The following is a 55,925-nucleotide window of genomic DNA, read 5'->3' on the forward strand; positions in this document are numbered from 1 at the left end:
GAATGCCGGATGACCTGCGGCATCACTGGTTCGGGACACACTTCTTCAATCCGCCACGGTACATGCGGCTGCTGGAGATTATCCCGACCGACGAGTCTTCGGCGGAGGACATTGCGGCGATTTCGCACTTTGGCGATCAGAGGTTGGGGAAGGCGATTGTGCCTTCGCATGACACGCCGAACTTTATCGCGAACCGGATCGGGACGTTCTCGATGGGGAATGCGATCCGGCTGATGCAGGCGCAGGGGCTGACGATCGAGGAGGTCGACGCATTGACGGGCGCGCCGCTGGGGTGGCCGAAGACGGGGACGTTCCGGCTTGGGGACCTGGTGGGCGTGGATGTGCTTGCGCATGTGGCCTCGAACTTCGCGGCGCAGGCGGAGAAGATCGGCGACGAACGGCAGGATGTGGTGCTGGCTTCGTTCATCGCGAAGATGCTCGAGAAGAAGTGGCTCGGGGATAAGGCGAAGCAGGGGTTCTACAAGAAGGAAGGGAAGGATAAAGACGGTCGGGATCTGCGGCACGTGCTGGACTGGCAAACGCTGGATTACAAGCCTTCGATGAGGCCGAAGTTTGCGGCGCTGGAGATGGCGAAGAACGTGGAGCGGACGACGGCTCGGATACCGCAGTTGCTGCATGCGGATGCCGGGTCGGATAAGGCGGCAGCGTTTTACTGGCCTCTGCTGACGGAGCTGTTTACATACTCGGCGAACCGGGTGGCGGCGGATGGGTCCCAGCCTGCCGACACGATCGTCGAGATCGACCAGGCGATGAAGACGGGGTTCAACTGGGAGCTTGGGCCGTTCGAGATGTTTGACGCGGCAGGGATGAAGGCGACGACGGAGCGGATGCGGGCGGCGGGGGCTCCGGTGGCAGAGAATACGGAGAAGCTGCTGGCCTATGCCGAGGCCAATGGGGTTGAGGCTTCGTGGTATGTCGACGACGTCTCGGTGGCTTCAGGGCGACGGTACTTCGATCCGTTTACGGGTAGCTACAAGCCTGTGCTTGTGGCCGATGGGGTTTCTTCGCTGGCTGCGGTGAAGAAGAGCCATGGCGTCTTCAAGAAGAACGCCGGGGCTTCGGTTGTCGACCTTGGCGATGGAGTGGCGGCGATCGAGCTGCACTCGAAGATGAATGCGCTGGGCGGAGATATCGTCTCGCTGATCCTGCAGACGCTCAAGCCGGGGTCGGAGGCGGTGGCGAATTTTTCCTCATTTGTGATTACCGGGGATTCGACGAACTTCTCGGTTGGCGCGAACCTCATGCAGCTTCTGCTCTCCGTGCAGGAAGAGGAGTGGGATGAGGTCGAGATGATGGTGAAGCAGTTTCAGAACATGACGCAGGCGATCCGGTTCTGTCCTCGGCCGGTGGTGGTTGCGCCTTATGGGATGTGCCTGGGTGGGGGCGTGGAGATATCGCTGCATGCAGCCGCGCGGCAGCCGCATGCAGAGCTATATATGGGGCTGGTGGAGACAGGCGTGGGGCTGATTCCGGCGGGCGGTGGATGCAAGGAGATGACGATCAAGAGTATCGAGGCGGGGGCCAGTATTCGTCCGGATGCTCGTGGGGAGGGCGTCGAGATCTTCGAGGCGCTGAAGAAGAACTTCGAAACGATTGCGATGGCGAAGGTTTCTACTTCGGCGGCCGAGGCTCGGGGGCTTGGGTTTTTGAAGGCTTCAGACCTGATCACGATTAACCGGGAGCGCTTGCTGACGGATGCGAAGGCAAGGGCAATGGGGATTGCGGAGGCGGGGTATAGTGCGCCGGTGGTGCAGATGGCGATTCCGGCTCCAGGGGAGAATGCCCTGGCTACGTTGAAGCTGGCGGTTTGGACGATGCGTCAGGGGGCGTTCATCTCGGAGCATGACGCGAAGATTGCCAACTGGGTGGCTTATGCGCTTTGTGGCGGGAAGGTGACGCCGGGCACTCCTGTCAGCGAGCAGTATCTGCTGGACCTGGAGCGGGAGGCGTTTCTGAGTCTGTGCGGGGAGAAGAAGACGCAGGAGCGGATTGCCTTTACGTTGAAGACGGGGAAGCCGTTGCGGAACTAGTTGGGATTGAGGGTTCTATGAATGATGTGGTGATTGTTTCGGCAGTGCGAACGGCGGTGGGCAAGGCTCCCCGGGGGACGTTGAGGACGACGCGTCCGGATGACCTGGCGGCGGTTGCGATCGAGGGGACGCTCGCCCGGGTTCCGCAACTGGATAAGGCGGAGATCGAGGATGTCATCCTTGGGTGTGCGATGCCTGAGGGTGAGCAGGGGATGAACGTCGCGAAGATCGCGAGCTTTCGGGCGGGGCTTCCTTTTACGACTTCGGCGATGACGGTGAATCGGTACTGTGCTTCGGGGTTGCAGTCGATTGCGATTGCGGCGGACCGGATCCGCGGGGGGAGCGCGGATGTGATTCTTGCCGGCGGGACGGAGAGCATGTCGTTTGTGCCGTTCGGCGGGAACAAGATCTCGGTGAACCCGTGGCTGGTGGAGAACTATCCGGGGTCGTATATGTCGATGGGGCTGACGGCGGAGCGGGTGGCGGCGCACTACGGGATTACCCGGGAGGCTATGGATCAGTTCTCGTTTGAGAGCCATCAGAAGGCGCTGGCGGCGCAGGCTGAGGGGCGGTTTGACGATGAGATTGTGCCGGTCGAGGTTACGAATGCGATTCCCGATTATGACGGGAAGAGCAGGAAGGTTCGGGTGAAGCCTACGTCTTCTATCTTCGCGAAGGATGAGGGGCCGCGGGCCGATACGTCGCTCGAGGCGCTGGCGCGGCTGAAGCCGGTGTTTCATGCGAAGGGGACGGTGACGGCGGGGAACTCGTCGCAGACGTCGGATGGGGCGGCGGCGGCGATTGTGATGTCGGCGCGGCGGGCGGAGGAACTGGGTATTCCGGCGATGGCTCGGTTTATCGCGTTTGCGTATGCGGGGTGCGATCCGGAGGAGATGGGGATCGGGCCGATTCATGCGATTCCTAAGGCGCTGAAGATGGCTGGTTTGACGCTGGACGATATTGGGGTGATTGAGCTGAATGAGGCGTTCGCGGCGCAGTCCTTAGCTGTCATCAAGGTGCTTGGGATCGATCCTGCTCGGCTGAATGTGAATGGCGGGGCGATTGCGCTTGGGCATCCGCTTGGGTGCACGGGGGCTAAGTTGACGGCTACTTTGCTGAGGGAGATGCCGAGGCGGGGGGCTAAGTATGGGATGGTGACGATGTGTGTTGGGGGTGGGATGGGGGCGGCTGGGATCTTTGAGGCGGTGAACTGATGCTGGACCTGAAAACAAGATGGCCTGTTCGGGGTGGTGCCGATGAATGAGAAGTTCTCAGCGACGGATCAGGGAGGACAGCAGACCCGTTCTGTTGATGAATTTCCCGAACTGGCCCGCATTGCTCGTCGCCAACTCTTTGTCATCCGCTCGTACAAGGCAATCGCGTTAGCTCCTTTTTGCTTGTTTCTCTTCATCGTTTTGAAGCTTGCTCCAAATGCTGGAGGGCGAGGCTGGGATGCACTCATCTTCTTTACCCTTGGATGGGCGATGTTCGTGGCTGGCGTGGCTTTTCGCTACACCTTTTGGGGCTTCGATTGTCCTTCATGCGAGAAGCGCTTTGGGATGGGTCCAGATTGCCGCACTTGCAGCTTTCCGAGACACGCGCCCATCGCGGGTGGCGGGATTTCAGAACTGAATCTGTTTGGTAAAGGTGAAGAGTAGCGAAACACCAGTAATCCACGGTGCCCAAGAGGGTACCTCAGCGGCTAAAGCCGCTGCCCATGGGCAGCGTCATGGCACGGCTGAAGCCGTGCCCTTAAGCAAGACGCAAGTCTTCGCAGGCACCTAAAGCTATCCGCTTGGCTAGAAAGCTTAGAAACATCTTCAAATTTGTTTTTCAGGAGTCACACCATGGCCGCTTCCACTACCCTCCCGCCTGAAGTAACGACCATCAAGCCGCAGACTGTCCGCATTCCCGGTGGTGCCTTTCTTATCACCGATGCGAAGCCTGACGATTGCATCTTTCCGGAAGACTTCACGGAAGAGCAGAGGCAGATTGCTGAGACTACGGCTGACTTCGCCAACAACGAGATCGTGCCGATGTCGGATGCGATCGAGGAGAAGGACTTCTCGGTTACGCGTCGGTTGCTTAAGGAGGCGGCGGAGCTTGGGCTTACTTCGATCGATATTCCTGAGGAGTATGGGGGGCTTGAGCTGGATAAGATGAGCTCGGCGATTGTGGCGGAGAATATCTCGCGGCAGGGGTCGTTCTCGGTGGCGTTCTCGGCGCATACGGGAATTGGAACGCTTCCTCTGGTTTGGTACGGGACGGCGGAGCAGAAGGCGAAGTATCTGCCGCGGATCGCATCGGGTGAGATTATTTCGGCTTATGCGCTTTCGGAGTCGACCTCGGGGTCGGATGCGGTGAGTGCGCGGTGCCGGGCGGTGCTGAGTGAGGATGGCTCGACCTACACGCTCAACGGCGAGAAGATGTGGATTACGAATGGCGGGATCGCGGATCTTTATACCGTCTTTGCGCGGTGTGCGGTGCCGGGGGAAGACAAGGAAAAGCTGACGGCGTTTCTGATCGAGCGGGGGACGTCGGGGTTTACGAATGGCAATGAGGAGCACAAGCTGGGGATTCGCGGGTCGTCGACGACGCCGCTGATCCTGACGGACTGCGTGATTCCGGCGGGGAACCTGCTTGGCGAGGTCGGTAAAGGGCACCACATTGCGTTCAACATTTTGAATGTCGGGCGGTACAAGCTGGGGAATGCGGCGGTGGGTGGGGCGCACCGGTCGCTCGATAACGGGATCAAGTATGCGATCGACCGGAAGGCGTTCGGGAAGTCGATCTCCGAGTTTGGTCTGATCCAGGAGAAGATCGCGAACTCGGCGGTGGGGATCTTTGCGGGCGGGGCGGTGTGCTACCGGACGGTGGGGCTGATCGACCAGGCGCTTGCGGGCGTGGATAAGAACGATACGAAGGCGATTCAGAAACAGATCGAGAGCTATGCGGTGGAGTGCTCGATTGTGAAGGTGTGGGCGTCGGAGATGCTGGATTACGTGGTCGACGAGACGCTGCAGATCTTCGCGGGGTATGGGTATGTGGAGGAGTATCCGGCGGCGCGGGCTTATCGGGATGCGCGGATCAACCGTATCTTTGAAGGCACGAATGAGATCAATCGGCTGATCATTACGGGGTGGCTGATGAAGTCGGCCATGACGGGCAAGCTGGCGTTGATGCCTGCGATCAAGAACCTGATGGACGAGGTGATGGCGGGGCCGATCGAGAAGGAAGAGCGCGAGGGGCCGTTGGCGGAGGAGTTCGACCTGCTTGCTTCGGCGAAGAAGACGGCGTTGTTCGCGGCTGGGGTTGCCACGCAGAAGTACATGCAGGCGATGGCGGACGAGCAGGAGGTGATGGGGGCGATCGCGGACATGATCATCGAGGTGTTCGCGATGGAGTCGACGCTGCTGCGGGCGCAGAAGATTGTGGACGGCAAGAAGCTGAAGAGTGAGATCCCCGTCGCGATGGCGAAGCTGTATGCGGCGAAGGCGATGGATGTGATCGAGCTTGCGGCGCGGAAGGTGGTTGCGGCGGCGGCCGAGGGGGATATGCTGCGGACGCAGATGACGATTCTGCGCAGGCTGGCGAAGCATGATCCGGTGGATACGATCGCGTTGCGACGGCAGGTGGCGAAGCATGTAATCAATGCCGGGCGGTATACGCTTTAGCGCGGTTAAGCCTGAACCAAGGTTGCACCGTGCCAGGTGCTTTCCGGGTTGCCTTCTGTAGGACGCTCTGTAAGGATCAGGGGGTCCTATGGCAAACCTGTCCGGCCCTTCGAGGTTCTCCCCAGCCTTCTTGCGGCTCTACTTCGTCTTCTTGCTGATGACGCTTCCGGCGTTGAGCCGCGCGCAGCGGGTGACGCTGCAAACGCGTGCGGTACAGGCGGGTGGCGAGTTTGTCGATGCCGGGGCGGCTCCGGCGTCGCAGCCAATGACGCTTACGGTGCGGCTTGCGATTCCGGCGGATCGCGCTGCTGCCCTGAAGCAGAGGCTTTTGGATCAGCAGGACAGTGCCTCGCCGGAGTATCGGCGGTGGTTGACGCCTACTGAGTTTGGCGTGAGCTTTGGGGCAACGGATGCGCAATTGGCGGCGGCTACGGCGTGGCTGCAAAGCCAGTCGTTGACTGTGTCCGGGGCGTCGGCGGCTCGGACTACTCTAACGGTGACCGGGACGGCTGGCCAGGTGCAGGCGGCGTTCGCGGTGTCGCTGCGCCAGCTTCAGCGGGGGACGGGGACTTTCTTCGCCAATGCGACGCAGCCTTCTCTTCCAGTCGATGCGGCTACTTTGATCGCTGGAGTTTCGGGGCTGGATGATGTGCCTTCGGCTGTTGGTTTTGGGAGCGACGCTTCAGCGGATCCCGTTGCGGCCATCGCGGGGGTGCTGGATGCGAATAGCTCGTCGATTCTGATTTTTGCTGGTACGGCTTGCAGTGCGGACATGGCGCAGGCTGATGTGGATACTTACACGGCGTTGCTGCGACAGGCCAATGCTCAGGGAGTAACGGTGCTTGCGGCGAATGGCTGTACTGCTTCGGGGCAGGGGTTTCCGGCTGGTTTATCGGAGGGGACCGGGGTCGCGCTTTCGGGCGGGACAGCTTTCATTGCGGGAACTTCGACGGAGACGAGGCCAGCCTGGCAGGTCGCTCCTGGATTGCCGGCGGACGGGTTCCGGTATGCTCCCGATCTTGCGGTCAACAGCCTCGATGCGTTTGCGAGGACGGTGACGACGCTGGTGCAGCAGGCAGGGACGCGGCTCGGCAACATCAACGAAACGCTGTACCGGCTGGGACCTGTTCCGGGGCTGTACACGCAGGCGGATGGTGCCGCGGCGGGCACGTGGGAGACGGCGACCGGGCTTGGGCTGGTTGACCTGGCGAAGCTGCTGACGGTGTTTCCGCATGGGACGGGGCAGAGCTATACGTCGTTGACCTCGTCGGCTTACTCGGCGGTGCATGGGACGAGCATCACGCTGAGTTCGACCGTGACAACCGGGACGGGCGGCGCCACGCCGACGGGAACGGTGACGTTTGCGACCTCTGCCGGGGTAACGCTTGGGTCATCGCCCCTGGTGAACGGAACGGCGAGTTATTCGACTGCTACGCTGCCGGGCGGCATGACGACCGTCGTGGCGAACTATTCGGGCGATGGAACCTATGCGACGTCGGTGAGCCCCTCGGCCGGGATCTTTGTGCAGCCGGAAGCCTCGGTGTTGTCGGCCGTGGTGAGCACGGGGAATGTCGTCGGTGGGATGTATACGGTCGCGGTCACGGATAGCGCGGGCTCCGGCGTGGGGGTGCCGGCGGGGACGATTACCGTGATCCTCTCGGGGACCTCGTCGAGCTATATGGGGACGCTGGCGCCGGCGGGGGCGAGCTCGTCGATGGCAACGATCTCGATTCCGGCAGCGACGGTGGGGACAGCGACATTGTCGATCAACTGCTCGGGCGATGCGAGCTATAGCTGCGGGAATGTGCTGACGAAGACGGTGACGATCGGGAAGGCGACCCCGACGCTCGGGGTCTCCTATACGCCCGACCCGCCGGTGTCGGGGGCGTCGATCTCATTTACGGCCACGCTGGCGGCGGTTGGGACAGCTCCGGTACCGACGGGCAATGTGAGCTTCTTCGACGGGACCACGACGATCAATGCGGGCAAGTTGGCGAACGGGACGGTGACGGTCTCGGGGACGGATATTACGGTGGCGACGCATAGCATCTCGGCCACGTATGACGGGGATGCGAACTATCTGTCGGTGTCGGAGACCGGAGCTACCTCGGCAGGGACGACGGCTACAACGACAGCGCTGACGAGCAGTTCGGCGATTGCGAATGGGACCAACATCACGTTTACCGCGGTGGTGGCACCGAGCGCGATAGCTTCGACGGCACCCACCGGCATGGTGAGCTTTTACGACGGGACAACGCTCCTTGGCACAGGTGTGTTGACTTCGAACATGGCCACCTATGCCACGGCAGCTCTCGATCAGACAACGACTCACACCATCACTGCCGTGTATTCGGGCGACACGCTGTACAAGGGGAGCACGTCTGCGGTGCTTGTGATCGCGAGTGGCTCGACCTCGTCGACGGCGGTGACGGGCACGCTTGCGGCCAGCATCCTTCCCGTCTCGGCGGCTTATAACAGCACGGCTGTGGTGACTGCCGCGGTGACGATTCCATCTGGGAGCACGCTGCCTGCTGGGAGCATGGTCACAGCGCAAATCACGGGGCTGACAGGGACGTATAAGGGCGAGCTTGTGGCCTCGACGGCGACTACGGCAACAGCGGCGATCTCGGTTCCTGTCCCGATTCCCGGGATGTATTCGGTCGCGGTGAGCTGCGTAGCGACGTCTGCGTTTGTCTGCAGCAATGCCCCAAGCGTTTCGTTGACCGCGAACAAAGGCGTAAGCGTGACCACTTTGGTGGAGGCTCCGCCGCTTGCGCTCGCGGGGCAGAGTATTACGCTGACCGCTACAGTTGCTGCTTCAACGGCAAGCACGCCGCTGACGGTCGCGGCTACGGGGATGGTGACGTTCTACGACGCGGGCGTGTCGATTGGTATGGGGACGCTCAGCGCCACGGGCGTGGCGACGCTTGCCACGACGGTTGGCACAGGCACGACTCACCTGTATACGGCGACGTATGCGGGGGATACTAACTACCTGACGAGCACGTCGACCGGGGTGAGTCTTACTCCTGCGGCGGTCGCTCCTACGATCGTCCTGTCTTCGAGCGCGGCTTCCACGCTGGCCGGGCTGAATGTGGTGTTGTCGGCGCAGGTGGTTGGGCCGGATGCGGCGGCAGCGATACCGACAGGGATGGTCAGCTTCTACGACACGTCGAGCGGGAGCCCGGTTCTGCTGGGGACGGCTGCGCTTGCGCCGAACGCTTCCGGCTCCGCGGCCGCTACGTTCTCCAGCAACGGTCTGGCGGATGGGACGCATACGATCTACGCGATCTATTCGGGTGATGCCTCGTATCTCACGGTCACCTCGGCGATGATCACCGTAGCCGTTTCGGACTACAACGTGGGCTTTACGCCGCAGACGCTCAGCTTGCTGCAGGGCGCTACGGGGTCGGTCACGGTGCCTGTGACGGCGGTGGGGACGTTCCAGGGTACGGTCTCATTTGCGTGCACGCCTCCGGCGGGTACGGAGACGACATGCAGCTTCAGTCCAGCGACGCTGAACGGTGTGGGACAGGCGACGCTGACGATCACGACGACAGCTCCGGCCGGCCCGGCGGCTATGCGAGCGGTGGTTGGGACGTTCGTGGCAGTGCTGGTGTTCTTCGGGGTTCCGGGCAGGAAGCGCCGGAGGCTGGGGTCACTTCTGGTGCTGGCACTTGGGATTTGCCTGACATCTGGCCTTGGGTGCGGGGATGGGACAAAGGTGAATGCGGGCGCGGATGCGGGGAGCCCGCTTGGGACCACCTTCTTTGCGATCACCGCTGCTGGTACGGATGGCGGAAACACGGTGCGCCATACGTACCAGTTCCAGGTGACGATTCACGACTAGGGCGGGGCGTCTAGCTCGCTGGCTGAGGTTCCAACTCGGCAGGCTCTTCTTCCTGTGCGGCTGGCTTCTCCGCCTTCTTCGCGGAGTGTTTTACCTTCTGCTCAGCCTTCTTGTCAGCCTTCTTCGCCGCGATCTTCGCGGGGATCTCGGTGATCTCCTCGGAGGCGAGAGCCATCAGATACTCCTGCGCGGAGAAGGGATGGTGGCCATTCTTCGTGGGGCGGGTGTAGATCCCGTCCGGTTGGAGGATGCGGGCCTTGAGGTTGTCCTTGAGGTAGGCACCCAGAATCTCTTCGCGGAGGCGCTTGGCGAGGTGCTTGTCAAGGACGGGGAAGAGAACCTCGCAGCGCTCGTAGAGGTTGCGAGGCATCCAGTCGGCGCTGCCGCAGAAAATCTCGTCGTTGCCACCATTCTTGAAGGAGAAGATGCGGCTGTGCTCGAGGAAACGTCCGACAACGGACCTGACACGGATGGTCTCACTGAGACCTTTGACGCCGGGACGCAGAGAGCACATGCCGCGAATGATGAGATCGATGGGTACGCCTGCCTGTGAGGCGGTGTACATCGCCTCGACGGTCTTGCGGTCGAGCAGGGCGTTCATCTTGGCGACGATGCCGCTTGGGCGACCGGCGCGGGCGTGCTCGGTCTCGCGGTGGATGAGGTCGATGACCTCGCCGGCCATGGTGAGGGGTGCGACGAGGAGAGGCTTGTAGGTCTGGCCGTCGGCCTCGGCGGTCAGGTAACGGAAGACAGACTGGACAGCCGCCGTGATTTCGGGATTTGAGGTCAGGAGGCTGATGTCCGTATAGAACCGCGCGGTGACCGGGTTGTAGTTGCCGGTGCCGAGGTGGGCGTAGCGCCGGGTCTTTCCATCGGGATCGCGGCGCACGAGAAGGGCGAGTTTGCAGTGCGTCTTGAGGCCGAAGATGCCGTGGAAGACGCCGACGCCGGCGTCCTCGAGATCGCGGGCCCAGCGAATATTCGAGGCCTCGTCGAAGCGGGCCATCAGCTCGATGACGACCGTCACATCCTTGCTCTGCGCGGCTTCGGTCAGGGCTCGGAACATGGGCGAGTCAGCGCTCGTGCGGTAGAGCGTCTGCTTCATCGAGACGACGGAGGGATCGACCGCTGCGGACTCGACGAAACCTTCTACCGTCTCGTAGCTGTCGAAGGGGTGGTGCAGCATGATGTCGTGCTGACGCAGCTCGTCGAAGATGTCCATGGACTTCTTGCTGAGTTTGAATTTCTTTGACTTGAAGACCGGGTACTTGAGCGAGGCACAGTTCGCGGCGCTGTAGAGGTTCATCAGGCGCGAAAGGTTGACCGGGCCTTCCATCTGGAAGACCTGCCAGGGATCGAGCTCGAAGTTGGTGCGCAGGCGCTCGATGATCTCGGGCATCGCGGTCGTTTCGATCTCGAGCCGGACGGCGTCGCCCTTGCGGCGGTTGTGCAACTCGGCGCGAACGCTTTCGAGAACCGAGCGCGACTCTTCTTCCTGCATATACAGATTGCTGTTGCGGGTAACGCGGAAAGCGGAGCTTCCCATGACCTCGTATCCCCGGAACATGCGAGCCACCTGGCTCTCGATCATCTCGTGAAGGAACATGAAGTCGAGGTGGCCATCGGTCGAGGGGAGAGCCACGACGCGCGGGAGCGAGCGCGGTACGGTGACGACGCCGAGCATCGTCATCGTGTTGCCTTTGCGCTTGTGACGGAGAAGAAGGGCGATGCAGAGCGCCTTGTTGAGAACACGGGGGAAGGGGTGCGACGGGTCGATCGTGACGGGCGTCAGGATCGGATCGACTTCATTCTCGTAGAACGATTCGGCATGCTCAAGCTGCGTTTCGTTGAGCTCGGACCAGCGGAGGAAACGGATCTTCTCGGCCTTGAGCGCGGGCAGGAGCTTTTCGTTCCAGCAGGCGTACTGGGCGGCGACGAAGTCCTGCAGCATGGCGGAGAGGAGATCGAGGCGCTCGGTGAGGGTCAGACCGCCTTCGTCGGGAGCCTGGGCCTCGTTGTGGCCCTCCTCGATGCGCTGAAGCAGTGAGGCCACGCGGATCTCAACAAACTCGTCGAGATTGCTCGCGGTGATGGCCAGGAACTTGACGCGTTCGAGCAGGGGATTGGTCGCGTCCTGCGCCTCTTCGAGGACTCTCTGGTTGAAACGCAGCCACGACTCGTCGCGGCCAAAGAACAGGCTTGCCGGAACGCTTTTCTGGGGGACCTTCTTCGCGGGGGTCTGTCGTCTAGTCGTCATATGGGTAGACAGAGACTACCTCAGCTATGTTAACGTCCCGGGACATCGTTAGGAGAAGAGCCTTCGAAACTGTTTCGGTGGATGGCGATAGCCTAACCATTCCACGGTGGTATAGGATCGTCACAATCTTAACGGCACGTAAAAGAGGGGCTTCTTCGACGTATGGCAATCGCAAATCCGCAAGGAACAAGAATTTCCTCTTACACACCGAACGAAACAAACTACAGTGCGATGGCGATGGTCTCCACCTTGTTCTTCATGTGGGGATTCTGCACTGTACTGAATGATGTGCTGATTCCGCACCTGCAAACGATCTTCGCGCTGAGCTACGTGCAGGCATCGCTGATCCAGCTTGCGTTCTTCAGTTCCTACTTTATCTTTGCGCAGCCTGCGGGCAAGTTGGTTGAGGTTGTGGGCTACCAGCGCAGCATGGTGATCGGGTTGATCACGATGGGCGTGGGCGCGCTGCTGTTTATTCCGGCCGCAACGACCGTGACCTATGCCCTCTTTCTCGCCGCGCAGGTGGTTCTGGCCGCTGGTGTGACGGTGCTGCAGGTTGCGGCGAACCCATACGTCACCATCCTTGGGCCGCCCGAGACAGCCTCGAGCCGATTGAACCTGACGCAGGCGTTCAACACGCTTGGCGATACCGTCGCTCCCTGGTTTGGCAGCATCCTTATCCTTGGCGGAACGGCAGCGGCCGTAAAGCATGCTGCTGCCGTCCACGGGGCGGAACTAACGCGCGCCCAGCAGGCGGCCAGCGTAAAGCTTCCTTATTACGTTCTGGCTGGCATTCTGATCCTGCTCGCGGTTGCGATTGCGCTCTATAAGTTTCCCCGGCTCGAAGTGACGAAAGACTTTCGTCCCGGCGAACTGGGCGGCGGCAAGGGCGACAGCGTCTGGAACCATCCGCACCTTTACCTCGGTGCCATCGCGATCTTCATCTACGTTGGCGCTGAGGTTTCGATCGGCAGCTTCCTGGTGAAGTATCTTGCCGATCCCACGATTGCTGGCTTGAGCCTCGAGGCTGGAGCGAAGCTGGTGGCGTTCTATTGGGGCGGCATGATGGTCGGGCGGTTCATCGGTTCCGCGCTCATGCAGAAGATCTCAGCCCCAAAGCTGCTCGTGTTGAGCGGCGTTGGCGCGGCGGTGCTCGTTGGCTGCTCATTGTTTGGGACCGGGCAGTTCGCCGAGGTTACGATCCTGGCAGTCGGCTTGTTCAACTCAATCATGTTCCCCACGATCTTTACCCTGGCCGTCGCGGAGCTTGGTCCGCTGACCGGTCGCGGTTCAGGGCTCGTGGTGCAGGGCATCGTTGGCGGCGCCGTGATTCCTGTGTTCATGGGTTACTGCGCGGATCATTACGGCATCCATCGGTCGCTTCTGCTTCCGTTCGTTTGCTACTTCTTCATCATCTTTTACGGCCTGCGCGGGTATCGCATCTCGCCATCGGAGCCGACGAGCCATCTCGAAGCGGTCCCGGGGAGCTAAGACAAGCCCGCAGTTGCCCGGCGATCACGAAATAACCGCCAGATACGCAAACAGTTTGACCGGTTTCGCGGATACCATGGAAGAACATCACTAAGTGATTGAGGAGAAACACATGCAGCTTCGTACTTTCGGCGGATTCGTTCTCGCTACGGCTATTACCTTCGGGCTTTCCGTTTCTGCCCACGCCCAGACCGCCGGCCAGGACATGCACGCCGCCGGCCACGACACCAAGGACGCTGCAGTCGACACCGGCCACGCGACCAAGAAGGCAGCCGTGAAGACCGGCCACGGAACCAAGAAGGTCTATCACAAGACTGTTCATGGAACGAAGACCGTCGGCAAGGATGTCGGTCACGGAACCAAGGTCGGCGCTGAGAAGACCGCGCACGGCACCGAGAACCTTGGCGATAAGATCGCCGGCAAGCCGGCCATTCACTAAGCTTTACTGGTCTCTGGAAGACGAGGTGGCCTCGACCCTTGCGGGTTGAGGCCACTTTTGTTTGCGCGTCAGGCGTTTCCGGGGAAGAGACGGCTGCCGAGCCAGAGGCCGAGCGCGAGCAACTGGAGCAGAAGGATCGACTGGATCAAAAGAAGCGGACTGAAGCCGTGGGTCTGCGACGCGAGTGCAGGGGATAAATAAAGGGTGAGTGCCGCGAGAACGATCAGGCTCGCCCAGGCCGCGTTGCGGCCATAGTGCGGGGTATGTTGCTGGTGGGTGGGCAGCATCGCCGAAGACGCTGCGGCCGGGCTCAACGCTCGGGCGCGCAGAGCCATGCGCGCGGCGAAGTCGGCCGGGATCATCGGCGCAGGCTTGGACTCGAGCGCTTCGAGGACCTTGCGGTCGAGATCGGGTTGAAAGGTGGAACCGGGCATCTGGGGCGTCTCGTCTAGCGGGTTGCTGGTTTTGGTTATTTGGCGACTATCTTCGGAATGAGTGTTGGGAGCTTCCATGACTTGGCTTCGGTTCTCCTTTCCTGAGCTTTGCCGCCCATGCGGGCGCGGACGAGGTCGCCGAGCTTCTGGCGTCCGCGATGAAGATGAGTGCGGACGGTCCCGATCGGCAGGTTCAGCGTGAGCGCGATGTGCTCATAGCTGCACTCTTCCTGATGATAAAGGACGAGCACGGCGCGCTCCGGTTCGGAGAGCTGCTGGAGGCCGAGGTCGACGGCTTCCAGCACCTGGGCATGGGAGAGTTGCTGCTCTGCGTTCGGCGAGGTGTGCGGGAGGGTTTCGATGAAGGTGGGATCGTCCTCGTCTTCGTCGGGGTTGTAGGCGGGAGTGAAGAGGTACGCGCGATCCTTGCGGCGGCGCTTCCACTCGTCCTGGGCGACGTTGACGATGATGCGGTAGAGGTAGGTGGAGAGCTTGGCGTCTCCCTGGAAGTGCTGCAGGCCGCGGTAGAGGCGCAGGAAGACCTCCTGCGCGAGATCCTCGACGCGGTCGTTGGCTCCGGTGAGCCGCAGGAGTGTCCGAAAGACCAGCGCCTGGTGCTCGCGAACGATGCCTTCGAAGTCCTGCACGGGTTGGAGAGCGGTCTGCAAGTTGGGTAGGACCGTGAACATGGGGAAAAGTTTCAGCGATTATTTTTGAAACTTACCGGAAGGAGTTCGGTCTTAGGCGGCATGTGGTTTGAGATCGAGGAGGTTGTTATGTCGGAGATGTTCAATAGTCCTTTCGTCGTGCCGGTCGCGGCTTGCGCGATGGTGCTGGGAATTGTAATTGCAAGCCGTGTGAGCGACATGCGGAAGAGGCAGTTGGAGTATGAAGAGAGGATGGCGCTGATCGCGAAGGGCATGCCGCTCCCTCCGATCTCGGAGCCAAGCTCGAGCATGTTTGCCGGAGTGCCACCGGAGCTCATGAGCCAGATGCTGACCAACGATACGCGTCCGGTGAACATGCAGCGGCGGATTGGGCTGGTGCGTCGATGGGGCATCGTGCTTGTGGCTTCGGCGGTCGGGATTGCGCTCTTCTTTATCGCGCTCGGGTGGATTCTGAGCGAGCGGGATGTACTCTCAGGCGCGGCTTGCGCGCTGATTCCATTCGCAATTGGCATCGGGCTGCTGATCGATGCCGGAATCCAGAAGCGAGAGATCGTCGAAGGGGCGGAATTGGCGGGAGCCGAGCTGCGGCGGGAGTAACGCCCCGCGTAGAGCCTCACGCGTGGCGGTGCGGGGCGATGTACGGGGCGGTGCAAGTTTGGCCAGCAGCCTTGTTACAATCTAGGTTTGGCCGGTTCGGTCTCTCCGGGCTGTCTCCGGCCACACTTTTTGATTGAAGCGGGTTCGCATCGTGAGTTCGAAGTTTCGGTTTTCGACGGCTGGAGAGAGTCACGGCGAGAGCCTTGTGGCGTTGGTGAGTGGTCTGCCTGCCGGTGTTCCGGTGGCGCAGGAGTTCATGAATCGCGAGCTGTGGCGGCGTCAGCAGGGCTATGGACGCGGCGGCCGGATGCGGATCGAACGGGATACGGCTCACATCCTGAGCGGCGTGCGTCATGGCAAGACGATCGGATCGCCCGTCGCGATGACGCTGGCGAACAATGACTGGAAGAACTGGGGCGAGATCCTCCCGGTGGAAGAGGGTGACGGGACCAAGCATAAGGCGGTCGCTTCGCCACGTCCAGGCCATGCGGATCTCGCCGGATCCCTCAAGTACGACTTCAAAGATGCACGGTATGTCTTAGAGCGTGCGAGCGCCCGGGAAAGTGCTGCCCGCGTCGCCTGTGGCGCCATGGCGAAGATGCTCCTGCGCGAACTCGGCATCGAGGCGGGAAGCCACGTCGTGCGCGTTGGCAAGGCTGAGCTTGGACGCGATGCCTCATGGGCTGAGATCGTGGCGTCGAATGCGCGCGAGGAGATCCTGCTGAACTGCGTGGATGCCGAGGCAGAGGCGCGAATGAAAGCCGAGGTCGACGCGGCGCTCCGGACAGGCGATACCATCGGCGGGGTGTTCGAGGTTGTCGTCCACGGTTTGCCTCCGGGTGTCGGAACGCATGTGAACTGGGATGAGCGTATGGATGGTCTGCTGGCGCAGGCTGTCATGAGCCTGCAGGCGGTGAAAGCAGTCGAACTTGGGCGCGGAGTGACGGCGGCAGAGTCCATGGGTTCAACCGTGCATGACGCGATCGCCTATCGCGAGCAGGGTGAAGGCGAGGCGGAGGACGGCGGCGCGAAGTTCACGCGGTTCTCGCGCGAGAAGAACAACGCGGGCGGGCTTGAGGGCGGTATCTCCAACGGCGAGGACATCGTCGTTCGCGGATACCTGAAGCCGATCTCGACGCTGCGGAGACCGCTTGGCTCGGTAAGCTTTGCCACACGTGAACCGGTGAAAGCGGCGTACGAACGCTCGGACGTCTGCGTGGTGCCTGCGGCGGGCGTCGCGGGCGAAGCGATGGTGGCGCTTGTGGTCGCCGGGTTGGTGATCGACAAGTTTGGCGGGGATTCGCTGCGCGAGATGAAGCGGAACTTCGAAGGATACTGTGAGCAGATTCGTAGTTTCTGATGGCTTGGGTTGGAGAGGCTTGTGAAGATTCATGAGGTGGTGAAGTATCCCGAGGCGGTGCTGGCCCGGCGGGCGGACGCGGTGACCGTCTTCGATGAGGAGCTGGCGGCATTTGTGAACGAGATGTTCGACAGCATGTACGCGGCGCAGGGCATCGGACTGGCTGCTCCACAAATCGCCATCTCGAAACGAATTACAGTCATCGACGTAAGCTTCAAGGAGAGGCCGGAGGAGAAGCTTGCGCTGATCAACCCGGAGATCGTCGAGAAGCAAGGTCGGCAGGTCGAGGAAGAGGGATGCCTCAGCCTCCCTGATATTCGCGAGAAGGTGGTGCGGGCCGAGTGGGTGAAGGTTCGGGCGCAGAATGTAAAGGGCGAGTGGTTCGAGGTCGAGGGTACGGAGTTGCTGGCGCGCGCGCTACAGCACGAGATCGATCACCTGGACGGCGTCCTCTTCATCGACCGGCTCAGTCGGCTGAAGCGGGAACTTGTGCTGCGGAAGATTAAGAAGCTGCAGAAAAACGGCGAGTGGTAATGGCAAGGAACGACGGAGGTTGAGATGAAGCTGGTATTTTGTGGGACTCCCGAGTTCGCCGTACCTACTCTTGAAGCGGTGGTGGCAGCAGGACATGAGGTCGCGCTGGTCGTAGCCCAGCCGGACCGTGCCGCTGGTCGCGGCATGGAGATTCGCGTCCCTCCGGTGAAGCTTGCCGCTGAGAAGCTCGGGATTCCGATCGTTCAGCCGGAGAAGATCAAGAACAACATAGACTTTCGAGCCACGCTGGAAGCGATCCAGCCGGATGCGATCCTCGTGGTCGCCTACGGTCGCATCATTCCGGACTGGATGCTTGCGCTGCCCCGGTTCGGGAATATCAATCTGCATGGCTCTCTTCTGCCAAAGTACCGCGGGGCTGCGCCGATCCAGTGGGCTGTCGCGAATGGCGAGACCCATACAGGCGTGACGACCATGGTTCTTGAAGCGGGGCTGGATACAGGACCGATGCTTCTGGCGCAGGTGGTGCCGATTGGGGTCGAAGAGACGGCGGAGGATGTCTTCGAGGGACTGAGTTCCGTCGGGGCGGAGCTCATGGTCAAGACGCTCGCCGGGTTCGAGGAGGGCACGCTCTGGCCGGTAGCGCAGGATCACTCGCAGGCTACACTCGCCCCGATCCTTACTCGGGAGGACGGTCTGGTCGACTTCTCGCGGACGGCGAAGCATATCTATGACCGGTGGCGCGGATTTCAGCCGTGGCCCGGCGCGTTTACCTCGCTGCGGGGAAAGAAACTGATCCTGGCGAAGGTTTGTCCTGGTGCCGATCACGAAGGTGAGCCAGGAACGCTGCTGCTTCGGGATGGCTCGTTAGTGGCCGTGTGTGGCGAGGGGACGGGGCTCGTCCTCGAAGAGGTTCAGATGGAAGGCAAGAAGAGAATGGCGGCGGCGGAGTTTATGCGTGGGTACCAGGTGAAGAGTGGTGAGCGGGTGGGGATTTGAAGAGGTTCGAAGGGGCAGGTGGAAAGAAGCCGGGTGCGGTTCCGGTGAAGCGAAGCTTTGTGAAGGCTCGTCCGGCGAGCGCAGGGCCGACGCGGTCGGCCGAGGAGGCACAGGCCAAGGTCTCACCGGCGCGACGTGTGGCGTTCGAGATTCTGCTGCTGGTCGGTGCCGGCAAGGGGCACAATGACGAGCTTCTTCATGGTGTCAGGACGGAAGAACTTTCTCCGGAGGATCGGAAACTCGCGACCGCCCTCGTGATGGGCGTGCTGCGTTGGGAGATCGCGCTCGATGCGCGGGTGCGGAACTTCCTTGAACGCCCGGAACAGAAGCTGCCTGAACCGGTGGCGCTTGCGCTTCGGATGGGAGCGTTTCAGTTGCAGCACATGAACCGCATCCCTGCACACGCAGCCTTGAGTGAGAGCGTGGAGCTTTGCCGGGCGGCCGGCCATCCGCACGCAACCGGGATGGTCAATGCGATCCTGCGAAAGGTTGCGGCAGCGCAGAAGCCGAAGGAGCGCATCTTCGAGTCGACCGCCGCCTTTGCGGAGAGGCTCGGACATCCGCGATGGCTCGTCGAACGCTGGGTGGAGCACTATGGTCGCGACGCGGCGATCAAGATCTGCGAGGCAGACCAGGAAGAGCCCGCCTCGGGTGGTCTCTTTGCCATCTCAGACGACGAAAAAATGCCGCAGATGGATGACGGTTCAAGGTTGGTGGCGGAGATTGCGGCTGCTGCGGCCCCGGTGGTGGAAGACAGGGCGCTGCGGGTCTGGGATTGCTGTGCTGCTCCGGGTGGCAAGACGCTGATGCTTGCGCTGCGGACCGAAGGCGACGTTCTCGCGAGCGATGTGAGTGCGAAGCGGACGGCGCATATGGAGGCGCGGCTGCGTCGCTTTCCCTATGGTGCGAAGGTCCGCGGGGTAGTTTCGGATGCGGCAAAGTTAGCGGAGGAAGAAGGGGAGTTCGACCTGATCCTGTGCGACGTTCCGTGTAGCGGAACGGGAACACTCGCAAGAAATCCGGAGATTCGCCAGAGGCTGAAGCCGGAGGAGCTTGCGCGGCAGGCGTTGCGGCAGCGTGAGATTCTTGCGGCGGCTATGAAGCGTCTCGCGCCGGGCGGACGCGTGGTCTATTCGACGTGCTCCCTCGAGCCGGAAGAGAATGAGCGCGTAGTGGAAGCGGTTGCTGGAGCCGAGTGGAGGCGGGTCGGGGTGGATCGACTCATCGGCCGCGTCGAAGGGTTGCGGCAGGATTTGGGCTCGGCGGTGCGCGACGGACAGCTCCGGACACTGCCTGGAGTGCACGCATGCGATGGCTTTTACGCAGTGGTTCTGGAGCGAGCTTCCGGCTAGAAATGCTACTGAGCTGAAGGGGCGTCTGGAGCGGGTGCCGTGGGCGTGTTCTGGGCGTAGGTGAGGTGGACGCCGGTTCCGCGGACCACCCGGTGACCCGCTGCCGGATATTGCCCAATGACATTCCCGCTCGCGTATACCGGCACATCGAAGGCGACGTTGCTCTGGGGAGCGGGGTTCGGATTATTTGGTTCGCCTTGCGCTGCGGCATTTGGATCCTGATTGGCGACCACATGAAGGCCAGCCGCAGCAGCGCGGGAGGCGGCGCTCGAAGGTGACAGGCCAGTCAGAGTCGGCATCACGACGGCTTGCGGGGACTGCGCATCCGCGGTCTGGCTGACGAGCAGACTCACCCGCGGCCCATCGATATTCTCGGCGTTCGGCGGCGGGGTCTGCGCGATGATGGTGTCAGGCGGCCCGTCGGTGGGGATGTAGGAGACGGTTCCAAGCTCAAGGGAGAGACGCCGCAGCGCGATAGTAGCCGACCGTTCGGACTGGCCGATGACGTCGGGGATGGCGACGCGCTGGTTCCCAAGGCTCTCGGTCACGCGGACCTGCCAGTCGCGTCGAACCGTTTCGCCCGGTGAGGGTGACTGGCTGAGGATGTGTCCTGCCGGCACCGACGTCGAATAAAAATGGTTTTCGACATTGATACTGAGCCCCTTTGAAGAGGCGCGCTGCTGGGCGTCGTCCACGCTGAGACCGGCGAGCGCAGGCACTTCGACCTCACGGCCGTGGATCGCGAGACGCATCGTGATGAAAGCCGAAACGACCGCTACGGCGATCATGGCCATGCTGCCGAGAGCGAAGTTGAAGAGGCGCTTGATGCGTAACTGCGTGCTCATGGTCCTGTACAGACTACAGCGGGGAGCGTGTCAGCGGCGATTGTCAGTCGCGGGTTCAGGATGGATGAGGAGGCGGCTGACTTCCGGATTCTCAAGCTTGAAGGTACCTTCGAGCGCCGTGATGATGGCGTGGACGTCGGACATGGGCAGGGCGTCGGGCAGGGTGCAGTGGCAGTTGACCTGGATGCGGTCGTTGATGTGGGTGACGAGGACCTCGTGGATGTCGAGGATCTCGGGGTAAGCGCGCGCGGCGCTGCGGAGCCGAAGTTCGAGCTGGCGATCGTGTTCAAGCGAGGATGGCCGCTCAATGGTGGCGGGCTCGCTCTCGATGTGGGTCAGGATGGTCGAGATGGCTGGCACTTCACGCCGGATGTCGGCTTCGAGCCGCGTGACGAGATCGTGTGCCTTGCGTAGCGGCAGGGTCTCGTCAACCTCGAGATGCTGCTCGACGTGGAGCTTGCCTTCGAACTGCTGGACGGCGACGTCGTGAATGGAGAGGTTCGCTCTAGCGGCTACCGCGCGAATGCGGTCGTGAAGTGATTCGGCGATGGAGGCTGTAGGGACCGAGTGAACGACGACGTCGGCCCCTGAGTAAATATCCTGTACCGCCTGTGTCGCCGCCATCGTGATCTGCTCGGAGCGTTGAAAGGTGACGTTGCGAGGGATGCCCAGCGTCAGATCGGCGAAATACGTCGGACCCGAGCGCCGTGTGCGGAGACGGTTGACCGAGACCACGCCGTCGATAGCGAGAAGATCGCGGATGAGCTGACGGCGGACCTGTGCGCGGGTCTCTGGCGGGGTGGCGTCGAGAAGGTTGTCGATCGTCCGGCGGGCGAGCGAATAGCAGACCTTGAGGATGATGAGCGACACGACCAGGGCGGCGATCGGATCGGCCAGCTCAAGGCCCATGATGTGAAATCGTTCGCCGCAGTAGGTTGCCGCGAGGCCAAGGAGAACGGCAAAAGACGACCAGATGTCGGTGCCGAAGTGGACGGCATCGGCTTCAAGCGCTTCACTGTTATGCTCCGCTGCGACCTTGTGGAGGTTGCGCGAACGGGTGAAGTCAACGGCTATGGACAGCAGAAGGACGACGAAGGGCCACGGAGACATCTCGAGGACGAGATGCGAGCGGGCGACGATGCGGTGGAGCGCCTCGTAGATGATCCAGACGCTCGAGGCAAGCATGAGAACGGTTTCGACGAAGGCTGAGAGGCTCTCGATCTTGCCGTGACCATAGTTGTGCTCGTCGTCGGCGGGGCGATCGGAGACCTCGACGGAGAAGAGGGTGATCGCGGCGGCAATCAGGTCGATACCGGAGTGCGCGGCCTCGGAAAGCATACCAAGGGAGCCGGTCAGGATTCCCGTGAGTAGCTTGAGCAGCGTGATGCCGAAGGCTCCGAGGACGGACGCGAGCGCGGCGGAACGCTTGGCCGTGTGGGTGCTCGTGGCTTCTTCGGGGGTGGCCACCTGGGGCATGCTTCGATGCTACAGGATGAGAGTGGCCTGGATAACAGTGTGCGTCCCTGCGGTGGGATAGACTTTCCCAATCATGAGTGAAGGTGGGAACGAAGAGATGGAGGTCAGCCCGTTAGGAGCTGAGCCTGAGCTGGTGCGCCCAGTCGATGGGAAGTTGGCAGCACCGCAGGTTCCCGAAGGACGGCGAGCGGCGGCAACCTTCATCTTCCTTACTGTGACGCTGGATATGCTCGCGCTTGGAATGATCGCGCCGGTGCTGCCGAGGCTCATCACCGGCTTTATGGCCGGGAACGCAGTCAACGCGGCTCAGATGCTTGGGATCTTCGGAACGGTCTTCGCGGGGATCCAGTTCCTGTTCTCGCCCGTGCTTGGGTCGATCTCCGATCGGTTCGGCAGACGACCTGTCGTGCTTCTCTCGAACTTCGGGCTTGGGCTGGATTATCTCCTGATGGCCTGGGCTCCGGCGTTGGCTTGGCTGTTCGTCGGGAGGGTGATCTCGGGGCTTACGGCCTCGAGCGTCCCTACGGCGATGGCGTATATGACCGACGTGACACCTCGAGAGAAGAGGGCTTCCGCATTCGGAATGCTTGGCGCAGCGTTTGGGATGGGGTTTGTGCTTGGGCCGGCGGTGGGCGGGATTCTGGGGAGCGTGAGTCCGAGGCTGCCGTTCTGGGTGGCGGGTGGGCTGAGCCTGGTGAACGGCATGTATGGGGTGTTTGTGCTGCCGGAGTCGTTGAAGAAGGAGAATCGGAGCCCGTTTTCCTGGAAGAGGGCTAATCCCGTGGGGTCGGTCGCGCTGCTGGGGAAGAGCAAGGTGCTGATGGGAATGGCGGCTGTGTTGTTGCTTGGGTATACGGCGCAGCAGTCGCTGATGAATGTGTATGTGATCTATTGCGACTACCGGTATCACTGGTCGGATCGCACGGTGGGCCTATCGCTGGCGGCGGTGGGGATCGCTTCGGGGCTTTATGGTGCGCTTCTCGTGAAGCGGGCGGTGAAGGTGCTGGGTGAGCGTGGGGCCATGTCGGTTGGGCTGATCTGCGGGGCGATTGGGTGGGTGATGATGGGGTACTCGAAGACGGGGTTGCTGCTTTGGGCGGGGATTCCGATTCTCAACCTAATGTCGATTGTGTGGCCTTCGGCACAGAGCATCATGTCGGCAGAGGTTGGGCCTTCGCAGCAGGGGCAGATGCAGGGAGCGGTGAATAGTCTGCGGGGGATGGCTGGGCTGGTTGGGCCGGGTTTGTTTACTTATATTTTTAGTAAGTCGATTGGGGTGGGCGCGGTGATTCATGCGCCGGGAATGGCGTTTTATGTGGCGGCGGGGATTTTGATTCTTTCGTTGGTGGTGGCGGAGAGTGTTCGGCCGAGGAAGCTTGTGAAGTGAGGATCTTCTGCTGTTTGCTTACTTACCTGACGAGAAGGGCGTTTATCGGTAGTAACGGCTCGAACGGGCACCAGCAACATTCGATGAGTGCATTGGCCTGCTACCGCCAACTGAGAACGGAAAGGCACCTGTCCGAGAAGGCGTCTATTCGGCTACGCGACGACAATGACGACAAGGGCGTGTCAGGACGAATCTCGTCAGGCGGGTGGATCACAGAGAATCCTCCTTCTCTCCTGAAAACACTAGCTCGATACCTCTACGACCACCGCTCGCACGTGCATGCGTCCGCCTCGAAGGTTTCGTTGAAGTAGGCTACCGTAAAGCGTTGCGAGAGCTCGACGGGAATCTGTTGCCAATGGCCGGTTCATCGGCCAACCTTGTATTTGCTAGACAGCCGGTTGGCGAAGAATCTAACGCCACTATTAGAATGGTTTTCGACTCAAACGTCGATCCGGAAATCCGCATTTAGGGACTGAGGGAAGTACATGTACTTTCGGCGCCGCTTGTTAATCGACGCACGGCTATTCGTCGCTACAGTATTCTCCGTGCTAATTCTCAGCCGCATACTCTCGCTTATCATTCCGACCGAGTTCTACTTCAGCTTCCAATCCCTGTTCGCTGACCGGACGAGTCGAAATCAGTTGATCGCATTGATCGGCAAGATGCTTGCACCAGCGGCTTCCGGCTTTGGAGTTGGCTGGCTCATTTATTTGAAGTATACGAGCAGCGCCGAATTCAGACTCTCAGTTTTCGCAAGGCGACTGAAACTCCAGTGGTCTCCGACAATTTTCGTGGGAGGCTTCTCGGCCGCATTCTTATCGGCGTGGCCCATCATTGTTTATTGGGATCTCCTGGCTAACCCTGAGGTTCTCCATCTCAAGCTTCTTTTCTTTGCGCTTTATCTTGTTTACATGCTTTCGTACGGCTATGTAGCTTTATTGGGCTTCCTTAGTGCCCTCTTTGTAAAAGAATCTCTAGAGGGGAAAAGAAAAGATGCCAAGCTGGTGTCTATCAGCGAACTCTCGCGCGTGGGAGCGCTCTGGCTCCTAAGTTCCGGTGTCGCATCCGCGGCGATGAAAGTTTTGACTAAATGATTCGACTTCGTCGAACCCTTACGATCAATAGTCGCTATATGCCGGTCAGACTTGTGCTTCCTCTAGTCGTCGGCACCTCAGTCCTCATGGGATGTTTTGCTATCGGTCCCGCGCACTATAACAACCTGCCCCCTCTCTTCGCGGGTGGAAAAGAAGAAAAGGGAGAGCAAGGAGACGACTTGCACCCGATTGCAGTCCGAGCTCTGGGATTGGAAAAGCAGGGCACTCTTCCCGAGACGATCGACGGGCGCCAAACTTTTTTAATTCGAGATCGCGTAGCGATCAATATTTTGGCTCGGTCAGGGTACTTGAATAGTGCTGTTGTTATCGAGAATGGAGGATCACCTCCGGAAAATGTATACGAGGCGGTCCCCGCTGACGCACCTGCAACGTGCGCAACCGTAGCCGGTCAGGATCACGAAAACAAGGATGCAGGGTTACTTGATTCGCCACGCCAGGAAGCCCTTAGGATGGCTTTAGCTGCTGTAGCAATCGAGAAGTTCAATAGAACACCTTTCCATCGGTGGGCCGAGTGGACCGCCGTCAAAGCAGTAAGGACAGTCTTCGGGAGGACACCCGACTTCTCCCTAGGGCCCGCCCAACTCCGAATGTCTACCCTCCGGCGCCTCCGAGACGAAGCTGCATCGTCTGACGCTGCCTACGCAGTTGTAAAGCAACCGGACGCTCACTTGGAGGCGATGCTGACAGACGAATGCAGTTCGCTGACTCTCGCCGCTCTGCTGATGTATAACGAATTGCTAAAAGTCAGACAAAGTCACGTGTGCGATGATGCACCGGACATGAACTGCGTAGAACTGACCGTAGCCGCCGACTACTCGGGCCACCATCGCCATTCTTCCGCCACCATCGACTATGGTCCAGTTTTAGTAGCGATGATGAATATAATTAAGGATTATGAGGGGGTATTCGTTGATGAGGGAGCCGATCATGTTCCGCCGACTTCAAGCCCCCCGTAACAATCAGTCGGGATACTCTGAAGGGACGATCGTGCTGGGGGCTGGACGCTCAGCGGCAACAAGCCGATCAACAGCGAGTCACGATGCACTCGATCTCTTGCTCGGTCCAGCGACAACCTGTGCGACTCAACCTTGACGCTCGCGATCTCGGATTTTTGTTGTTGACCGCGCTGTGTTTCCATGAGTGACAAATCGCCAATGCACTCACTGACGCAGAATCAATACCGGGAAGTCGGCTTGTCGTCAGCAATTCAGTCCCGCAAATAACGGTCGGTGAGTTTCGTAACGGGCTCGTTCCCCCTTCCTGCCTTTTCCCCTTTGCCGCCTGCGGCGCTACGACCTTAGCAATGCAACTCAGATCCCGGCGCGTGTTTCTGCTGAACGCTGCGTAGCCTTCATGTAGCGACTGATGTATATGCATCATGCTGATATGATGAACGTCATTGAAAGTCATCGCAGTAAAACAAGAATCGAAAGGACATTACATGGGGAAGCTCGAAGGAAAGATTGCGCTCATAACGGGCGGGAATAGCGGCATCGGACTTGCGACCGCAAAGCGGTTTGTAGCCGAAGGCGCCTACATCTTCATAACGGGACGTCGAGAGGCGGAGCTAGATGCTGCTGTAAGCGAGATTGGTGCCAATGTAACCGGTGTCAAGGGAGATGTGGCCAGCCTTGGCGATTTGGATAAGCTCTTCGCCCAGATCAAACGCGAGAAGGGCAAACTCGACATTGTCTTTGCGAACGCAGGAATTACGCCCATGACCCTGTTAGGCGAGATAACGGAGGAGGCCTACGATTCGCTCTTCGATGTCAATGTCAAAGGACTCCTCTTCTCCATCCAGAAGGCACTCCCGTTGCTGTCAGACGGCGGGTCGATCATCCTTAACGCATCCATCGTTGCCAGCAAGGGTTTTGCCAACTGGAGTGTGTATAGCGCTACAAAGGCCGCTGTCCGTTCGTTCGCACGAAGCTGGACATCGGACCTGAAGGAACGCCGTATCCGTGTGAATGCGTTGAGTCCCGGCTATATCGACACCGCGCCGTGGCATTCAAGTGCCGTGACAGAGATCCGCGAAAATATCGAGTCTTCGGGCAGTGTGCCACTGGGCCGGTTTGGTACAGCCGATGAGGTCGCTAAGGCCGTGGTCTTTCTCGCGAGTGATGACAGCAGCTACATCACTGGAACGGAGATATTCGTCGATGGTGGTGTCGCACAAATCTGATGCCAATGAAGCCGGTGGCCTCGACAGTCGACTGCGTTCGACTGTCGAGTTCCTTCCATAGCCTAGAGTTTTGTTGGATCGAGACTTCGCAGGATATGAACGCTGGGTGATTGCGTATCAACCCACTACACCTTGCAAGTCCAGCGAATGTAACAGAACCGACTGTTTCATCCGGCCTGATGCTATGTCGTCACCGGCTGAGCGCTCGATATTGAAGGGTCTATCCTACCTCGCAACGAGCGGGCCGCGAAGAGGAACGAAATCCCGGTTAGGAAGCAGAATCCTCCAGCTATCCAGAATGCGTCATGGTAGTCGCCAGCGCGCGTGCGTATGAGCCCAGCACCCACAGCGGCCAGCGCAGCGCCGAGTTGATGCGCAGCAGCGACCCATCCAAAGATCACCCCAGTGTTTACCCGACCAAAGCAATCGGTGACGAGCCTTACGGTCGGCGGCACAGTCGCCACCCAATCAAGTCCATAGAAAATTGCAAACCAGTTCAGGCCAGAATGACCGTTTGCCAGGGTGTGAGGAAGATAGATCAGTGAGAGTCCTCGGAGGCAATAGTAGGCGAGCAAGAGGTAGCGGCTTGGCATCCGGTCACTCAGCCAGCCCGATGCGGTCGTGCCGAAAATATCGAAGATGCCCATGACGGCCAACAATCCTGCCGCGCGAACCTCCGGGATTCCATAGTCATGACACGCTGCGATGAGGTGTGTCCCGATGAGACCATTGGTACTTGCTCCGCAGACGAAGAAGCTGCCGGCCAGCACCCAGAAGGCCGATGAACGAGAGGCAAGGCGAAGCGCCGCCAGCGGACGCAGCATTGGTTCCGCCGAATGATCAGCATCTGGTTTGTCCGTTGCCCCATAAGGAACGAGGCCCACATCAGAGGGGTTGTCTCTCATGAGCCACAGCACGATAAGGAAGACGATGATCGCTGCGCCTGAAACACCAAGTGCCATCAGCCTCCAGCCCGAACGCTCGACCACTCTTGCCATGAGTGGAAGGAAAAGAAGCTGGCCTGTTGCCCCCGCAGCGGTCAGGGCACCGAGAACAACACCCAGGTTCTTTTCAAACCAGCGATTCATGACCACAGCGGACAGCACGGTCGCTGTGAACCCGGTTCCAGAGCCGACACAGATGCCCCATAACAGAATGAGTTGCCACTGCCGCGTCATAAGCGTAGTCAAACCGACTGCGATAGCAAGCAGACTCAGGGCCATAAGAGTGATCCGTCTGAGGCCCAATCGTTCCATTAGCGAAGCGGCGAAAGGACCGATCAAACCGTAGAGCGCGAGGTTGATCGCAATGGCAGTAGAGATCGAGGCACTCGTCCAACCGAACTCCGACTCAAGGGGAACGATGAGCACGCCCGGAGTAGCCCGAACTCCGGCGGTCACCAGAAGTATCAGGAAGGTCACGCTTGCCACAACCCACGCGTAGTGCAGCTGCTTCTTCTTCGCCGATCGTATTTTCAAGTTGGCCCTTTCAGGTTGAACGAGATCAACAGATAAATAGATGCTACCATTCTGATGCATACACATCATCCCTTTGGCAGCGATGTCCAATGCGCTGCCATGGTTAAAGCACTTGGCCTCTACCACAGAAGGTAGATGTCACGCAGACAGAGGAGGTTTTTATGCCGCTCGTTCGTATCGATTTGGTCTCTGGAAAATCGAAGGACTATCAACAGAAGGTTGGTGAGGTCGTCTATCAAGCTCTGCTCTACGCTTTGAATGTTCCTGAGCATGACCGTTTCCAGGTCATCACGGAACACCCTTTGGAGCAGATGCCGTTCGATCGGGACTATCAGGGCGTCCACCGTACTGACGACTGCATCTTCATCCAGATCACGCTCAATGCGGGGCGTGATGTCGAACAGAAGAAACGCTTCTACAAGGCTGTTGCCGATGGGCTGCACGATGCAGTCAATCTTCGACGCGAAGACATGTTCATCAGCCTTGTCGAGGTTCCGAAGGAGAATTGGTCTTTCGGGAATGGCGAGGCGCAATACGCCTAGCGACCTGCCGCTCGGCGCCTCCGAGCGTTCTGGGAAGCCAATCCGCCTAATCCAGAGCGCAATCCGCGAGACGGTTCAGGGCGGAGACAAGCGTCAGCCACTCATCCTTCCCGAAGCGGCCGAGGATCTTCGACTGAATTTCATCCCAGCCCTTATCGGCCTTCTTCAGGACTGAGTTTCCTTTTCTCAGCAGCTTGGCGGTTCGAGAACGAGCATCATTTCCGTCTTCGATAGAGATCCAGCCGTCACGCTCCATGGGAGCGATTGCTCTGTAGAGAGAGGTGCGGTCCATCTCAAGTTCATCAGCCACATGCGATAGTGGCTCACCGCTCCGTCTTGATATACAACGGAGGACCGCTAGTTGCGTGATATTGATCCCTGCTTCACTGAGTGCCGCATCGTAGGACTTTCCTAAGACGCGGGAAAGCTTCTTGACGGTAGTGCAGGTGCAAGGTATCGAATCCGGCTTGTTAGAGGAGTACACATCAATACGTTATCACTGACTCCTGAGAAACGAAATCGTCATGGATTCGCGACCCAACGCACCCGTACGGCTGGGGCGGCCTCAAAAGCCATGCGGGATCGGTCGTAAAGACCGATCCCGCGTTTTTAGCGAACTGCGCTGGTGCGGCAACTAGCTCTTACGTAGCAACGCCCCTATGGCATCAACAAAGGTGCCAGATCGATGGGAGCACGTGACGTCACGACATTTCCGTCGACCACTACCGGCTCATCCACATACGTAGCACCGGCATTCTCCAAATCCGGGCGCGTCGACCACCAGGCAGTAGCGCGCTTGCCTTTCAGAACGCCCGCGTCGGACAAAACCCAAGGGCCATGACAAATCGCGGCCACGATCTTTCCCGCCTTCGCAGCTGCGCTAATGATGCCGGTGACTTTCGAATCAGCACGTAAGGTGTCGGGATTCCAACTCCCTCCGGGGATGATGAATGCGTCATAGTCAGAGACGGACACTTGATCGAGAGTCTTATCGAAGGCAATCCAGCCTGCTGTTTCGATGTAGTGAATGGTGACGATATGCGTTGCCCGCTGCTCTGGAATCTGTAGGCCAAGATAGTTGGGATACGATGGCTTCTTTGGAGCGATCAGGTCCACAGATGCTCCCCGCGACCTGAAATGATGCAGGACTGTTGTGAGTTCGATCTCTTCGACTCCATCCGTAGAGATCACTGCGATCTTCTTGCCTGCAAACTCTCCAGGGTGGGTTGGCGCTTCAGTCCATAACTCTTTGAGTGCCTTGTTCTCGGGAGCGTTCAGCAGCTGTGCGGCCGAGATTCGAGGCAGGGCAGCTGAGGATTCAGTGCTTAGGAGTGCCTGCAGTATTGAGGGGTTATTTGCCATGTGGTTCATCTCCTTATTTGACGGGCTTTGGTAGCGTCATACCACCAAAAGCTTGCGTATGTTTTACTGATGCATATACATCAGTATAAGGAGGCAGTTTAATGGTGTGCCCGCCGATCCCGCCCAATATGGCGCAAGCCGACACTGCACTAAGACGAGCTAGCGAGGTTTATACATCGCTATGCTGAACCGCCAAGATGTAAGTGATTCAGCGTCGCCCCAAGGCGACTGCCCATCGCGCCAGATAGAGGAGGAAGTCTATGCCATGGAAAGACGATCTCTACTTCGAGTGCTTGCAGCGACCTTGCTGGCCTGGACCACCCGGCGAGCACAAGCGCTTCTACGGCCACCGACTGTGCGTTCGTCATTGACTGATAGCCAGGGGGTAAGCACGAGTTCCGGACCGTCTGCGCTTCTAGTTCGGATTGATATGGTCGTCGGGAAGTCTACGCAATATCAGAGAGCGGTCGGAGAGGTTGTACGCCGCTCGCTGTTGAATGTCCTCAAGGTTCCTAAGCACAATTGGTTCGAGACTATCAACGTGCATTCTGTCGATCAGATGCCGTTTGACCGCAACTATCTCGGGATTCACCGAACCGATGACTGCGTCTTCATTCAGATCACACTCGGTGTTCGAATCGGTCTTGAGCTTAAAAAACGGTTCTATAAAGCTGTTGCCGACGGATTGCACAGATCCATCGAGATTAAGCGGGAAGATGTCTTCATCAATCTCGTCGAAGTTCCAGAAGAGAACTGGTCTCTGCGCCCCACCTGACGGGATTGATTCGTCAGGTGGGGCCGCATTTGGCTGCACGACGACTGGAATCAGAGGCCACCGCTATTCAGCAACAAGGCTCCGGTGACCCACGCCGCATCTTCTGACGCGAGGAACGTTACAACCGAAGCGATGTCCTCCGGCTGACCGATGCGACCGAGCGGTGTCATACCGATGATCATCTTCATCTGCTCAGAGTTTCCACCGCCCATGGCCCGGGAAGTCTCGGTATCAACCGGTCCAGGCATGACGCAGTTGACGCGAATTTTCTTAGGCCCGAGTTCTTTACTCAGAACGCGAGTGATGGCATCTACTGCGGCCTTACTGCCGGCGTAGATAGCGGATGTTGGCATCAGCATTCTCGTGATGTTCGAGCCAACATTGATGATGCTTCCTCCGTTTGTCATTTGCTTGGCCCCTGCCTGGGTGGTGAGCACAACACCGAGGACATTGGTCTTGAACACGCGGTCATACGATTGGAGTGTGATCGCTTCCAGCGGCGCGAACTCATACACGCCGGAGTTGTTCACCAGGATGTCGAGGTGTCCGAAGCTCTTGATCGCAGCGTCGATAAGACCTTCCGCACCTTCGGGTTCTGAAACATCCGCTCCGAACGCGATCGCGTTGCCACCGCTCGCGACGATCGACTCCACAACGGAATCCGCACTGTCTTTGTTCTTCAGGTAGTTGACGACCACCGATGCGCCTTCCGCTGCAAGCGACTTTGCGATGCCAGCTCCGATACCCTGTGATGCTCCTGTGACGACTGCTACTTTTCCTGATAGTTTGCTCATTCTCGATTTCCTTTCATTAGCCGCTTCGGGGTGTTAGTCGGTTGCGGGAAGTTGTTGTGTCGCGACATCGTGAAGCATGTCAAGGTGCTCCGGATGCCAACCGAGAAGACGCTTGGCTTTGTCGGCAGAAGATTGGCTGTTCGAGGCCCAGTAGTCTGCCAACGGCGGAACAGGAAAAAGGGTTCGGACTTCTTCGAGTGGAACTTCGGTTGCGGTGCCCGAGAGCCCGATGCCCCGGCTTACTGCTCCCGCAATCGCTTGAGTCCGAAGGCGAGACTGAGCACCTGCATGGAAGCGTTCGCCACGAGGAGATTTCGTCAGCGCCAGCAAGTAAAGTTCGGCTAGATCCTCGACATGAACAAACGACCAGAGGTGGTCTCCGCTGCCTGTCGCGTAGGGCACTTTTCGTAGCTGACGTCCAACGTGACGAAGGATCGACACGACTCCATGACCATCGCCTCTCCCGTAAACATTGGGCGGCCGCAACACGATTCCATGAATATCTTTCGTTTCAAGGAGGAGCGTTTCGGTTTCCAAACGCCCCCGGAACGGATGCGGTGCGATAGGAGTGTCCTCTTCGAAAATTCGGGAGCCTGTGTCGCCAAGAACGGCGGTCCCACTTGTGAAGATGAGGGCTTTCGCCGTCCCCCGCACTCCGTCGATCAGGGCAGCGACAGCACGTCGTTCGTCAGAAACGGAGGCATCGATGTCCGCTCCTAATTTGAAGGCGGCGTGGATGACTGCATCTGCTGAGCGTGCCGCAGCGGTCAGAGCGCTTAAATCGTCGAGACGTCCGGGGACGGGGGTGATGTGACGGTCCTGCAGTGTTGTTGTCGCTTCAGTGGATCTCGCAAGTCCCAAAACTTCGTGACCTGCTACCTGAAGTCTTTCCGCTACCACATTGCCGATATAGCCCGTAGCGCCTGTGAGAAAGACTTTCATTCGCCCTTCCTCTTACTGCTGCGCAGACGATTATGTTCGATTGCTCTGTCCATGAATTTCTCCTTTGTGTTCTATACGGAATAGAATACAATTAATCGTGTGAGTCAAGTTCAACCGGAAAGCTGCACAAATATGAGTCGTGGAAAACAAACGATTGAAGCGCCGAAGGTCGCTGCCAAGAAAGCCGGGCGTCCCCGCGAATTCGATATTGACGAGGCCTTGGATAAGGCCATGCACCTGTTCTGGGAGCAGGGCTATGACGGTACATCGCTGGCCGAACTCGCAGCATTAATGGGCATTACGAAACCCAGTCTTTATGCGGCCTTCAGTGACAAGCAAAGCCTTTTTGAGGCAGCCTTGGCCCGCTATTCCGAGGGGCCAAACTCCTTTGCGGTACGAGCCTTCAGGCTTCCAACCGCGCGAGCCGTTGTGAAAGCGCTGCTTGATGGCTCCGTCAATGTCTCCACCTGTAGTTCTGGTCCGCGCGGCTGCATGTACACGCAGGCGACGATGGCAAATGATCCTGAGGTAAGAGATGCCGCAGCCGAACATACTCGCCAGGGCGAGCGAATGCTCGAAGAGCGGTTCTTGAAGGCGCAACAGATGGGAGAGCTTCCTGCCAGCACAGACTGCGCTGCTCTCGCTCGCTACTACACGACAGTCGCTCTGGGGATAACGGTTCGTGGTGCTTCCGGAAGTTCGCGTAGCGAGCTGCGCGAAGTCGTTCAGAAATCAATGCACGCCTGGCCTGCAGAGGTGCTTGAGTGGAGCAAGACCGCTTCCACTGAGAAGAGCAAGCGGACATAGATGATTCATGGCTGCTTCGGCAGGCGTGAACTTCATACAACCAAAACGAAACCCGGTCCTCGATCTACCAAGGAGACGCACGATGAGCACGAAAGCAAGAAACATTCTGGGCTGGACCTTGGCCGTCTTGAACCTTCTTCTACTCGGAGCCTCGGCGACAGACAAGATCATAGGAAGCCAGCACGCGCTTGCGATGGGCGCTTCCTTTGGGCTATCAGCCGAAGCTTACCGCGTCCTCGGCATCATTGAACTCGCCTCCGCTATTCTCTTCGTCTTTCCGCGAACTGCCATTCTGGGTTTCCTGCTTCTGAGTTCATACATGGGTGGCGCGATCGCGACACACTTACAGCATCATGAGCCCATCGGATTCCCCACGGGCATCGAGATGTTCATCTGGATCATCGCAGTCCTGCGCTTCCCAGAAGTCACTGCTCGGTTACGCGGACTCGGGAGTCGCATCGCAGCCGATTCCTACGCGGCTTAACCGCGAAGTGGGCTTCTCGTCAGGGATCCACAACACTGACGGAAACGGCGTTTACCAGGACCTCCTATCCAGGCACCGTTCACCGTATTCCGCTTGCCCGGAGCAAACCGAGCTGTCAGGAGGCAAAGCCTGCGGCCTTGAGCGGCGGCCCCACCACTTTGATTCCGTGTTTTGCATTCACTTCCATGAGCTTCTTTCGGTCAGGTTCGCCCTCTACATCGATCACGGTGGAATAGTCCGCGAAGAACGCTTCCATGTCTCCGGCCGGGTCGAAAAGGAACAGTGTGTGAGCGGGCTCTGTTCCCAAAGCCACAAAAGCATGTGGAACGCCCGCGGGAGCCATGAAACTATCACCTGTATTCAGGACCGTGTGGTCCGAGCCACACTGCACTCCGATGCTTCCCCTCAGTACGAAGAACATCTCGTTTTGAAGAGGATGAATATGCAATTCGGGTCCGAGTCCCGGCGGAGTGTGGGCCTCGATAATTGCGTACCGCTTACCCACGTCTGCACCTGACACCTTCGTGAAAAAGGTCTTCTCGCCATGGACGAACCAAAGGCCGCCGGGACGGCCTTCCTCGGCGCCAACCTTGAACGGTCCTGCAGATGTGGTGCTTTGCGCTTCTGATCGCGGAAGCGCAGAGATCGCGCGCGTGGCTACACCTGATGTCAGCAATGTCCTTCTGTCTACGGTTTTCATGTGGCTCCTCAAATCGGACTATTCCGGACCTAAGAGTAGACGCGCGCAGAAACCCACGATAGTAAAAATTCGACATTGAGCGAAAAGACAGGACTGGCATCGATTCGATATTCTGGCGTAATTTCAGCGCATGCCCTGGTCAGAAGACGAGCCGTACAGGGTCCTCTGCGGTAGAGGCAGGCTTCTGCTCACGAAGCGACTTGATCTGCTCGACATAAACCGCCTCCAACTGATTCAACGTCTCCGAGGGTGTAACGCCCGTGAAATCCGCGAAGTCGTGCACCATGTGCATCTGGTCGTAGTAGCCGAATTCATGGGCAACTTCAGACCAAGGTCTCAGCGAGAATCGCACCTTGTGTTCAAGGGCCGCCTCGAACCTTGCGATCCGTGCGAAAAGCTTGGGCCGTATTCCCACTTGTTGCAAGAACCTTCTTTCAAATTGCCGCACACTGATTCCTGCATTGGACGCGAGGACTGGAATGCCAGCGCTTCCTCTTGCTGCGGAGATCGCACTAACAGCGGCTGAGATGGCATCGGTGCTGCTGCACCGGAGAGCACGCGGTACGAGTGCTTGCTCGACGATACGCACACGCTCGGAGAAACAGGTAGAGTTCCCCAGCTGTTCCGCTACTCTCGTGATCGTCGATCCAAGTACTGAGTGTGCCTCGAGATCGCAGTCCGTCAGCTCGTTCGTCGGAACGCCGAAGAGGCGAAAGAGTCCATCCGGCTGGAATCCGATCACAAAGGTATCGAGTGATCCATGCAGTTGCATCTCAAGACGCCGTTAGGTTTGCGGGCCTACGACAACGGCTGAAGGGGACCGGCTGGTAGATTTCTTTGCGTAGTACAAAATGTTGGTTGGATCGTTGAAATCGAAGACGATCATTGGTGCTGGACGGGCCGGAACAGGATGCACCACCGTGGTCCCAACGATCCGACCATCCCGCTGGATGAAGAAGCGGATGAAGGATTCGAGACAAGCGTCAGGTCTGGCAAACTGACTTACAGGCATCGTCCGATCCTTTCAAGAAGAACTGACCTTATTAAAAGCGGACCTCGATGAGTCTATATCGACCATTCGATCCATGGATAGCCTCGCTTTCACTTGCTTCGTTAGCCTTCTAAAGGCGTGAGATATATACGAGTAGTGTCTGCTATCGGCTGCCGGTCCAGACGGCAAGTCCGTCTCCGTGTGCGACACCTGGAATTGGTGGCTCCATCGTCCAGTCCTGGAGATTCAGAACGTCCAGATTGCCGCTAAGATAGCATGCGACGAATGCTTCGTTATTCACGATCTTGATCCCGAAGGGTAGACGATCGACATCGAAAGTATGCCGGACTGTTAGGTCTTGAAGATCAAGCACCTCAAGCTTTCCCTTCGTTCCGAGGTCCTCTCCGACCAGCAGCCACTTGCCATCGGGCGTTGGGAAAACAGAAAACGGAGGCGCGAAGACGGCCGCTTTTTCTATTACTGCGTCGATCGCAGTGTCGATCACAGTCACATTTGGCGAGTCGCCGACTGTCACAAACAGACGTTTGCCGTCCGTGGAAAGAGCGATCCGATTCACGAGCCCTGAGATTTGGATCAACTTGATAAGTTTGTGAGCTCTGGCATCGAGGACACTAATGCTTCCGGCGTGAAGGTTTGCGGTATATTTTGCGGCCGTCTGGCGTCTGGACCAAGACATGCGACTCTCTCGCTTCAGTCGGTATCTGACCCGTAATCTTCCCGTCCTTAAGGTCGATGACTGAGATTGCTTGAGCCAGTTCCGTCGAAACGAGCAGAGTGTTACCAGCGCCCAGCAGAGGCATATGAGGTCGAAGCGGCCTTCCCAGATCCCACGTCTGAGTCACTTTCTGCGTTTGCATGTCGACCAGGTCTATCGTTTGGCCATCCATCCCAGGCATTCCAACTATGGCGTCGCTGTAAGAAGGAACATAGGCGGTCTTTCCGTCCTGTGAGAAGACGACCTCGTGAGGCCAGCCAGGTACCGCTACCTGTCCAATGACCTTCTTCGCTCGTGGATCGATCAGCACGAGGCGGTGACCTTTTGCCTCCGGCAAAACCAGTAAGGGCGCCTCAGGCTTTTGAGCCCAAAGAGGTGCTGACAACGCTAGAAGTAACCCGAGGTGCAATGAAATCCTGCGACGCATATGCGACCTCCGGAAAAAACAATCTTGTCATAGTTTCGTGCAGCCATCTTTGGAGTTTACGAATCGGCGAGTGAATCCTGAAAACAGAATATCGCATGCAGGATTATGAGTAATGATAGGTCGGCTTATCGGAAAAATCGTTGGCTGACGATAACGCGTTTATCGTTACTCCCTTTCTCGGCGCTTTTTATTCGTTCGTTCTGTCGCATCTGTACTAGGCACGCCTGCTCTCAGTTGCCGAATATCTCCATATGGCAACCCCAATGAGCACAAGACGGAAGTTTCTGATGACCACTATTGCTGCTGCGACAACCCCTGCGTTGATCGCAGAAATCCCTGCGACCGAGGATGCTGCATACGTGAAACTCTTTCTACGTAGATGGGACGAAGCCTGGGCAAGACATGACGCAGAGGCGATCGCCGCATTGCACACTGACGACGCTGTCACTGTGAATCGGTTCGGTACCTTGGTGCGTGGAAGGGACGACCTTGGAAAAGCCCTTGGCTTTCTCCACGGTGTCCACGGCCCCTTTCACAACTCCGTTTTTCCTCCCCTGGAGTTGCTGATCCAAAGGTCTATTGCGCCGAATGTCCAGGCCGTTCAGGCGAAGTGGCAGAATCCTGTCATGAGGCCGGATGGAACCATCGACCCCGCATCCATCAACGACATGATCGTCACGTTCATTTTGCTCAAGATCGGCAACGCATGGCGCGCGAGTGAAGTGAATCTTGTCAATGTAGAGAAGATGGACCTTCCATTTTCAAATCCAGGCCAGAGGCCCAAATAGACTAGTCTCATGCTTCGGATTGACACCGCGCTTCCACATCCCGAGCTCACGCCCCACATCCGTGCCTATGTGCAGCGGGACTTTCGCATGGGGCGGGAGGAAGCAATCGAGCCGGTCGTCGCTCGATTGGGCATGATGCTGGAATTTCAATTTCGAGATCCCTACTGGATTCCCAGTTTCAGTGATGACTCCGAAAACCCATGCTCTCCTGTCACCGTCATCGGCCCTATCAGCAGCCGGAGAGTACGCCTCATCGTGCGTGGAAATGTCGGCGCTTTGGCTGTGATCTTTCATCCCGCAGGATTTCACCAGATGTTTGGCATTCCGGCAGCCCCTCTTGCCGAGCGGGGAACGGAGGGTCATGGGGTGCTTGGGCCGGATGTCTCCCAGCTGCACGAACGCCTAGGCAATGTGACCTCCTTCGCCCGCCGCGTTGAATTCTTAAACGCCTTCTTTCGTGAGCATTTGAAGCAGAAGGACCGACCTGTCTTCGTCCAGAGTTTTCAACCGCTTTTAAAGAACAGATATCGTGCGACCGTGGCGCAGGTGGCCAGGCAGACAGGCATGAGCGCGCGCCAATTTGAGCGAAAGTCGCTGGAGTATTTCGGTCTCTCTCCGATCATGCTCAGCCGCATCGCGCGCTTTCAGAGAGCGTTGAACCTTGGTCTGAGCCAAGAAACTTCTTGGCTCAAAGTCGCGCATGAAGCAGACTATTACGATCAGATGCACATGATTCGGGACTTCCGCGTGTTTGCGGGAGGGCCGCCAACCAAAGCGCTTGCCTCCATCGAGTCACACCACCTCATCAGGTTTTAGACTCACATGGTCCAGACTTGAAGCAATATCACACAAGCCGCCTTGCATTTAGCTAAGCATGACCATCTTGGAGGAAACGTATGGGCTTCGGTCGTCGCAGCTTTCTTAGGAACTCGTTCTTTTCACTTTCGGCTTTCGGCCTCGCTTCCCCCGCGGTGATCGCGGAGCTTGCGCACCCGGAGTCCGGTGCGGTTGACTATGGCAAAGATCAAATCGCCAAAATTGAACCGGCAGACGCAACGGAAACCGCCGCAACCCGCGGACAGATCGAAGCTAACAACCGCGCGGTAGGTCACGCCATCGTGACGATGGACTTTGCTGCGCTCGAAAAGCTTTGGGCGCCGGTGATGGAAGTGAACAGTCCCGGAAACAACATACTGACGCGCGAGCAGGTCTTTACCGCCATGCGTGAGGACAAGCTCAAATATGCGAGCGCCAAGGCAGTTCCCGAAGCCTTCTTCGTCTCCGGGGACATCGCAGTCGAGATGGGACACGACGACATCGTGATGTCGAATGGTCCGATGGCCGGAAAGCCTCTAACCCGCCGTTTCACAAACGTCTGGCAGAAGAGCAGCGCCGGCTGGGTTCAGATCGCACGCCAGGCCACGTATGTTGGTGTTGACGGCGGGGCCGTTTACGGTCATCCGGACCCGACCTTGCATCCTTGAGGCTTGTTCGCTGGTACCTTCGAAGGCAAGAGTTTCCCTGAAACTCTTTCTTTACAAGTCCACCCCTGAGGTGCTCAAGATGCCGGTCCATCGCCGAACTCTTCTTCGGCTATTGTCGTTCTCCGGCTTTGGGGGGTTATTGAATGCACAAAGCCCAATCACTTCCGGACCCACGTCTCTTCCCTCGGATTTTGAAGAAACGATGCAGCGCACCAGAGAAGCCAGCATTAAATTCGGCAATGGCGATCCAGCACTCATGAAGATGGCCTATTCGCACGCCAAGGACGCGCTCATCATGGGAGCCCTGGGAGGTTACGAGCAGGGCGGAGACGCAGTCGCTGAGCGTCTGGAGTGGGCCGCCAAGCACTTCCGGGGCACACGAAACCAATCGTTCGAGCGGCTTGCCGCAGGGTGCGGAGGTGAACTCGGCTATGAAGTCTTCCTGGAAAAGAGCGAATCACGCCTCGGGGATTCTGACAACTTCTCGCCAACGATCCTACGAGTGACACACATTTTCCGTCGCGAGTTGGGGCAGTGGAAGTTGATTCAGCGCCATGCCGATCCTCTAAAACCAAGAGCGTAACTTGGGCGGCATTCCTTCGTACTGAGAAGTCGGCTTACTTCACTGACCTGTCGCTGCCGATAACGACGTTTATGCAAAATGTCTTACCTCGGCGAAAGAATCGTAATTACGCGCCTTTATTCTTGATAACGCACGTCGATTAGGCTCAGGGGTACTTGGCAAAAGGGAGTTTTCTATAGAAGCAGCTTCAACTGTCCATGCAACGTTGATCTTTGAACACACTATACCAGCGACCGCCGGATCGCGTTTTCGCGGCATACACCGACCTTGCGGAACGCATGCAATGGGGCGCTCCTTCGGAAGGCACCGCCTTAATCTATGACCATTCAAACTTCACCGAGGGCGGTCAAGATGTTTTTCGCTGCGGACCGAAAGCGAATCCGAACATCGAAGGAACTACCCGCTATCTAGACATTCTCCTGAATCGAAGAATCGTGTCGAGCGAAACAATTGCGATGGATGGTCATCGCCTCTGCGCCTCTCTTTCGACATTCGAGCTTCATTCGGCCGGCGATGCAACCATCCTCAAGAATACGATTCAGCTTGCGTCGTTCGTCGGGGAAGATATGGTTCGAGGATATCAAAATGGCACCGACGCCTCTCTAGACAATCTGGTCAAGCACTTCCAGCGCTGGAACGCCGGCTAAGGAATCGATCCGGTCGCGATAAGTCAGCTTCTCCACAGCAATCGTCAAATGGCGAGAACGGCGTTTATCGGTACCGATCACATTAGCTTCTAGGACAAACACTGGTGACTCTCGCGTCCTTTCTATATCGAGGAACTCGTGAGCTTGAATTCCACCGTTTCGACTCCGCGAACCACTTGAACCTTCCTCGTCTTTGATTCGGAGTGATTCAGGATCTTGCGAAGGTCCACCAGAGACGTAACGGCTTGTCTCTCAACGGAAGTGACGAGATCACCCTTGCGGAAGCCGAGCTCTTCTGCCCGGCTGCCCGCTGCAACCTTGTTGACAAGCAAGCCTGGGATGTCAGGCAGCCCAACAGCGCGTCGGATTTTCGTGGACGCACGGGAGTCGAGCAGAGTCATGCCCAGGTAAAGCTGACGACCGTGAGCCACCTCCTCTTCGAGGCTGACCAACCACTTGCGCAGCAGGGCAATGAGCTGGGCCCGTTCCGTTCGACTAAGCCCCGCGACAAGGCTGCTTTCATTCTCGAGATGCGCAGGAATCACACTTTCCAGAAGGTCCACGCCCTTGGCAGTCAGAGTAACGAAGACAGAGCGACGGTCTTCACTGTCAGGGGACCGGTTTACCAGCCCTTGCTTCTGCAGGGCATCGATTCTCAGGCTCATGCTCCCGGATGTGCGAAAAAGACTGCGCATCAGATCGCGTTGCGTCAGCTTGTAAGGTTTACCGCTGCGACGAAGTGCGGCCAACACATCGAATGACGCCCTTGAAATCTGAAACTCCTCGAACTTCGCTTCAAGAGCGCGATCGACATGCTCCATGATGCGGCCCGCTCGCCCGATGATCTCAACCGGAGCAAGGTCATACTCGGGTCGTTCTGCTTTCCATTGTTGGACGACTCGATCGACGTGGTCTAGCTGCATAGCTCATATCACCGTATCGCCGTTAGCTCTGTCAAAAGCAGATTGGCTACGATTTGCTTTAGTTCAAGCAAATATCTAGGATGACTTTACTGAGCGGAGGACAAATGGAACTGAAGGACTACCAGATCGCCTCGAATGGCATCTCCTTGCACGTGACAGAGCTTGGGGACGGTCAAGCTGTGCTCTTCTGCCATGGGTTTCCAGACACCGCGTATACGTGGCGCCGACAGATGAACGCCGTTGCATCATCAGGTTATCGAGCGATTGCACCTGACATGCGAGGGTACGGTCGCAGTTCAGCGCCTTCAGACCCGGCCGTATACACGCCGCTGCACACCGCGGGCGATCTGGTCGGGCTCCTCGATGCTCTGAAGATTCCCAGCGCCGTGATCGTGGGCCACGATTGGGGCGCAACCCATGCGTGGAATGCTGCCATGATGCGTCCCGATCGATTCAAAGCGGTGTTCTGCTTGGCCGTGCCTTACTTTCCGCGCGGTGATGTCAGCGTCTTCGATCGAATGCGGACGACAGGCCACGAAAACGACTTCTACATGTTCGAACAGATCAAACCGGAAGCCGATCAGATTTGGGCCGATGCTGCTGTCACGATTCCGGGGATGTTGTATTGGGCCTCGGGTTCGGCTCCGGCTGACACGCGATGGAGCCCTCTGGACCCTACACGAAGTCTTCATCGTCCCGCTCCCGGCCCGTTGCCTCCATGGGTGGAACCGGACTACCTGGCTCACAACATAGCGGAGTTCAAGCGCACCGGCTTTCACGGTGCGCTGAACTACTATCGTGCCACCGAGCTCTATTTCGATCTGTCCGCCGCATGGAAGGGCGCGAAGATCACCCAGCCGTCGTTTTACATCTCCGGAAAAGCCGACGGCCTGAGCGCGCTGTATCCCCCTGCCGAAAAGCTACGTACCGGACTTCCGAGTCTCGTCGGGAATCTGGAACTCGACCATGTAGGCCACTGGATACAACACGAGGCGTCCGCCGAAGTCAGCGAACAGCTCGTGAAGTTCCTGCGCACCGTGAACCCCGCCTAAGGAGCTCGCGATGGCAACATCCTTCCCACTCACCGACACCACTTTCAGTTCACCACGTCACACAACGCACTACTGGCAGGCTGGACCTGCCGGTGGGCCATTGATGATATTTCTTCACGGCTGGCCCGAGATTGGCCTGGTTTGGGCCGCACAGATGGAGGCCTTCGCCTCTGAAGGTTGGCACTGCATTGCGCCGGATATGCGTGGCTATGGTGGTTCGTCTGCGCCTGCCGCCTCGGACGCCTATGCCCTGAAAGAGATCGTAGACGATATGGTCGAGCTGCACGACTATCTGGGCGCAAGCCCGGCCATCTGGGTTGGGCATGACCTTGGAAGTCCCGTTGTCGGCGCACTGGCTGCACATCACGCCAAGCGAAGCCGCGGCGTTGTCTTCATCTCCGTTCCCTATCTACCGGACGCCTTCGCGCTACCCAATCACCTGCCGCTCATCGACCGTGAGCTCTATCCCGCCGATAAGTATCCAGACGGACAGTGGGACTACTACCGGTTCTACCTCACCCATTTCGACCAAACGGTCACGGACTTCGATGCTGACATCCCGGCGAGTCTCGCAGCGATATACCGCAGTGGGAACCCTGAATCCGTAGGCAAGGTGTACCGGTCTGCCGTCATTACGCGCAATGGAGGCTGGTTCGGATCGGCGCATCGTGCTCCAAGGGTGATGCCTGACTCCGCGCTCTGGCCTTCGGCTGATTTCGACAGTTTGCTCGAAGCCTTCCGCGTCACCGGATTTCGGCCCGGAAACTCCTGGTATTTGAACGACAGCACCAACATCGATTACGCGCACGAGGCGCCGGATGACGGCAGGCTGCGCCAGCCGGTGTTGTTTATCAACGGCAACTTCGACGGCCTCTGCGATATCACGCACAACCGCTTCGGCGAGCCAATGCGTAATGCGTGTCAGGATCTTACCGTGACCAGTCTGCCTTCGGGCCACTGGCTGCCTCTCGAACGCAAGGTAGAAGTGATCGAAGCCATGCGCTCCTGGCTCAAAACGAAGGCGCTGTAATCTGCCGATAACGACGTTCCCCAAGGAAAAATAATGACCACACTGAGCACGCCTCCAGCCTCCAGCCCTCTTGCCTCTTTGAAGATCAACCACGCAGCCATGCGCGTGCCGGATTTTGATGCAGCGATTGCCTGGTATGCCGACAAGCTCGATTTTCGGTCGAAGCAAATAGTGTCCGTAGCCGGGCTCAGCTTCGGCTTTCTTTATCCTGCCGGGGACGACGGTTTTCATTTCGAGTTGATGGCCGGCCCCGGCGCGGCGGAACGCCCCGCCTATAAAGATCTGCATGACAGCTACAATATGTCCGGGTGGCATCACCCAGGTTTCAGCGTCGACAGCGTTGACGACGTCATCGACGAACTGAAACGCCGCGACGTGACCATCGCCAGCGAGCCACACGATGTACCCGCAATGGGGCTCCGCGTCGCGTTCTTCGCTGATCCTTGGGGCAATCTCTTCGAGGTCATCGAGTCCATTGCTCACTAAGGTGGACGGGACCGTCGCCTAAAATCTCCAAGGGATATTAGCCCTCACAAGTCGGCTTCTCGTTAGCGATCCGCTCAGGCGACGACAACGGCGTTTATCAGGACTGAACAAGACGGAGCACGAGAGTGCGCGGTCCTTCCGTCAGAGATCAATTGTCGACCGAACACGTTCGGAGCTCTTGGGGACTAAGGTCAGGTTCGGTTTTCGTGCCGGGTTTGAAAGATAGGCCACGCTATCTCGGTTCGCCATTCAGTCTCATCAGGAGTACTTTGTGGGCCGACCACGTAATACTCGCGGATGGGGCCGTCCACTGCGAGGGCGTGTTGCGTGACGTAAGTAGCCAATGCGCCGTACTCAAGATCAATGTTGTTGTGCGAGCCGATGTGTAGCGCGATAGCAGCCTCGGCTGCGGGCACAACCAGCGGGACGACCCGCCCAATTCGACGCACTTCTCCAACGCAGGGTAAGAAGATGGTCGCCTCGCCACGAGCTTCTGAGAACAAAGCATTCGAAAAGATACCCCCAGCGTGCCCAGTAATAGGTAGGCGTTGCGCCGCAACCGTGGCTTGGAGTTCTCCGAGAGCCCCCTGAAGCCATGCGAGTGCATCCTTGACGTCAAGCACTTCAGTGATGGCGGCTACAGATGCCTCTTTGAAATGGCGGTGTTCGAATCTGGGTGCGGATACTGGTTCATCTAAGAGGTCTCGCAGTGATGCCACCACGTTCTGTGTCCGGGCGAGGCCCTGTTCCAATCGACTAAGGTGTCCGGCAATAAGATCATTCCGGACGCGTACGTTCGGGGCCGCTAGCACTGCCCGAATATCTGGTAAAGGCATGTCCAGATCGCGGAATCGGCGGATTATTTGAGCCGTTGGAATTTGAGCTGTCGTATAGCTGCGATAGCCAGTTTGCGGATCAACGTCGGCAGGCTCCAGAAGGCCGCTTTCGTGGTAGCGACGAAGCGTCTTGATGCTGAGATGGGTCGCCTGAGCAAAACTGCCGATTCCGAGGTGTGTTGACACAAAGCCATTGTCAAGTCTCCCCCTAGGGGAGTGTCAAACGCTCGATTGTGTCTTGACTCTCCCTTTGCGCCTGCCCCGATGATGGTCACACCTCGGAAGGAGGCACTTAATATGTCAATCGAACTGAAGGGCGTCGTCGCCGAATATGTCAAGGCTATGAACGCGCATGACAACGGCGCAATCGTGTCCGCTTTCGCAAAGGACGCGTACGTCAACGACAACCGCCGACACATTGCCGGCATTGACGCTATCCAGGGTTGGGTAGCAAAGGAAGTGGTCGGCGACCAACTGACCATTGATGTACGAGAGGTCTTCGATCACTACGGTGACACGATTGTCATCGGTGCCTACGACGGCACGTACGACAAGACCAACCTCCCTGCGGAGTTGATCCTGACCAGCTACTTCAGTGTCAGGGACACCAAGATCGTTAGCCTTACGATCATTTTCAATCAGCCGTCTCCCTACTAGAACATCCCCCAGATTCGAACGCCATTCTCGTCAGCTGTCCATGGCTGACGTGAATGGCGTTTATCGTTACTTGAACCCGGGGTAGAGCTTCGTCGGACGCGCGTATGGAAGCGGCTCAATCCCGGTAAGAGTGGCACTATCCCGCCAAAGCTCTTCTGCTCGATCCTTGTCGTATGACTCCACTGATGAAGGAATTTCACGCAGCCCTTCAAAATATTTCCCATTCGTTGATCTCAGTGCGGGATCGACGATGAGCCGCGCCAGCGCCGCTCCCGACTCTTCAGTTGTGTGAATGTTCTTGAGTAGAACCAATCGCAATAGCGGGATCAACTTCGGCAGAATGTTGTGCCACGCGAACCGCACGGCCGCCGGATACTCACGAGCCAGTCCGGTCCCTGGCATCAATCCGGGATCGAACGCATTGACGGTGATGCCTTGGGGGAGCCGTTGCGCCAGACCGTAAGTGAAATAGACGTTCGCGAGCTTTGTGGTGGAATATCTTCGGCCACGATCTGCTGCTGCATCATCGTTCGCAGCTGCGGGGCCAAGGTCTCCCTTGGCTAAAGCCATTGGCGTGTTCCACGCAGGTACAGGTACGGCCATGCTGGCCGGCACCTTGGCCAGCTCTGCGGGGTCATGGACGCCGCTGGCGACGACGGCAATTCGCGCAGGCTTCTCCATCAACGGCACCAGCAGATTGACGAGAAGGTAATGGCCGAGGTGGCTTACACCGAAGGTCGACTCGAAGCCATCAGCCGTGAATGTCCGTGCGCCTTGCACCGCGGCATTGCAGACGAGACCGTGCAGGGGAGGAATCTCCGCTGCCTTCAGCCTTTCCTCCAGCTTCGACGCAAAAGATTGCACCGAGGCAAGCGACGCCAGATCGAGAACCATTGTCTCGATTTGTGCACCCGGGCTTGCGGATTCGCGCAGCGTCTCGACTGCTTCCTGCGCCCTCCCAATGTCACGACAGGCAAGAATCACGTGCCGCCGCGGTGACGCAGAGAGCAATGCTGCCGCACAGCCGTATCCCAAACCGGAGTTCCCCCCGGTGACGATTACAGTCTCCTGAGGCAGCGAGGCAGGCCCCAGGCTATCGTTGATTGTGCGCATGGATCCCATCTCGCTCTTCTGTGTCAAAGCTCACATCCTCCTCTGGTGCTTGCTTCAAGGTAGGTGGCGGAGTCGAGAAAGCGATAGTCTGAAACGACAGGATTCTTGCACGATACTCTCAGATCGAGGCGGCACTTGCACACGGCTTCTGAACCAATAAACTCTTCGGAAGCGGACGAACGAGGGCAGCGGTCGTTGTCGGAACTCCGCCTTCTGCTGATGCGGCATGCTGCAGATCCGTTTCGTTCGACAACGATTTCCGGTCTTACTCTGATGTCCTCCGCAGCGACTTCGCCTTGCATGATTGCTGGGCTCTGTGCGCCGATGGTCGGCATCGTCGCGCAAGGTAGAAAGCAGGTAGTGGTAGGAAACTCGACCCTTGACTATGACACAGGCAAATATCTGGTCAGTTCTGTCGATCTACCTGTTTCAGCACGGATAACGCACGCCACATCGGAAAACCCCTACCTGGCTGTGGCACTCCTCCTGGACCTCAAGCTGTTAGCAGAAGTGGCCCTGGATTTACCGGTGGGGAGCGAAGAGAAGGGCCTGCACCGCGGAATCTCCGTCGGCTCTCAATGCCCACACTTGCTGGAGGGATTTGTGAGACTCCTGCGCCTGCTGGAGTCTCCTTCGGACGTCGCTCCGCTTGCCCCTGTGATCGTGCGCGAGATTCACTATCGTCTTCTTACCGGACAACAATCTGCTTTCGTGCGCCAGATTGCCTTGACCAAAAGCCGGCAACCTCAGGTACTCAAGGTCGTCAATTGGATTCGCCATAACTATGCCAGGCCGCTGCATATCGAAACTCTGGCGCGGCTGGCGAGCATGAGTCCGGCGTCTTTGCACCGGCAGTTCAAGGCGTTGACTGCGATGAGCCCACTTCAGTATCAGAAGCAGATTCGTCTGCAGAAAGCGCAGCAAATCATGCTTTCGGAGAGCAAAGATGCGGCCTCTGCCAGCTATGCAGTGGGTTACGGTTCACCTTCACAATTCAGCCGCGAATATCTGCGGATGTTCGGCACGCCGCCGCATCAACATATGCATCGCGTGAGATTGCTGGAACAGGGATAGTCGGTTTGTAACCGGCCGTTCTTCCATATGTCAGTTTTCGTTCTTCGCACACGCCTGATTAAATAGTTCGCCCGAGCCGTTTCCGGTAAGCATCCCTAGCCGACTGCAGTTCCAGGTAGTGCGTTTCCGCCCAGAGCCATACGCTGCAGAACGCCGCGCTGAGGCTTCCTCCCAACGGGGTCAGCTCATACTCGACCCGCGGAGGCACGACGGGATGCACTGTACGCGTGACAAACCCATCGCTTTCCATCTGCCGTAGTGTCTGGGTGAGCATCTTCTGACTGATCCCACCCACCAGATCTGCTAAACGGCCGAACCGAACGACCCCGTGCTGAGCAAGAGCTTCAAGCAAGAGCAGCGTCCACTTGTCCGCCACGCGACCAATGATCTCTTCCACAAGATGATCGATCTCTGGTGATGCAGTCTCGCCTTGCGGCGAATGGAAGCGAACTTTCTCGAAAGATTTCTTTGACGCGACTTTCTCTATTTTCTGCATTTCTAACCTCATGGTGCGCATCGCACCAATTAGTGCCTACTTTCCAGTAGAGAGCCACTCTCCTACAGTAAGGCATAAGGAGAAATGCGATGAATATGACGGGCAATACAATTTTGCTGACAGGAGGCACGTCCGGCATCGGGCTCGCTCTTGCCATTCAACTTCAGGCCCTTGGAAATACCGTGATCGTCACCGGTCGTGATCGAGCTAAGCTGGAAGCTCTTGTCAAAGACCATCCACTCATACACACAATCCAAAGCGATGTGAGTGATACTGCGGCGATCGCAGCCCTCTACCAGCACGTAACGACAGAGTTTCCGGCGTTGAATGTTCTCATCAACAACGCTGGCATTATGCGTAAAATCGACCTTCAGAGTAGCGATTTTACCCATCAGGACGTTACCCGCGAAGTAGAGGTCAATCTGATGGGCCCCATGCGCATGGTGAATCAATTCCTTGCCCATCTGAAGCTGCAACCTGATGCAGCGATCGTAACTGTCTCATCCGGACTGGCGTTCCTACCGCTTCCCATCTCGCCGATCTATTGTGCCACCAAGGCAGGCATCCATTCCTATACGCAGTCGTTACGGGTCCAACTCAGGAACACAAAAATTCGGGACTACGAATTGGCCCCTCCTGCTACGGACACCGGCCTGATGGGGGCGTTCGACGCCACCGATATGAAGGGCATCTCCATGATGGATGTAAATAAGTTGGCCAAACTGGCAATCCATGGCATGAAGGCGGACCGCCCAGAAATTCTCCCCGGACTTAGCAAGGTTCTGCGGCTGATAAGCCGAGTTGCCCCCACGTTCGGGCTCAAATTATTCAGCGGTTCGACGGATGCTATGCTGGCGCAGATCAAATGACGCTGGAGTCGTTGGCGACACAACATAAGCGTATGCGTCCGATCTATTCGCCAGACAAATGGACGGCACGCTCGCGCGAAGTGGGGAACCTGTACTCCACTTAGTTGAGATATGACTCTTCTATGGATGAACTATTTTTTGCGGCCAGACACGTCTTCCTCCAGAACAAATGTTCCACCTGCATCCACTGCGAGCTGTGTGCCGAAGAGCGCGCCGGGTGTGAAGTACCCGGGTCGCCCTTGTCCATCCAGCAACCGCTGAGCCACACCCGCCGACACCTTCGCAAGAAAATCGTAGCCATCACCTGCCCGCAACCATCCGATGCGTACAGAGCCGTCTGGCCATTCGACTCGGGCTCGTGCCCAGGAGATTTCGGTCTTCGAAGCGGGGGGCACCAGCGTCGCGAGTCGAGCCGTGGCGAAACCACGCACGGCGGGAATGGAGAGAAGAGGGGCAACGACAGGAATGATGAAACGAAGAAGGCCGCCCGGCACAGCTGGAAATGCGGCGACGACATCGGAAGCGCCACTCGCACGACGGGCTGCTTCGAGTTCTCCAGTGGCAATCAAACGCGTCACCGCGGTCGATCCGTCCGGAAGGGAAAACTCTTCCTGATCGTCGCCAGCCAAGGCGCGCTTCAGCTTGCCGTTTGCATAGCGTCTTCCGCCGTAAGGAATGCCCTCCACGATGGTCTGGGCCACGGTCGCACCGAGCAGTCCGCTGGCTCTCACGGATGCCACGCTATCGACTCGCACCTTCGCTGCGGGTGGCTGGCCTTCACAAAGCTTGAGGACCACGCTCTCTGTGCCCAACACTCCCCAGCCAGCTCCGGGAACGACACATCGTCCTGTTCGAACCAGCTCATCGTTCATTCCAAAGAGCGAGAGGAACGCCGGCAATTCATTTCCTATGTCGAGATAGTGGGTTCCCGGCCGGCACGCATTGACAAAGGCAATCGCAGTTCTCGCAAACGGACCGATCGTGTTGATCACAACGCGAGGGTTCCCCTCCGAGATTGCTGTGGCCATCTCTTCTAATGTGGCCGCCACCTTGATCCCGGCCTTGATACCCAGTTCCTGCGCCACTTGCTCCAAAGTCTTCGCATTGCGTCCGACAAAGGTCATCAAGAAGCCCTTCGCTGCTAGTTCAACGGCAATTGCTTGTCCCGATCGGCCTGCTGCTCCCAAAATCCAGATGTCGCTTGTCGCGTGGCTCAAAGAAAATCACCTCTCTTAAGAAAGATAAGCTCCGGCGACCAAACGATCTATAGTTGCTAGTGTCTATTACTTTCGTGATCGTTCAGAAGGTTTTCATGGACCCGCTATCCGATGTTCTTTCCCTTCTAAAAATCCGTAGCTACGCCTCCAGGGGATTCCAGGCGGGCAGCAAGTGGTCCATTCGCTTCGGACCATCGCGAGGCATCAAGCTTTTTGCCGTCATCGCAGGAGAGGGTTGGCTTGCTGTCGATGAGGTTGCGAGTCCGGTACTGGCTCGTGCCGGAGATTGTCTCCTGCTGCCGAGCGGCCAAGCCTATCAAGCAGCGAGCGACTTGAACCTTCCTCCCGTGGATGGAACTTTACTGCTGCGCTCTCTCAGCACAAATGAAATCGCACAGTTCAGTACCGGTAGTGATTTTCTTGGTATCGCGGGATATTTTGACATCGCGGGGGAGGACGCAGATCTTCTGCTCTCGATGCTGCCGCCCATCGTGCACGTCCGAGAAGAGTCAGACAAGCAAGTGCTGCGTTGGTGCCTGGAGCAGATGAGAAAAGAGTTTCAGGAACCGCAGCCCGGAACCTCACTTGTCGCTCAACAACTCGCCACTTTGATGCTCGTTCAGATCCTTCGCAAACATCTGGACTCCAGCGTCGAAGGCAATGTCGGTTGGCTTTTCGCACTTGCGGACAAACGAATCGGTTTGTCCCTTCAGGCCATGCATGAGAGACCTGGCTGCCGATGGACTTTGACCACATTGGCTCAGCATGCCGGAATGTCTCGAACTGGCTTCGCGATTCGATTCAAAGAGTTGGCTGGCATCGCTCCGATGAGCTACCTAACCCGTTGGAGAATGTCTCTGGCGAAAGATCGTATTGCCCACTCGAACGATGCGATGAGAGTCGTCGCACAACAGGTTGGCTATGAATCGGAAAGCGCATTCAGTACAGCGTTCAAACGCCAAGTTGGCTGCGCGCCGCGCCGCTATGTCGCTTCCTTGAAGCTGAAAGCTCAAGCAGATGCTTAAGATTCATCCGAGTAAGGGCCAAACGCCTTGCCGCACCGTAGGCTGACTACCGTCCGGTCGTAGTTCTGCTTTTGGATGGTTTGTCGCGCTCGTCGGATTGAGGTGATGCAAGAAGTCTTGCTGCATTCACCACGCAAGCCCTGCGGCGTCTTCTCTCGTCCCGGTCTTTCCCACCGGAGCCCGTGATCATCCGCGCTAATTGAGGCACCGCAGACCACCAGGCTGCCAAGGCAATCAGCAAAAATAATAGCTTTGCGGGGTCGTGCCCCTTGTCCACAAAGCCATCTCGTTGTGCGGCGGCCATCTTCTCTACCGCTCGCTGGTAGTGGACAGTGCGTCCCGCTTCATTCACTGGCGACCTTCCGGCCAAACCCTCCCAAAGTAAGAGTCGAAGCAAGGCTGGATTCGATGCGTGGTAGTCGAAAAGACAGCCGGCGTACTCCCCAAGATCCTCAAAGCCAGGAGACTTATTGAGCATCGAGACGGCCAGCTTTTCCAACTCATCCACGAGAACCATCTCAAACAAGGATTGTTTGTCTCCAAAGTAGTTGTAAAGCCTCTCCTTATTGATTCCCGCGCGCTCTGCGATTCCGGCCATTGTCGTACCATCTGGCCCCTTCGCGCTAAATTCTGCACTCGCGGCCTCCCGCAACCGCCGTTGCGTCTCGTCTGTATCCCAAGCCATCGCCAAATTATATTGCATCTCCAACGTTACGGTTGGAATCCTATGGCGTATATCCAACGAAGCGGTTGGAGTTAGCAGGCGTGGTCTAGGAAGGGGGAAATTCAAGCGATGAGTGAAGCCAGCAAAGGAACGAGGTCAAGCGAATCGTTGAACTGGGTGCAGGCTGGCACAGAACATGCAGAGACCGTCGTCCTAATCCATGCGGTCGGCTACGATCTCACGTATTGGGACCGACAGATTGAGGCATTGCAAGTTGACTATAACGTCGTCGCGTTTGATCTGCCGGGCCATGGGCGTTCACCCAAATTAACTGAGGACTGGACATTTGATGATGCAGCAGTCTTAGTCGCCGATCTGATCGAGCGCGTCAGCACCGGCCCAGTCCATCTCGTCGGAATTTCGTTTGGCGGAATGATCGCTCAGGCGACGGCTCTGGGAAGACCAGATCTCATTCGGACGCTCACACTCATTGGAACTGCTTGCACCTTCCCAGAGGAAGCATGGAAAGGCATGAGAGCTCGCGCGGAGCTTGTGCGAACAGCAGGTATGGCGGCCATTCTCCAGTCCAGCCTTGAACGCTGGTTCACTCCACAGACCAGAGCACAACGTCCTGACATCATCGACCGAGTCACGAAAACAGTGCTTGCAGACGATCCAGCTGTTCATGCAGCGATCTGGGAGATGATCTCTGGTTTTGATGTCCATGATCGACTGGAAAAAGTGAGCTGCCCTGTTCTGGTGCTGGTTGGTGAACAGGACCCGAGTACGCCAGTGGAAACCGCGTTTACCCTCGCCAATGCAATCCCAGACTCGAAAGTGATTGTGATTCCCGGTTCTTCGCACGTCGTAACTGTCGAGAATCCGGTTGCCGTGAATGACGCACTCAGAGCATTTTTGCAGGTCTGCAGTGTAAGCGCGGCCAATCAGGTGTTTGTGTAATGTCCTCCATCCTCTGTGCGACCTGACCGCGTGCCGTCCCACAGCGCTCTTGCGGTATAGCGTTTGTTTGTTTGTGCAACCCCGACGTTTACGTCGAGTCAGGAAGGAATGAAGGCTTATGAGCGAACGAATTGGGTGGATGGGACTTGGAGAGCTAGGATCTCCGATGGCTGCGAACTTACTGGACAGCGGCTACGATCTTACGGTCTACAACCGGACCCCGAGTAAGGCCGAGCCACTCGTCAAGCGAGGAGCGCAACTTGCAAGCGATCCTCTGGAGGTCGCGGCAAAGGGTGGAGTCGTTGTGTCGCTTCTTTGGGACTCCGACACAACGGAGAGCGTCGTAACTCCCGAGTTCCTTGCCCGAATGGAAGGGGGCGTACATGTCTGCATGTGTACCGGATCACCTGAGGCCGCGAAAAGACTGGCCAGACTGCATGAAGAGCATGGCTCAGCTTACGTTGAGGCCCCCATCTTCGGGCGCCCAGAGGCCGCCAAAGCACGTCAGCTCGCCATTTCTTACGTCGGCTCTCAGGTAGCCAAGGATCGAGTGAAACCACTACTCACGGCCATGGGTGCTCATGCGCTCTTCGATATGGGAGAACAGCCCGGAATTCCCACCGTACTCAAGCAACTTGGGAACTTCCTTATCTTCTCGGCTGCGAGTTCCTTGAAGGAAGGTCTCGGTATTGCGGAAAGCGCCGGACTGGACCCAACCGCCGCAATAAACATGCTGACGGCAACTCTGTTTCCAGCACCGATTTACCGCGATTACGGGAAAGCTGTTGCCGAAAAGAAGCATGTGGATGCATCGCCCATTCCGGCAAAGGACCTGGGGCTCTTCAGGCAACTGGCAGTCGAACACGGTCAGCCGAATCCAATCACGCTCATGCTGCTCCAGTTGATGAGCCCCAGCAATCAGTGACAGTGAAAAGGTTCGGTACGGAGGTAAGCATGGCACAGAAGCAAAGTGTAGTCATTACTGGGGCGTCCACCGGTATAGGTTTAGCGACAACAAGAGTTCTACTAAGCAAGGAATATCGCGTCTTCGGAATGGTAAGAAAGCAAAGCGATGCAGATCGGGTAAGCGCAGAGCTGGGCTCTGATTTCATTCCATTGCTGGCGGATGTAACCGACGAGGCAGCGGTGTGGAGAGCGGCGACACAAGTCGAGAAGATACTTGGAGGCGTGAGGCTGGCAGGACTGGTCAATAATGCCGGCATCGTGGTCGGTGGACCATTGCTCCACCTTGATGCGTCCGAGATGCGGCGGCAGATGGAGGTCAATCTCGTGGGGCCACTTGTGGTGACGCAAGCCTTCGCTCCGATGCTCGGAAGTAAGCCGGGCAGGACAGGGTCGCCGGGACGAGTCGTGCAGATCAGCTCTGTCTCCGGGAAAATCGGAGCTCCATTCTTAGGCGCATATTCAGCTTCGAAGTATGCGCTGGAGGGAATGTCAGAGAGCTTACGACGTGAGCTGATGCTCTACGGAGTTGATGTGGTCGTTATAGGCCCTGGGCCAGTCCTGACGCCGATATGGGACAAGTCCGCAGAAGAAGATTACAGCGCATTTGACTCGACAGACTACGGCCCGATTCTCAAGCGCTTCCGCGCCTTCTTTGCCGGGGAGGCAAAGAAAGGACTTTCCCCGGACACGATCGGACGCTTGATTTATCACGCCCTGACGACACGCAAGCCCAAGGTGCGCTATGCGGCCGTACCGCAACGTTTCACGAATTGGACAATGCCTAGGCTCCTTCCGCAGCGAGTCGTGGATGGAATCATCGCAAAGCAGTTTGGACTAACAAAACAGTAGTTCTGCGCCCTGAAGATTACACGGAGGAATGATGAATAGGTTTGAAGGTAAAGTCGTTATCGTCACTGGAGCAGGCTCGGGTATCGGTGCCAGCACGGCACGCCGTTTTCTGCGCGAAGGAGCGTTCGTCGTGCTCAATGGACGCCGTGAGCTAAAGCTGCACGAGACCGTCGACGGATATGACGAAGCGAAAACTCTTGTTCACCCCGGAGATATCTCAGACGAGGCGTACGTCAAGCGACTTGTAGAGGACACCGTCGCCAAATTCGGACAACTTGATGTGTTCGTCAACAACGCTGCGGTCGCGGTCTTCGGGCCATTTGCTCAGACCACCACAGATGATTGGCGCAAGACGATGGCAACCGACCTCGACAGCGTTTTCTTCACCTCGCGCGAGGCATTGCCGCATCTGCTCAAGACCAAGGGCTCCATCATTAACGTTTCCTCCGCGTCCGGCCTGGGTGGTGACTGGGGTCTAAGCGCCTATGATGCCGCCAAGGGAGCCGTCACAAACTTCACACGGGCTCTTGCGCTTGAGTATGGCTCTCGCGGCGTGCGGGTCAACGCCGTCGCGCCAAGCCTTACCTCCACAGACGCCACCGTAGACATCGAGAAGAGTGACGCGGTCATGGCAGCATTTCGAGATCGCCTGCCGATCGGGAGAGCCGCCACTCCGGACGAAGTCGCAGGTGTCATTGCATTCCTGGCGAGCGACGACGCCACCTTTATCAATGGAGTGAATCTACCTGTTGATGGCGGACTCCATGCTTCCAACGGACAACCGAACTTCCTGGCACTCTTCGGACAAGGCTAATCGCTTCCACGCCTCCATCACGTTCAACAATCAGCAACATCTGAATGTTCCGCTGTCGGAACGCTGGATTTCACGGGGATCGAGAGAAAGAACCGCTTCGATAGAAGCAGAGGAAAAAGAATGTCGAAATTGAATGGGAAAGTCGCTGTAATTACCGGAGGGACAACGGGTATTGGTCTCGCGATCGCCGAGCGGTTTGTGGCGGAGGGCGCCTTCGTTTTCATAACCGGCCGCAGGCAGGCTGAACTTGATCTAGCTAAAGCAGCGCTTGGAGACAGCGTTGTTGCCGTGCAGGGCGATGTGAGCAAGATGGAAGACCTGGACCGGCTTTACGAAGTGGTGCATGACGTAAAGGGAACACTGGACATCGTTGTCGCAAATGCCGGCATCGTGGAGAATCTGCCTCTCGAGGCTGTCACAACTGAGCTCTATGACCGCATGTTCAATATCAATACCAGAGGGCTCTTCTTCACGGTTCAGAAGTCGCTGCCACTTCTCAAAGACGGAGCCTCCATCGTACTGGTCGGTTCGTCCGTTTCTGGCATGGGAATGCCAGCTACCAGCGTATATACCGCGACGAAGGCGGCGGTGTGTTCCTTCGCGAGAACGTTTGCGGCGGACTTGAAGGGGCGGAAGATTCGAGTCAACACTTTGAGTCCAGGACCGATCGATACTCCGATCATCG

Annotated in this window: 57 protein-coding genes (2 of these 57 running past the window's edge); 37 read left to right on the forward strand and 20 right to left on the reverse strand. The window is 58.0% G+C overall.

Going from position 1 to position 55,925, the window contains the following annotated elements; translation table 11 throughout:
- The 5 genes from GRAN_RS14170 to GRAN_RS14190 form a co-directional block, all read left to right on the forward strand.
- Positions 1-2,051 carry the 3' portion of a 3-hydroxyacyl-CoA dehydrogenase/enoyl-CoA hydratase family protein gene (locus GRAN_RS14170; RefSeq protein ID WP_128913651.1) on the forward strand. Its footprint begins 436 nt before the window's first position, so only the last 2,051 of its 2,487 coding nucleotides appear in the window; its start codon lies beyond the left edge, outside the window; its stop codon occupies positions 2,049-2,051.
- Between the two features lie 17 nt (positions 2,052-2,068).
- Positions 2,069-3,265, forward strand: a complete 1,197-nt coding sequence (locus GRAN_RS14175; protein WP_128913652.1) for an acetyl-CoA C-acyltransferase — start codon at positions 2,069-2,071, stop codon at positions 3,263-3,265.
- Between the two features lie 42 nt (positions 3,266-3,307).
- Positions 3,308-3,709 (forward strand): hypothetical protein, encoded by a 402-nt coding sequence (locus GRAN_RS14180; protein WP_128913653.1) that lies wholly within the window; start codon positions 3,308-3,310, stop codon positions 3,707-3,709.
- A 189-nt stretch (positions 3,710-3,898) separates the two neighbouring features.
- The gene (locus tag GRAN_RS14185) at positions 3,899-5,725 is read left to right on the forward strand and encodes an acyl-CoA dehydrogenase family protein (protein ID WP_128913654.1); all 1,827 of its coding nucleotides are present in this window, start codon (positions 3,899-3,901) and stop codon (positions 5,723-5,725) included.
- Positions 5,726-5,813: 88 nt separating this feature from the next.
- Complete coding sequence (locus GRAN_RS14190) at positions 5,814-9,575, forward strand: Ig-like domain repeat protein (protein WP_128913655.1); 3,762 nt, start codon at positions 5,814-5,816, stop codon at positions 9,573-9,575.
- A 10-nt stretch (positions 9,576-9,585) separates the two neighbouring features.
- On the opposite strand, the gene ppk1 is transcribed toward GRAN_RS14190, so the two are convergent.
- Positions 9,586-11,832, reverse strand: coding sequence for a polyphosphate kinase 1 (ppk1, locus tag GRAN_RS14195; protein WP_128913656.1), 2,247 nt, complete (start codon positions 11,830-11,832; stop codon positions 9,586-9,588).
- 162 nt (positions 11,833-11,994) lie between these two features.
- On the opposite strand from ppk1, the gene GRAN_RS14200 reads away from it, so the two are divergent.
- Together GRAN_RS14200 and GRAN_RS14205 are read left to right on the forward strand one after the other, a co-directional pair.
- Positions 11,995-13,323 (forward strand): sugar MFS transporter, encoded by a 1,329-nt coding sequence (locus tag GRAN_RS14200; protein ID WP_128913657.1) that lies wholly within the window; start codon positions 11,995-11,997, stop codon positions 13,321-13,323.
- 112 nt (positions 13,324-13,435) lie between these two features.
- Positions 13,436-13,762 (forward strand): hypothetical protein, encoded by a 327-nt coding sequence (locus tag GRAN_RS14205; RefSeq protein WP_128913658.1) that lies wholly within the window; start codon positions 13,436-13,438, stop codon positions 13,760-13,762.
- 68 nt (positions 13,763-13,830) lie between these two features.
- Here GRAN_RS14205 and GRAN_RS14210 read toward each other — a convergent pair whose 3' ends face one another.
- Together GRAN_RS14210 and GRAN_RS14215 are read right to left on the reverse strand one after the other, a co-directional pair.
- Positions 13,831-14,196: a hypothetical protein gene (locus GRAN_RS14210; RefSeq protein ID WP_128913659.1), complete on the reverse strand. Its 366-nt coding sequence runs from the start codon at positions 14,194-14,196 to the stop codon at positions 13,831-13,833.
- Between the two features lie 35 nt (positions 14,197-14,231).
- Positions 14,232-14,885: an RNA polymerase sigma factor gene (locus tag GRAN_RS14215; protein ID WP_128913660.1), complete on the reverse strand. Its 654-nt coding sequence runs from the start codon at positions 14,883-14,885 to the stop codon at positions 14,232-14,234.
- 87 nt (positions 14,886-14,972) lie between these two features.
- Here GRAN_RS14215 and GRAN_RS14220 point away from each other — a divergent pair, with 87 nt between their 5' ends.
- The 5 genes from GRAN_RS14220 (at position 14,973) to GRAN_RS14240 (ending at position 19,664) form a co-directional block, all read left to right on the forward strand.
- Positions 14,973-15,461 (forward strand): hypothetical protein, encoded by a 489-nt coding sequence (locus tag GRAN_RS14220; protein ID WP_128913661.1) that lies wholly within the window; start codon positions 14,973-14,975, stop codon positions 15,459-15,461.
- 151 nt (positions 15,462-15,612) lie between these two features.
- On the forward strand, positions 15,613-16,821 hold the full coding sequence (gene aroC / locus GRAN_RS14225; protein ID WP_128913662.1) for a chorismate synthase: 1,209 nt from the start codon (positions 15,613-15,615) through the stop codon (positions 16,819-16,821).
- 21 nt (positions 16,822-16,842) lie between these two features.
- On the forward strand, positions 16,843-17,355 hold the full coding sequence (gene def / locus GRAN_RS14230) for a peptide deformylase (RefSeq protein WP_128913663.1): 513 nt from the start codon (positions 16,843-16,845) through the stop codon (positions 17,353-17,355).
- 24 nt (positions 17,356-17,379) lie between these two features.
- On the forward strand, positions 17,380-18,312 hold the full coding sequence (gene fmt, locus GRAN_RS14235; protein WP_128913664.1) for a methionyl-tRNA formyltransferase: 933 nt from the start codon (positions 17,380-17,382) through the stop codon (positions 18,310-18,312).
- A complete protein-coding gene (locus GRAN_RS14240) occupies positions 18,309-19,664 on the forward strand; it encodes a transcription antitermination factor NusB (RefSeq protein WP_128913665.1) in 1,356 nt (451 codons plus the stop codon). Before fmt ends, GRAN_RS14240 begins: the two co-directional genes overlap by 4 nt.
- 5 nt (positions 19,665-19,669) lie before the next feature.
- Here GRAN_RS14240 and GRAN_RS14245 read toward each other — a convergent pair whose 3' ends face one another.
- Both GRAN_RS14245 and GRAN_RS14250 read right to left on the reverse strand, forming a co-directional pair.
- Positions 19,670-20,509 carry a PASTA domain-containing protein gene (locus tag GRAN_RS14245; RefSeq protein ID WP_128913666.1) on the reverse strand — a complete coding sequence of 280 codons (840 nt, stop codon included), beginning with the start codon at positions 20,507-20,509 and terminating at the stop codon, positions 19,670-19,672.
- 30 nt (positions 20,510-20,539) lie between these two features.
- Entirely contained in the window at positions 20,540-21,985 is a 1,446-nt protein-coding gene (locus tag GRAN_RS14250; RefSeq protein WP_128913667.1) for a cation diffusion facilitator family transporter, read from the reverse strand.
- A gap of 73 nt (positions 21,986-22,058) precedes the next feature.
- Here GRAN_RS14250 and GRAN_RS14255 point away from each other — a divergent pair, with 73 nt between their 5' ends.
- The 4 genes from GRAN_RS14255 (at position 22,059) to GRAN_RS14270 (ending at position 26,669) form a co-directional block, all read left to right on the forward strand.
- Positions 22,059-23,372, forward strand: a complete 1,314-nt coding sequence (locus GRAN_RS14255) for a TCR/Tet family MFS transporter (protein ID WP_128913668.1) — start codon at positions 22,059-22,061, stop codon at positions 23,370-23,372.
- A gap of 485 nt (positions 23,373-23,857) precedes the next feature.
- Positions 23,858-24,466, forward strand: coding sequence for a hypothetical protein (locus GRAN_RS14260; RefSeq protein WP_128913669.1), 609 nt, complete (start codon positions 23,858-23,860; stop codon positions 24,464-24,466).
- Positions 24,467-25,164: 698 nt separating this feature from the next.
- A complete protein-coding gene (locus tag GRAN_RS14265) occupies positions 25,165-25,443 on the forward strand; it encodes a hypothetical protein (RefSeq protein ID WP_128913670.1) in 279 nt (92 codons plus the stop codon).
- Positions 25,444-25,928: 485 nt separating this feature from the next.
- The gene (locus GRAN_RS14270; RefSeq protein WP_128914206.1) at positions 25,929-26,669 is read left to right on the forward strand and encodes an SDR family NAD(P)-dependent oxidoreductase; all 741 of its coding nucleotides are present in this window, start codon (positions 25,929-25,931) and stop codon (positions 26,667-26,669) included.
- 182 nt (positions 26,670-26,851) lie between these two features.
- Here GRAN_RS14270 and GRAN_RS14275 read toward each other — a convergent pair whose 3' ends face one another.
- Positions 26,852-28,207 (reverse strand): MFS transporter, encoded by a 1,356-nt coding sequence (locus GRAN_RS14275; RefSeq protein ID WP_128913671.1) that lies wholly within the window; start codon positions 28,205-28,207, stop codon positions 26,852-26,854.
- 101 nt (positions 28,208-28,308) lie between these two features.
- Between GRAN_RS14275 and GRAN_RS14280 the strand changes: the two genes are divergently transcribed.
- Positions 28,309-28,689: a tautomerase family protein gene (locus GRAN_RS14280; protein WP_128913672.1), complete on the forward strand. Its 381-nt coding sequence runs from the start codon at positions 28,309-28,311 to the stop codon at positions 28,687-28,689.
- Between the two features lie 46 nt (positions 28,690-28,735).
- Here the strand turns inward: GRAN_RS14280 and GRAN_RS26840 are convergent, their stop codons facing one another.
- Both GRAN_RS26840 and GRAN_RS14290 read right to left on the reverse strand, forming a co-directional pair.
- On the reverse strand, positions 28,736-29,173 hold the full coding sequence (locus GRAN_RS26840) for a MarR family winged helix-turn-helix transcriptional regulator (RefSeq protein WP_338323441.1): 438 nt from the start codon (positions 29,171-29,173) through the stop codon (positions 28,736-28,738).
- Positions 29,174-29,346: 173 nt separating this feature from the next.
- A complete protein-coding gene (locus tag GRAN_RS14290) occupies positions 29,347-30,051 on the reverse strand; it encodes a type 1 glutamine amidotransferase domain-containing protein (RefSeq protein WP_161570979.1) in 705 nt (234 codons plus the stop codon).
- Positions 30,052-30,232: 181 nt separating this feature from the next.
- On the opposite strand from GRAN_RS14290, the gene GRAN_RS25910 reads away from it, so the two are divergent.
- Positions 30,233-30,826: a tautomerase family protein gene (locus tag GRAN_RS25910; protein WP_206662765.1), complete on the forward strand. Its 594-nt coding sequence runs from the start codon at positions 30,233-30,235 to the stop codon at positions 30,824-30,826.
- A gap of 50 nt (positions 30,827-30,876) precedes the next feature.
- Here GRAN_RS25910 and GRAN_RS14300 read toward each other — a convergent pair whose 3' ends face one another.
- Together GRAN_RS14300 and GRAN_RS14305 are read right to left on the reverse strand one after the other, a co-directional pair.
- Positions 30,877-31,620 carry a glucose 1-dehydrogenase gene (locus GRAN_RS14300; protein ID WP_128913675.1) on the reverse strand — a complete coding sequence of 248 codons (744 nt, stop codon included), beginning with the start codon at positions 31,618-31,620 and terminating at the stop codon, positions 30,877-30,879.
- 33 nt (positions 31,621-31,653) lie between these two features.
- A complete protein-coding gene (locus tag GRAN_RS14305; RefSeq protein WP_128913676.1) occupies positions 31,654-32,562 on the reverse strand; it encodes an NAD-dependent epimerase/dehydratase family protein in 909 nt (302 codons plus the stop codon).
- Positions 32,563-32,694: 132 nt separating this feature from the next.
- Between GRAN_RS14305 and GRAN_RS14310 the strand changes: the two genes are divergently transcribed.
- The gene (locus GRAN_RS14310; RefSeq protein WP_128913677.1) at positions 32,695-33,369 is read left to right on the forward strand and encodes a TetR/AcrR family transcriptional regulator; all 675 of its coding nucleotides are present in this window, start codon (positions 32,695-32,697) and stop codon (positions 33,367-33,369) included.
- A gap of 82 nt (positions 33,370-33,451) precedes the next feature.
- Complete coding sequence (locus GRAN_RS14315) at positions 33,452-33,853, forward strand: DoxX family protein (RefSeq protein WP_128913678.1); 402 nt, start codon at positions 33,452-33,454, stop codon at positions 33,851-33,853.
- A 115-nt stretch (positions 33,854-33,968) separates the two neighbouring features.
- Here the strand turns inward: GRAN_RS14315 and GRAN_RS14320 are convergent, their stop codons facing one another.
- The 4 genes from GRAN_RS14320 to GRAN_RS14335 form a co-directional block, all read right to left on the reverse strand.
- Positions 33,969-34,553, reverse strand: coding sequence for a cupin domain-containing protein (locus GRAN_RS14320; protein ID WP_128913679.1), 585 nt, complete (start codon positions 34,551-34,553; stop codon positions 33,969-33,971).
- A gap of 139 nt (positions 34,554-34,692) precedes the next feature.
- A complete protein-coding gene (locus tag GRAN_RS26320) occupies positions 34,693-35,325 on the reverse strand; it encodes a helix-turn-helix domain-containing protein (protein ID WP_128913680.1) in 633 nt (210 codons plus the stop codon).
- Between the two features lie 12 nt (positions 35,326-35,337).
- Complete coding sequence (locus GRAN_RS14330) at positions 35,338-35,565, reverse strand: hypothetical protein (RefSeq protein ID WP_128913681.1); 228 nt, start codon at positions 35,563-35,565, stop codon at positions 35,338-35,340.
- Between the two features lie 142 nt (positions 35,566-35,707).
- Positions 35,708-36,121, reverse strand: a complete 414-nt coding sequence (locus GRAN_RS14335; RefSeq protein WP_150133264.1) for a YncE family protein — start codon at positions 36,119-36,121, stop codon at positions 35,708-35,710.
- Positions 36,122-36,994: 873 nt separating this feature from the next.
- On the opposite strand from GRAN_RS14335, the gene GRAN_RS14340 reads away from it, so the two are divergent.
- The 5 genes from GRAN_RS14340 (at position 36,995) to GRAN_RS14360 (ending at position 40,209) form a co-directional block, all read left to right on the forward strand.
- A complete protein-coding gene (locus GRAN_RS14340; protein ID WP_161570981.1) occupies positions 36,995-37,495 on the forward strand; it encodes a YybH family protein in 501 nt (166 codons plus the stop codon).
- A 9-nt stretch (positions 37,496-37,504) separates the two neighbouring features.
- A complete protein-coding gene (locus GRAN_RS14345; protein ID WP_128913684.1) occupies positions 37,505-38,311 on the forward strand; it encodes a helix-turn-helix domain-containing protein in 807 nt (268 codons plus the stop codon).
- Between the two features lie 80 nt (positions 38,312-38,391).
- Positions 38,392-38,979, forward strand: coding sequence for a nuclear transport factor 2 family protein (locus GRAN_RS14350; protein ID WP_128913685.1), 588 nt, complete (start codon positions 38,392-38,394; stop codon positions 38,977-38,979).
- Positions 38,980-39,181: 202 nt separating this feature from the next.
- Complete coding sequence (locus GRAN_RS14355) at positions 39,182-39,562, forward strand: Cif family virulence factor (RefSeq protein ID WP_128913686.1); 381 nt, start codon at positions 39,182-39,184, stop codon at positions 39,560-39,562.
- Positions 39,563-39,774: 212 nt separating this feature from the next.
- Positions 39,775-40,209, forward strand: coding sequence for an SRPBCC domain-containing protein (locus tag GRAN_RS14360; RefSeq protein ID WP_128913687.1), 435 nt, complete (start codon positions 39,775-39,777; stop codon positions 40,207-40,209).
- 122 nt (positions 40,210-40,331) lie between these two features.
- Here the strand turns inward: GRAN_RS14360 and GRAN_RS14365 are convergent, their stop codons facing one another.
- Positions 40,332-41,030: a MarR family transcriptional regulator gene (locus GRAN_RS14365; RefSeq protein WP_161570982.1), complete on the reverse strand. Its 699-nt coding sequence runs from the start codon at positions 41,028-41,030 to the stop codon at positions 40,332-40,334.
- A 206-nt stretch (positions 41,031-41,236) separates the two neighbouring features.
- On the opposite strand from GRAN_RS14365, the gene GRAN_RS14370 reads away from it, so the two are divergent.
- Genes GRAN_RS14370 through GRAN_RS14380 form a run of 3 tightly spaced genes read left to right on the forward strand, consistent with a single transcriptional unit; the run spans position 41,237 to position 43,700 of the window.
- Complete coding sequence (locus tag GRAN_RS14370) at positions 41,237-42,184, forward strand: alpha/beta fold hydrolase (RefSeq protein ID WP_128913689.1); 948 nt, start codon at positions 41,237-41,239, stop codon at positions 42,182-42,184.
- A gap of 10 nt (positions 42,185-42,194) precedes the next feature.
- Positions 42,195-43,214, forward strand: coding sequence for an alpha/beta fold hydrolase (locus GRAN_RS14375; RefSeq protein WP_128913690.1), 1,020 nt, complete (start codon positions 42,195-42,197; stop codon positions 43,212-43,214).
- Positions 43,215-43,247: 33 nt separating this feature from the next.
- Complete coding sequence (locus GRAN_RS14380) at positions 43,248-43,700, forward strand: VOC family protein (protein WP_128913691.1); 453 nt, start codon at positions 43,248-43,250, stop codon at positions 43,698-43,700.
- Between the two features lie 191 nt (positions 43,701-43,891).
- Here GRAN_RS14380 and GRAN_RS14385 read toward each other — a convergent pair whose 3' ends face one another.
- A complete protein-coding gene (locus GRAN_RS14385; RefSeq protein WP_128913692.1) occupies positions 43,892-44,722 on the reverse strand; it encodes a MerR family transcriptional regulator in 831 nt (276 codons plus the stop codon).
- A 111-nt stretch (positions 44,723-44,833) separates the two neighbouring features.
- Between GRAN_RS14385 and GRAN_RS14390 the strand changes: the two genes are divergently transcribed.
- On the forward strand, positions 44,834-45,193 hold the full coding sequence (locus GRAN_RS14390; protein ID WP_128913693.1) for a nuclear transport factor 2 family protein: 360 nt from the start codon (positions 44,834-44,836) through the stop codon (positions 45,191-45,193).
- 66 nt (positions 45,194-45,259) lie between these two features.
- Here the strand turns inward: GRAN_RS14390 and GRAN_RS14395 are convergent, their stop codons facing one another.
- A complete protein-coding gene (locus tag GRAN_RS14395) occupies positions 45,260-46,315 on the reverse strand; it encodes an SDR family NAD(P)-dependent oxidoreductase (protein WP_206662766.1) in 1,056 nt (351 codons plus the stop codon).
- 186 nt (positions 46,316-46,501) lie between these two features.
- Between GRAN_RS14395 and GRAN_RS14400 the strand changes: the two genes are divergently transcribed.
- The gene (locus GRAN_RS14400) at positions 46,502-47,380 is read left to right on the forward strand and encodes an AraC family transcriptional regulator (protein ID WP_128913694.1); all 879 of its coding nucleotides are present in this window, start codon (positions 46,502-46,504) and stop codon (positions 47,378-47,380) included.
- A gap of 58 nt (positions 47,381-47,438) precedes the next feature.
- On the opposite strand, the gene GRAN_RS14405 is transcribed toward GRAN_RS14400, so the two are convergent.
- The gene (locus tag GRAN_RS14405) at positions 47,439-47,876 is read right to left on the reverse strand and encodes a winged helix-turn-helix transcriptional regulator (protein ID WP_128913695.1); all 438 of its coding nucleotides are present in this window, start codon (positions 47,874-47,876) and stop codon (positions 47,439-47,441) included.
- 89 nt (positions 47,877-47,965) lie between these two features.
- On the opposite strand from GRAN_RS14405, the gene GRAN_RS14410 reads away from it, so the two are divergent.
- On the forward strand, positions 47,966-48,745 hold the full coding sequence (locus GRAN_RS14410; protein ID WP_128913696.1) for an SDR family oxidoreductase: 780 nt from the start codon (positions 47,966-47,968) through the stop codon (positions 48,743-48,745).
- A 131-nt stretch (positions 48,746-48,876) separates the two neighbouring features.
- Here the strand turns inward: GRAN_RS14410 and GRAN_RS14415 are convergent, their stop codons facing one another.
- On the reverse strand, positions 48,877-49,872 hold the full coding sequence (locus tag GRAN_RS14415; protein ID WP_206662767.1) for a saccharopine dehydrogenase family protein: 996 nt from the start codon (positions 49,870-49,872) through the stop codon (positions 48,877-48,879).
- Positions 49,873-50,057: 185 nt separating this feature from the next.
- Between GRAN_RS14415 and GRAN_RS14420 the strand changes: the two genes are divergently transcribed.
- Positions 50,058-50,987: an AraC family transcriptional regulator gene (locus GRAN_RS14420; RefSeq protein ID WP_128913698.1), complete on the forward strand. Its 930-nt coding sequence runs from the start codon at positions 50,058-50,060 to the stop codon at positions 50,985-50,987.
- A 46-nt stretch (positions 50,988-51,033) separates the two neighbouring features.
- On the opposite strand, the gene GRAN_RS14425 is transcribed toward GRAN_RS14420, so the two are convergent.
- Positions 51,034-51,690 carry a TetR/AcrR family transcriptional regulator gene (locus GRAN_RS14425; RefSeq protein WP_241654806.1) on the reverse strand — a complete coding sequence of 219 codons (657 nt, stop codon included), beginning with the start codon at positions 51,688-51,690 and terminating at the stop codon, positions 51,034-51,036.
- A gap of 90 nt (positions 51,691-51,780) precedes the next feature.
- On the opposite strand from GRAN_RS14425, the gene GRAN_RS14430 reads away from it, so the two are divergent.
- The 5 genes from GRAN_RS14430 to GRAN_RS14450 form a co-directional block, all read left to right on the forward strand.
- Complete coding sequence (locus GRAN_RS14430; protein ID WP_128913699.1) at positions 51,781-52,611, forward strand: alpha/beta fold hydrolase; 831 nt, start codon at positions 51,781-51,783, stop codon at positions 52,609-52,611.
- A gap of 139 nt (positions 52,612-52,750) precedes the next feature.
- Positions 52,751-53,536 carry an NAD(P)-dependent oxidoreductase gene (locus GRAN_RS14435; protein WP_277751230.1) on the forward strand — a complete coding sequence of 262 codons (786 nt, stop codon included), beginning with the start codon at positions 52,751-52,753 and terminating at the stop codon, positions 53,534-53,536.
- 29 nt (positions 53,537-53,565) lie between these two features.
- A complete protein-coding gene (locus GRAN_RS14440) occupies positions 53,566-54,426 on the forward strand; it encodes an SDR family oxidoreductase (protein WP_128913701.1) in 861 nt (286 codons plus the stop codon).
- A 28-nt stretch (positions 54,427-54,454) separates the two neighbouring features.
- Complete coding sequence (gene budC, locus GRAN_RS14445; protein ID WP_241654621.1) at positions 54,455-55,240, forward strand: meso-2,3-butanediol dehydrogenase; 786 nt, start codon at positions 54,455-54,457, stop codon at positions 55,238-55,240.
- A gap of 120 nt (positions 55,241-55,360) precedes the next feature.
- Positions 55,361-55,925 carry the 5' portion of an SDR family oxidoreductase gene (locus GRAN_RS14450; RefSeq protein ID WP_128913703.1) on the forward strand. The gene runs 188 nt beyond the window's last position, so only the first 565 of its 753 coding nucleotides appear in the window; its start codon is at positions 55,361-55,363; its stop codon lies beyond the right edge, outside the window.

It is taken from the genome of Granulicella sibirica (assembly GCF_004115155.1).
Classification (GTDB): Bacteria; Acidobacteriota; Terriglobia; order Terriglobales; family Acidobacteriaceae; genus Edaphobacter; species Edaphobacter sibiricus.

Excerpts from the sequence above, each read along its gene's own strand:
- GRAN_RS14175 (WP_128913652.1), top strand. The coding sequence starts at position 2,069 with ATGAATGATGTGGTGATTGTTTCGGCAGTGCGAACGGCGGTGGGCAAG.
- GRAN_RS14180 (WP_128913653.1), top strand. The coding sequence starts at position 3,308 with ATGAATGAGAAGTTCTCAGCGACGGATCAGGGAGGACAGCAGACCCGT.
- GRAN_RS14185 (WP_128913654.1), top strand. The coding sequence starts at position 3,899 with ATGGCCGCTTCCACTACCCTCCCGCCTGAAGTAACGACCATCAAGCCG.
- GRAN_RS14190 (WP_128913655.1), top strand. The coding sequence starts at position 5,814 with ATGGCAAACCTGTCCGGCCCTTCGAGGTTCTCCCCAGCCTTCTTGCGG.
- ppk1 (WP_128913656.1), bottom strand. The coding sequence starts at position 11,832 with ATGACGACTAGACGACAGACCCCCGCGAAGAAGGTCCCCCAGAAAAGC.
- GRAN_RS14200 (WP_128913657.1), top strand. The coding sequence starts at position 11,995 with ATGGCAATCGCAAATCCGCAAGGAACAAGAATTTCCTCTTACACACCG.
- GRAN_RS14205 (WP_128913658.1), top strand. The coding sequence starts at position 13,436 with ATGCAGCTTCGTACTTTCGGCGGATTCGTTCTCGCTACGGCTATTACC.
- GRAN_RS14210 (WP_128913659.1), bottom strand. The coding sequence starts at position 14,196 with ATGCCCGGTTCCACCTTTCAACCCGATCTCGACCGCAAGGTCCTCGAA.
- GRAN_RS14215 (WP_128913660.1), bottom strand. The coding sequence starts at position 14,885 with ATGTTCACGGTCCTACCCAACTTGCAGACCGCTCTCCAACCCGTGCAG.
- GRAN_RS14220 (WP_128913661.1), top strand. The coding sequence starts at position 14,973 with ATGTCGGAGATGTTCAATAGTCCTTTCGTCGTGCCGGTCGCGGCTTGC.
- fmt (WP_128913664.1), top strand. The coding sequence starts at position 17,380 with ATGAAGCTGGTATTTTGTGGGACTCCCGAGTTCGCCGTACCTACTCTT.
- GRAN_RS14245 (WP_128913666.1), bottom strand. The coding sequence starts at position 20,509 with ATGAGCACGCAGTTACGCATCAAGCGCCTCTTCAACTTCGCTCTCGGC.
- GRAN_RS14250 (WP_128913667.1), bottom strand. The coding sequence starts at position 21,985 with ATGCCCCAGGTGGCCACCCCCGAAGAAGCCACGAGCACCCACACGGCC.
- GRAN_RS14255 (WP_128913668.1), top strand. The coding sequence starts at position 22,059 with ATGAGTGAAGGTGGGAACGAAGAGATGGAGGTCAGCCCGTTAGGAGCT.
- GRAN_RS14260 (WP_128913669.1), top strand. The coding sequence starts at position 23,858 with ATGTACTTTCGGCGCCGCTTGTTAATCGACGCACGGCTATTCGTCGCT.
- GRAN_RS14265 (WP_128913670.1), top strand. The coding sequence starts at position 25,165 with ATGCTGACAGACGAATGCAGTTCGCTGACTCTCGCCGCTCTGCTGATG.
- GRAN_RS14270 (WP_128914206.1), top strand. The coding sequence starts at position 25,929 with ATGGGGAAGCTCGAAGGAAAGATTGCGCTCATAACGGGCGGGAATAGC.
- GRAN_RS14275 (WP_128913671.1), bottom strand. The coding sequence starts at position 28,207 with ATGCATCAGAATGGTAGCATCTATTTATCTGTTGATCTCGTTCAACCT.
- GRAN_RS14280 (WP_128913672.1), top strand. The coding sequence starts at position 28,309 with ATGCCGCTCGTTCGTATCGATTTGGTCTCTGGAAAATCGAAGGACTAT.
- GRAN_RS14290 (WP_161570979.1), bottom strand. The coding sequence starts at position 30,051 with ATGGCAAATAACCCCTCAATACTGCAGGCACTCCTAAGCACTGAATCC.
- GRAN_RS25910 (WP_206662765.1), top strand. The coding sequence starts at position 30,233 with ATGCTGAACCGCCAAGATGTAAGTGATTCAGCGTCGCCCCAAGGCGAC.
- GRAN_RS14300 (WP_128913675.1), bottom strand. The coding sequence starts at position 31,620 with ATGAGCAAACTATCAGGAAAAGTAGCAGTCGTCACAGGAGCATCACAG.
- GRAN_RS14305 (WP_128913676.1), bottom strand. The coding sequence starts at position 32,562 with ATGAAAGTCTTTCTCACAGGCGCTACGGGCTATATCGGCAATGTGGTA.
- GRAN_RS14310 (WP_128913677.1), top strand. The coding sequence starts at position 32,695 with ATGAGTCGTGGAAAACAAACGATTGAAGCGCCGAAGGTCGCTGCCAAG.
- GRAN_RS14315 (WP_128913678.1), top strand. The coding sequence starts at position 33,452 with ATGAGCACGAAAGCAAGAAACATTCTGGGCTGGACCTTGGCCGTCTTG.
- GRAN_RS14320 (WP_128913679.1), bottom strand. The coding sequence starts at position 34,553 with ATGAAAACCGTAGACAGAAGGACATTGCTGACATCAGGTGTAGCCACG.
- GRAN_RS26320 (WP_128913680.1), bottom strand. The coding sequence starts at position 35,325 with ATGCAACTGCATGGATCACTCGATACCTTTGTGATCGGATTCCAGCCG.
- GRAN_RS14330 (WP_128913681.1), bottom strand. The coding sequence starts at position 35,565 with ATGCCTGTAAGTCAGTTTGCCAGACCTGACGCTTGTCTCGAATCCTTC.
- GRAN_RS14340 (WP_161570981.1), top strand. The coding sequence starts at position 36,995 with ATGACCACTATTGCTGCTGCGACAACCCCTGCGTTGATCGCAGAAATC.
- GRAN_RS14345 (WP_128913684.1), top strand. The coding sequence starts at position 37,505 with ATGCTTCGGATTGACACCGCGCTTCCACATCCCGAGCTCACGCCCCAC.
- GRAN_RS14350 (WP_128913685.1), top strand. The coding sequence starts at position 38,392 with ATGGGCTTCGGTCGTCGCAGCTTTCTTAGGAACTCGTTCTTTTCACTT.
- GRAN_RS14355 (WP_128913686.1), top strand. The coding sequence starts at position 39,182 with ATGCAGCGCACCAGAGAAGCCAGCATTAAATTCGGCAATGGCGATCCA.
- GRAN_RS14365 (WP_161570982.1), bottom strand. The coding sequence starts at position 41,030 with ATGGAGCATGTCGATCGCGCTCTTGAAGCGAAGTTCGAGGAGTTTCAG.
- GRAN_RS14370 (WP_128913689.1), top strand. The coding sequence starts at position 41,237 with ATGGAACTGAAGGACTACCAGATCGCCTCGAATGGCATCTCCTTGCAC.
- GRAN_RS14375 (WP_128913690.1), top strand. The coding sequence starts at position 42,195 with ATGGCAACATCCTTCCCACTCACCGACACCACTTTCAGTTCACCACGT.
- GRAN_RS14380 (WP_128913691.1), top strand. The coding sequence starts at position 43,248 with ATGACCACACTGAGCACGCCTCCAGCCTCCAGCCCTCTTGCCTCTTTG.
- GRAN_RS14390 (WP_128913693.1), top strand. The coding sequence starts at position 44,834 with ATGTCAATCGAACTGAAGGGCGTCGTCGCCGAATATGTCAAGGCTATG.
- GRAN_RS14395 (WP_206662766.1), bottom strand. The coding sequence starts at position 46,315 with ATGGGATCCATGCGCACAATCAACGATAGCCTGGGGCCTGCCTCGCTG.
- GRAN_RS14405 (WP_128913695.1), bottom strand. The coding sequence starts at position 47,876 with ATGCAGAAAATAGAGAAAGTCGCGTCAAAGAAATCTTTCGAGAAAGTT.
- GRAN_RS14410 (WP_128913696.1), top strand. The coding sequence starts at position 47,966 with ATGAATATGACGGGCAATACAATTTTGCTGACAGGAGGCACGTCCGGC.
- GRAN_RS14420 (WP_128913698.1), top strand. The coding sequence starts at position 50,058 with ATGGACCCGCTATCCGATGTTCTTTCCCTTCTAAAAATCCGTAGCTAC.
- GRAN_RS14425 (WP_241654806.1), bottom strand. The coding sequence starts at position 51,690 with ATGCAATATAATTTGGCGATGGCTTGGGATACAGACGAGACGCAACGG.
- GRAN_RS14430 (WP_128913699.1), top strand. The coding sequence starts at position 51,781 with ATGAGTGAAGCCAGCAAAGGAACGAGGTCAAGCGAATCGTTGAACTGG.
- GRAN_RS14435 (WP_277751230.1), top strand. The coding sequence starts at position 52,751 with ATGGGACTTGGAGAGCTAGGATCTCCGATGGCTGCGAACTTACTGGAC.
- GRAN_RS14440 (WP_128913701.1), top strand. The coding sequence starts at position 53,566 with ATGGCACAGAAGCAAAGTGTAGTCATTACTGGGGCGTCCACCGGTATA.
- budC (WP_241654621.1), top strand. The coding sequence starts at position 54,455 with ATGATGAATAGGTTTGAAGGTAAAGTCGTTATCGTCACTGGAGCAGGC.